The 57,671-nt window shown below is 66.9% G+C and carries 40 protein-coding genes; 13 read left to right on the plus strand and 27 right to left on the minus strand.

Features of this window, described 5'->3' with window-relative positions; all coding sequences use genetic code 11:
• Positions 1-337: 337 nt before the first annotated feature.
• A complete protein-coding gene (locus VFE28_12700) occupies positions 338-2,779 on the minus strand; it encodes a creatininase family protein (GenBank protein HZM16852.1) in 2,442 nt (813 codons plus the stop codon).
• Between the two features lie 412 nt (positions 2,780-3,191).
• Here VFE28_12700 and VFE28_12705 point away from each other — a divergent pair, with 412 nt between their 5' ends.
• The gene (locus tag VFE28_12705) at positions 3,192-4,175 is read left to right on the plus strand and encodes an FkbM family methyltransferase (protein HZM16853.1); all 984 of its coding nucleotides are present in this window, start codon (positions 3,192-3,194) and stop codon (positions 4,173-4,175) included.
• A gap of 66 nt (positions 4,176-4,241) precedes the next feature.
• On the opposite strand, the gene VFE28_12710 is transcribed toward VFE28_12705, so the two are convergent.
• The 3 genes from VFE28_12710 to VFE28_12720 form a co-directional block, all read right to left on the minus strand.
• Positions 4,242-5,351 (minus strand): DUF1611 domain-containing protein, encoded by a 1,110-nt coding sequence (locus VFE28_12710; GenBank protein HZM16854.1) that lies wholly within the window; start codon positions 5,349-5,351, stop codon positions 4,242-4,244.
• Complete coding sequence (locus tag VFE28_12715; GenBank protein ID HZM16855.1) at positions 5,348-6,526, minus strand: pyridoxal-phosphate dependent enzyme; 1,179 nt, start codon at positions 6,524-6,526, stop codon at positions 5,348-5,350. The genes VFE28_12710 and VFE28_12715 overlap by 4 nt, the downstream gene beginning before the upstream one ends.
• A 378-nt stretch (positions 6,527-6,904) precedes the next feature.
• Complete coding sequence (locus VFE28_12720) at positions 6,905-7,381, minus strand: YkvA family protein (GenBank protein HZM16856.1); 477 nt, start codon at positions 7,379-7,381, stop codon at positions 6,905-6,907.
• A 149-nt stretch (positions 7,382-7,530) separates the two neighbouring features.
• Here VFE28_12720 and VFE28_12725 point away from each other — a divergent pair, with 149 nt between their 5' ends.
• Together VFE28_12725 and VFE28_12730 are read left to right on the plus strand one after the other, a co-directional pair.
• Positions 7,531-8,655 (plus strand): glycosyltransferase family 4 protein, encoded by a 1,125-nt coding sequence (locus VFE28_12725; protein HZM16857.1) that lies wholly within the window; start codon positions 7,531-7,533, stop codon positions 8,653-8,655.
• 147 nt (positions 8,656-8,802) lie between these two features.
• Positions 8,803-9,855, plus strand: coding sequence for a class I fructose-bisphosphate aldolase (locus VFE28_12730; GenBank protein ID HZM16858.1), 1,053 nt, complete (start codon positions 8,803-8,805; stop codon positions 9,853-9,855).
• 90 nt (positions 9,856-9,945) lie between these two features.
• Here the strand turns inward: VFE28_12730 and VFE28_12735 are convergent, their stop codons facing one another.
• From VFE28_12735 to VFE28_12770, 8 genes are all read right to left on the minus strand, one after another.
• Positions 9,946-11,874 (minus strand): FlgD immunoglobulin-like domain containing protein, encoded by a 1,929-nt coding sequence (locus VFE28_12735; protein HZM16859.1) that lies wholly within the window; start codon positions 11,872-11,874, stop codon positions 9,946-9,948.
• A gap of 298 nt (positions 11,875-12,172) precedes the next feature.
• Entirely contained in the window at positions 12,173-15,706 is a 3,534-nt protein-coding gene (locus tag VFE28_12740) for a M4 family metallopeptidase (protein ID HZM16860.1), read from the minus strand.
• 11 nt (positions 15,707-15,717) lie between these two features.
• Entirely contained in the window at positions 15,718-16,224 is a 507-nt protein-coding gene (locus tag VFE28_12745) for a hypothetical protein (GenBank protein HZM16861.1), read from the minus strand.
• 189 nt (positions 16,225-16,413) lie between these two features.
• Positions 16,414-16,764 (minus strand): STAS domain-containing protein, encoded by a 351-nt coding sequence (locus VFE28_12750; GenBank protein HZM16862.1) that lies wholly within the window; start codon positions 16,762-16,764, stop codon positions 16,414-16,416.
• Complete coding sequence (locus tag VFE28_12755; protein HZM16863.1) at positions 16,761-17,453, minus strand: ATP-binding protein; 693 nt, start codon at positions 17,451-17,453, stop codon at positions 16,761-16,763. Before VFE28_12755 ends, VFE28_12750 begins: the two co-directional genes overlap by 4 nt.
• Positions 17,450-19,003, minus strand: a complete 1,554-nt coding sequence (locus VFE28_12760; protein HZM16864.1) for a SpoIIE family protein phosphatase — start codon at positions 19,001-19,003, stop codon at positions 17,450-17,452. The genes VFE28_12755 and VFE28_12760 overlap by 4 nt, the downstream gene beginning before the upstream one ends.
• Complete coding sequence (locus VFE28_12765) at positions 18,993-20,927, minus strand: PorV/PorQ family protein (GenBank protein ID HZM16865.1); 1,935 nt, start codon at positions 20,925-20,927, stop codon at positions 18,993-18,995. Before VFE28_12765 ends, VFE28_12760 begins: the two co-directional genes overlap by 11 nt.
• Positions 20,928-20,941: 14 nt before the next feature.
• Positions 20,942-28,408 carry a hypothetical protein gene (locus tag VFE28_12770; protein HZM16866.1) on the minus strand — a complete coding sequence of 2,489 codons (7,467 nt, stop codon included), beginning with the start codon at positions 28,406-28,408 and terminating at the stop codon, positions 20,942-20,944.
• 220 nt (positions 28,409-28,628) lie between these two features.
• Between VFE28_12770 and VFE28_12775 the strand changes: the two genes are divergently transcribed.
• Positions 28,629-30,008, plus strand: coding sequence for an ATP-binding protein (locus tag VFE28_12775; GenBank protein ID HZM16867.1), 1,380 nt, complete (start codon positions 28,629-28,631; stop codon positions 30,006-30,008).
• Positions 30,009-30,078: 70 nt separating this feature from the next.
• On the opposite strand, the gene VFE28_12780 is transcribed toward VFE28_12775, so the two are convergent.
• Entirely contained in the window at positions 30,079-32,856 is a 2,778-nt protein-coding gene (locus VFE28_12780) for a glucosidase (protein ID HZM16868.1), read from the minus strand.
• 211 nt (positions 32,857-33,067) lie between these two features.
• Between VFE28_12780 and VFE28_12785 the strand changes: the two genes are divergently transcribed.
• Positions 33,068-33,715, plus strand: a complete 648-nt coding sequence (locus VFE28_12785; protein ID HZM16869.1) for a TIGR02466 family protein — start codon at positions 33,068-33,070, stop codon at positions 33,713-33,715.
• 82 nt (positions 33,716-33,797) lie between these two features.
• Here VFE28_12785 and VFE28_12790 read toward each other — a convergent pair whose 3' ends face one another.
• Both VFE28_12790 and VFE28_12795 read right to left on the minus strand, forming a co-directional pair.
• A complete protein-coding gene (locus VFE28_12790) occupies positions 33,798-34,793 on the minus strand; it encodes a DUF2950 domain-containing protein (GenBank protein ID HZM16870.1) in 996 nt (331 codons plus the stop codon).
• A 5-nt stretch (positions 34,794-34,798) separates the two neighbouring features.
• Complete coding sequence (locus VFE28_12795; GenBank protein ID HZM16871.1) at positions 34,799-36,211, minus strand: DUF3300 domain-containing protein; 1,413 nt, start codon at positions 36,209-36,211, stop codon at positions 34,799-34,801.
• Between the two features lie 215 nt (positions 36,212-36,426).
• Here VFE28_12795 and VFE28_12800 point away from each other — a divergent pair, with 215 nt between their 5' ends.
• Positions 36,427-37,293, plus strand: coding sequence for a hypothetical protein (locus VFE28_12800; GenBank protein HZM16872.1), 867 nt, complete (start codon positions 36,427-36,429; stop codon positions 37,291-37,293).
• A gap of 39 nt (positions 37,294-37,332) precedes the next feature.
• On the opposite strand, the gene VFE28_12805 is transcribed toward VFE28_12800, so the two are convergent.
• Together VFE28_12805 and VFE28_12810 are read right to left on the minus strand one after the other, a co-directional pair.
• Positions 37,333-38,268 (minus strand): hypothetical protein, encoded by a 936-nt coding sequence (locus VFE28_12805; protein ID HZM16873.1) that lies wholly within the window; start codon positions 38,266-38,268, stop codon positions 37,333-37,335.
• Positions 38,269-38,415: 147 nt separating this feature from the next.
• Complete coding sequence (locus tag VFE28_12810) at positions 38,416-39,786, minus strand: mercuric reductase (GenBank protein ID HZM16874.1); 1,371 nt, start codon at positions 39,784-39,786, stop codon at positions 38,416-38,418.
• A gap of 503 nt (positions 39,787-40,289) precedes the next feature.
• Here VFE28_12810 and VFE28_12815 point away from each other — a divergent pair.
• Entirely contained in the window at positions 40,290-40,751 is a 462-nt protein-coding gene (locus tag VFE28_12815) for a DUF1801 domain-containing protein (GenBank protein ID HZM16875.1), read from the plus strand.
• Positions 40,752-40,827: 76 nt separating this feature from the next.
• Here VFE28_12815 and VFE28_12820 read toward each other — a convergent pair whose 3' ends face one another.
• The 3 genes from VFE28_12820 to VFE28_12830 all read right to left on the minus strand — a co-directional run bounded on the left by VFE28_12820 (position 40,828) and on the right by VFE28_12830 (position 42,484).
• Positions 40,828-41,229 carry a VOC family protein gene (locus VFE28_12820; GenBank protein HZM16876.1) on the minus strand — a complete coding sequence of 134 codons (402 nt, stop codon included), beginning with the start codon at positions 41,227-41,229 and terminating at the stop codon, positions 40,828-40,830.
• Between the two features lie 653 nt (positions 41,230-41,882).
• Entirely contained in the window at positions 41,883-42,251 is a 369-nt protein-coding gene (locus VFE28_12825; protein HZM16877.1) for a glyoxalase superfamily protein, read from the minus strand.
• A 29-nt stretch (positions 42,252-42,280) separates the two neighbouring features.
• On the minus strand, positions 42,281-42,484 hold the full coding sequence (locus VFE28_12830; protein ID HZM16878.1) for a hypothetical protein: 204 nt from the start codon (positions 42,482-42,484) through the stop codon (positions 42,281-42,283).
• A gap of 282 nt (positions 42,485-42,766) precedes the next feature.
• Between VFE28_12830 and VFE28_12835 the strand changes: the two genes are divergently transcribed.
• The 4 genes from VFE28_12835 (at position 42,767) to VFE28_12850 (ending at position 48,380) form a co-directional block, all read left to right on the plus strand.
• A complete protein-coding gene (locus VFE28_12835) occupies positions 42,767-44,482 on the plus strand; it encodes an aspartate ammonia-lyase (GenBank protein HZM16879.1) in 1,716 nt (571 codons plus the stop codon).
• A gap of 56 nt (positions 44,483-44,538) precedes the next feature.
• The gene (locus VFE28_12840) at positions 44,539-45,612 is read left to right on the plus strand and encodes a type II asparaginase (protein ID HZM16880.1); all 1,074 of its coding nucleotides are present in this window, start codon (positions 44,539-44,541) and stop codon (positions 45,610-45,612) included.
• Positions 45,613-45,708: 96 nt separating this feature from the next.
• On the plus strand, positions 45,709-47,043 hold the full coding sequence (locus tag VFE28_12845; protein HZM16881.1) for an anaerobic C4-dicarboxylate transporter: 1,335 nt from the start codon (positions 45,709-45,711) through the stop codon (positions 47,041-47,043).
• Between the two features lie 53 nt (positions 47,044-47,096).
• The gene (locus VFE28_12850; protein HZM16882.1) at positions 47,097-48,380 is read left to right on the plus strand and encodes a porin; all 1,284 of its coding nucleotides are present in this window, start codon (positions 47,097-47,099) and stop codon (positions 48,378-48,380) included.
• A 70-nt stretch (positions 48,381-48,450) separates the two neighbouring features.
• On the opposite strand, the gene VFE28_12855 is transcribed toward VFE28_12850, so the two are convergent.
• The 7 genes from VFE28_12855 to rsgA all read right to left on the minus strand — a co-directional run bounded on the left by VFE28_12855 (position 48,451) and on the right by rsgA (position 56,409).
• A complete protein-coding gene (locus tag VFE28_12855; protein HZM16883.1) occupies positions 48,451-49,245 on the minus strand; it encodes a TIGR00730 family Rossman fold protein in 795 nt (264 codons plus the stop codon).
• A gap of 33 nt (positions 49,246-49,278) precedes the next feature.
• The gene (locus tag VFE28_12860; protein ID HZM16884.1) at positions 49,279-50,493 is read right to left on the minus strand and encodes a DcaP family trimeric outer membrane transporter; all 1,215 of its coding nucleotides are present in this window, start codon (positions 50,491-50,493) and stop codon (positions 49,279-49,281) included.
• Between the two features lie 165 nt (positions 50,494-50,658).
• Positions 50,659-52,452 carry a M2 family metallopeptidase gene (locus tag VFE28_12865; protein HZM16885.1) on the minus strand — a complete coding sequence of 598 codons (1,794 nt, stop codon included), beginning with the start codon at positions 52,450-52,452 and terminating at the stop codon, positions 50,659-50,661.
• A 269-nt stretch (positions 52,453-52,721) separates the two neighbouring features.
• Positions 52,722-52,937: a cold-shock protein gene (locus VFE28_12870; GenBank protein ID HZM16886.1), complete on the minus strand. Its 216-nt coding sequence runs from the start codon at positions 52,935-52,937 to the stop codon at positions 52,722-52,724.
• A gap of 147 nt (positions 52,938-53,084) precedes the next feature.
• On the minus strand, positions 53,085-54,263 hold the full coding sequence (locus VFE28_12875) for a glycosyltransferase family 9 protein (GenBank protein HZM16887.1): 1,179 nt from the start codon (positions 54,261-54,263) through the stop codon (positions 53,085-53,087).
• The gene (locus VFE28_12880; GenBank protein HZM16888.1) at positions 54,260-55,447 is read right to left on the minus strand and encodes a tetratricopeptide repeat protein; all 1,188 of its coding nucleotides are present in this window, start codon (positions 55,445-55,447) and stop codon (positions 54,260-54,262) included. Before VFE28_12880 ends, VFE28_12875 begins: the two co-directional genes overlap by 4 nt.
• Positions 55,444-56,409, minus strand: coding sequence for a ribosome small subunit-dependent GTPase A (rsgA, locus tag VFE28_12885; GenBank protein HZM16889.1), 966 nt, complete (start codon positions 56,407-56,409; stop codon positions 55,444-55,446). The genes VFE28_12880 and rsgA overlap by 4 nt, the downstream gene beginning before the upstream one ends.
• Positions 56,410-56,542: 133 nt before the next feature.
• On the opposite strand from rsgA, the gene VFE28_12890 reads away from it, so the two are divergent.
• Positions 56,543-57,013, plus strand: a complete 471-nt coding sequence (locus VFE28_12890; GenBank protein HZM16890.1) for a PTS sugar transporter subunit IIA — start codon at positions 56,543-56,545, stop codon at positions 57,011-57,013.
• The gene (locus tag VFE28_12895) at positions 57,010-57,354 is read left to right on the plus strand and encodes a C4-type zinc ribbon domain-containing protein (GenBank protein ID HZM16891.1); all 345 of its coding nucleotides are present in this window, start codon (positions 57,010-57,012) and stop codon (positions 57,352-57,354) included. Before VFE28_12890 ends, VFE28_12895 begins: the two co-directional genes overlap by 4 nt.
• Positions 57,355-57,671: the final 317 nt, after the last annotated feature.

Genomic DNA, 57,671 nt, shown 5'->3' on the forward strand with positions numbered 1-57,671 from the left:
CTCACCGGTGATGGGCAGATCGGGCGCCGCGCAGCCGTAGCCCACGTAGGGGCCGTCGGTCTCGAGGCGGACGAAGACGTTGGTCGTGGACTCGATGCTCTCGTAAGCGATGGCGTAGGGCTCGGAGAGCCGCATCGTCACCGGCCAGGCTTCGACACGCGTGATCTTCATGCCACGAACCCTTCGAGGGAGGCGCACGCACCCTCACGGGCGAGTTACGCGGGCGGCCGAGTGATCGCCAGGAGTGAGGGGCTGCTTCCGCCCGGCGTTGTTTGAGCCCCGTGAGGGTGCGTGCGCCTCCCTCGAGCCGGGTGATCTTCGTGAGTTGCGCCGCCCCTCAGTAGCGGGTTTGGTAGATCTCGTCCAGGCTCATGCCCTTCAGGTGCTCCACGAGCTCCACCAGATTGCGCACCATGACCTCCCACATCTTCTCGCCTTTCTCGCGGCTCGCTTTCGTGGGATCGCCGAGCACGCCACTCGAGGAAAGGCGGGCCGTGCGGGCGTACCAAGTGATGCTGCGCTTGGAGGTGAAGTCCAGGTAGTCGCTGGAGAACTTCGGCACGAGCTTGCGCGCCTTGTCGAGCCGCACGAGTTCGGGACGCGTGGCGAGCGTGGTGCTCGTCTCGATCTCGCCGGCGTGCACGTCATTCGGCGTCTCCGCCATGGAATTCACATCGGCGTCGCTCGTCTCCCCCGTGTCCACGCAGGTGAAGATGTGAGCGTCGCGGTTGATTAACTGTGCGGCGAAGTGCAGGGCCGGGGAGTTACCGCCGTGGCCGTTGAGCACGATGAGCTTGGTGATGCCCTGCCGCGCCAGATTCATGCCGATCTCGTAGACCAGGCGCGACAGCGTTTCAGGGCCGATGCTCACAGTGCCAGCGAAATCCTCGTGATGATAGGACACGCCGTAAGGGATGAGGGGCAGAACGAGGGGTCTCGGCTCCTTGCAGCGCGCCGCCACCTCACGTCCCAAGTGCTCGGCATCGTAGGAATCCGTGTCGAGAGGCAGATGGGGGCCGTGCTGCTCGATGGCGCCCACCGGCAGCAACGCCACGTCCACCTTGCGCAGCCGCTCCTTCGCTTCCGGCCAGGTGAGCTCACCCCAGAGGAAACGCTCCGGCGTCGGCGAGCGCTCCGGAGCAGACCCATCGGGCTTCGCCTGGTCGGGTGGTGCCTGGGGACCGACAGAATGCCGCGCCTGTGATTCGGCGGAATCGTGCGCCCGAGAGGCGACGAGAAGTGACGCTTGGGGACCCACCGAAGGCTGTGCTTGGGGACCAGCGGGATGTGCCGCCCGGTTCACCTCGACGAAGGCGTCGCAACGCACCCAGGCCCGCCCTTCGCGACGCACCGCGCCCTTCGCGTGGCTCAGATAGATGCGGAGCAAGCGCTCCTGCAGGTCCTCCGGGATGTCGTCGAGAGGCGAGCGCTCCGGATCGAGCCGCAGCTGCATGACCTCGGGATGGCTGCGCGGCCGCAGTACGCCCTCGCCGGCCGGCAGCCGCCCCTTCTGCTGCAGCACGTAGAGGACGTGCGAGGCACAGTCGGCTTCCTGATGCACGCCGGCAGTGGCCAGGGCCCGGAGACAGTTCTCCACCTGCGCCGGCGTGTAGCCGCAGAGCGCAGGATCGACGGTCGACGCCACCAGCATCCCCACGATCCGCCTGCACTTCTCGCACTTGCCGCAGGGACGCACGCGCCCATCCTCCAGGTGCGCCGCATGGCACGACACCTGGTGCACGAAGAGATCGGGGTACCGCCGCGCCAGGATCTTCTGCACCAGGAACTCCGACAGCGGCCGCAGCAAGGAGAACTGCCGCACTCCCCAGCCCCGACGCTGGAAATAGCGGCTCAGCTCGCGGTCGAAGAACCGACTTTGGTCGTAGAGGCCGTCGTAGTGGGAGATGCCCTGGAAAACGGCGCGTCTCGTGGTGTCGTACTCGTCGCCGATGACGAGCCGGCCGATGCCGCGCTTGCGGAGGAGCGGCAGGGCGCCGAAGAGGAACACCGCCACCGTCCACAGGCGGATCGGGTAGTCGTCGGCGCGTACGCTGAGGAAATCCGGGCGGATGAAGGGCAGGTGCCGTTTGAACCAAGCGAAGACCCGGTCCGAGTTCGTCCACACTCGCGCGGTGCCGGGATGCTCCACAGCGAGATGCTTGTAAGCGTTGCGCGCCGTCAGCCAGTGGTTTCCCGACTCGTTGATGAAGATCGGATGCAACTCCTGGCCGATCTCGCGCAGGAGACCGAAGGAGAGCAGGCTGTCCTTGCCGCCACTGGAGAGCACGGCGACACTCTCCTGGCGGGCGCTCCAGCCGGCAGTGGCCCGCGCATCGTCGTTACTGGGAGGCCGCCGGCGCGGTGCGGTGCCCACCGACTCATTCGTGAAGCGCAAGCGCGCGTGCGTCCAGCGCGACGGTCGCACCACGGGCAACGACGCCGCCGGGCCAAGGAGGAACGGGTTCGGCTGCAGGAACTTTTTGACCGCGATCTCGCGCGAGGTGTTTTCCATCATCTTCTCGATGAAGTCGCGGTCGGCGGCGTCGTAGTCCCCGTGGAAGACGATCTCTTCGCAGAAGAGGCCGTAGTTGATCGCGATTTGCGCCGCCATCATCCGAGCGAGGGCTAGGCCTTCGGGATCGGAGGGATCGAAAACCTCTTCTTCGTAACGGTAGATGTGCTCCGTGCTGGCTGCCTTGCCCTTGCGGATGAGGGTGTAAGGAGTGACGAGGCGGTGCGGTTCGAGGCGCACCGGGCCGACCTCGAGACGGTCGATCACGTGCAGACAATTCCAGGCATCCGCTCCGCCAGAGGCTGCTGCGGGGACCGGGCGGGCGTGGCGGCGGCCCCCGGACTTCCGGCTCGCGGCCGGAGAAGCGACAGGTGGACGCCGGAGTGTCTTTTTCTTGGGCGGCATCGTGGGTTCGAACCTCGCTGGACGCTTCCCGGCCGCTCCGCGGGCGGTGGCGAAGCCACACCCGAGGACGAGCACGCCGGGTGCCGGAGTCGCGGGGATTATCTCAGTGAGGGGGCTCGGCCGTCACGCAGCGTGCAGGCGTTCCAGTCACCCCCAGGGGTGTCAGGAAGGCCCCGATATCGTCGACGCGTGCGGGACAAAATGGAGGAGTTCCGGGGCGGCGATGCTACACTCCCCAGCGACGCCGCAGACTCCGACCCCCCCGGTGTTTCCTATGAGCGTTCAAGTCCGCATGCCGTCCCTGATCGACCGTACTTATCTTCGGGTCGCCGGCAGCTCGTGGCGCATTCGCCAGCACACTTCTCGTATCGTTCGACTGCACGGCCCGTCGGCGAGCCTCAAGGTTCCGATCATCAACGGCGTGGGTTACGGCAACATCGAGGTGGAACGGGAGGTTCTGTACCCCCTGCTTGCCTGGCTCACCCATTGCCGGAAAGGGACGTTTATCGATGTCGGCGCCAACATTGGCCAAACTCTCCTGGTCACGCTGGTCGCGGGCCAGCTGCACCGCTACATCGGCTTCGAACCGAGCTCTTGTTGTTGTGCCTATCTGCACCGCTTGCTCGAACTGAACGGTCTGCGACACTGTCAGATACTGCCCGTCGGCTTGTCCGATCGGGTTCGCATCGCCGAGCTGCATTACAACGTCGACTATGACGTCTGTGCCAGCACGACGCCGGGATTCCGCCCCAAGGCTTTCTTTCAAAGCCGCGAGCATGTCGTCCTCATGCCCGGCGACGAGGTCTTGCGCCGTTGCGAACTGGACGAAATCGGCATGATCAAGATCGATGTCGAGGGTGGGGAGCTCGAGGTCGTCCGGGGCCTGCGCGAGACGATCGCGAGACACAAGCCGATCCTGTTGCTGGAAGTCCTGCCTTATCTCCATCTCGAGACCGACGCGAGGGTCTTCCCTGAAATCACCACGGCCGAGAGGCAGGACATCGTCGCCGAACGGAAGCGGCGGACGGAGGCCTTGGAGGCGTTCGTTCGCGACCTGGGGTACGGGTTGTATCGGATCGAAGAAAACGGTGACCTTACCCCGACTCCTTGGATGCGAGCCGAAGGTCCGGAGCAACGCACGGAAATGAACTTCCTCGCCCTGCACGACTGCGAGAAGGCGGAATTCGAAGCCGGAGCGTCGGGGCGGCTGAGGCGGCCAGCGGGCTCTCCAGTGCTGCAGCATTCCCAGCCGGCTTGATGCATCCTCGTGCCTACCGACCCCTCGGGCAAGCGAGCGGTCCGCACCCATTCGATTCGGGATGCTTCAGCGGGAGGACTCGGCGGTGAGCCCGGGAGCTTGCCGCTGCAGCCAGGGGCCGAGGGCAGTCAGGACGGGGCTGACGCCGTCGCCAAGGGGGTCGCAAGCGGGCAGGCCCGTTTCGTTGCGGATGGCGGCGCATGCAGCGGGGATCTCCGCCGGTGCGAGACCCTCGTGGTTCACGGTGATCGCGACCACGGGCTTGCCGCCGATGAGCTCGACCGCCTGGATCTGCTGTGGCAGCGAGTGCAATGGATAACCCGGGAAGCCGTCGTACTCCCGGCGCGCCGGTGCATGCTGGAGGATGATGACATCGGGCCTGCCGGCGGCGAGGATCTCGTAACCGCCGGGGTAGGCGGGATTCATTAGACTCCCCTGTCCCTCGATGACGATCACTTGAGCGCCCGATTCCTTCCACGCGCTCCACACCGCGTGCTCGATCTCGCCGGCGACGAAGTCGTTCACTAAAGAGTCGAGGACGATGCTGTGACGGGCGCCCTGCATCCACGCGGTTTGCCCGGTGCCGACGAGCTCGGTCCTCCATCCGGACGCCTGCAGTGCGTCGACCAGGATCCAGGCGGTAGTGCGCTTGCCGATGGCGCTGTCGGTGCCGAGGACGGCGATCTTGAGGCTCGTCACCGCCTCGATCTTGCCGCTGAAGAAGTGGAGCGTACTGCGGTCGGGAGGCCGACGCACGTCGCGCAGGCGTGCCCCCGACGTTGCCGCGAGCGCCCGCATCCCCGGATCGTCGCCGAGGAAGTCGTGCAGGCCCGAGTCGACGTGCAGCCCAGCGCGCAGCGCCGTCATGATCTCGCCCCGCGCCGCCGGCGGCAGGCGCCCGCCGTCCGGGGCGAGGCCGACGACGAGGTGCGTCGCCGGACGGCCCGAGGCCGACGTCGCCGCGATGGCTTCCTCCACGCTCGCATGGATCGGGATCCCCGCCGGCCGGCCGTCAAGGATCGCCCCGGCATCGGCGCCGGCGTGGCGGGCGTCGACGACGCAGCGCACCCGGTAACGCCGCGTGCGGCGCACGAGTCCGTGCGCCGTCTTGCCGTTGGTGGTTCCGAAGGCGCCCTGGCAGTAGACGATCGCGTCCCCTTCGGGCAGGGCGCTCACGCCTTTCTCCCAGTGAGGATGACGATGTAGCGGTCGCCGGGGAGCGGGTCCCGCCGGTGGCGCTCGAGGAGCGCCACGAGGCCGGCGGTCGAGGCAGGCAGCACGTTCAAACCCTCGCGCTCGCGGATCAGCTTGGCGAAGTCGAGCAACGACTTGTCGGAGGCGTTGGCTGCCCAACCGTCGGTCTGGCGCACGGCGGTGAGGGCGTGGTCGCCGTCGATGGAGTGCCAGTTGATGAGGGGCTCGTTGATCGGGGTCTCGCGCACGAAGCGCGGGTGCAGGTTCTCGCAGCGCGGGTTGCGGTTCAGCCACGCCTGGACGATGGGGTTCTTGCGGAAGGACGAACCCGCCACGATGCGCGGGACACGCGAGGTCTTGCCACGCCGGTAGAGGCTGACGAAACCCTTGTGGATTCCAGCCAGAGTGGTGCCGTTCGACACCGGCACGGCCACCACGGCCGGGGCGTCGCGCAGATCATCGTAGATCTCGTAGGCGATCTCGCCGTAGGCCCGCAGATGGATGGACGTGTTCGGGCCCCCGGGGTTGGCATCATAGATCTCCTCGACCTCGGCGCGGGCGCGGGAGAGCGCCACGGCTTCCTCGTAGTCTTCCCCGGCCCGGACGATGGTTGCCCCGCGCTCCTCGATCTCCTGCACGCGCTTGGTGTGGTAGTTGAGCGGGATGTAGACGATGCAGCGCAGGCTGCCGAGCTCGGCGGCCACCGACAAGGCGGCGCCGTAGTTGCCGCAGGTGGCCACCGTCACCGCTTCGTAGCCACGCCGCATGGCGTCGAGCACCTGGGCGAAGGCGATGCGGTCCTTCTGGCTCCCCGACGGGTTGCTGCCCTCGAATTTGGCGTAGATCTGCCGCAGGCCGAACTCGCGCTCCAGGTTCCGCAAGCGGGTGAGCGCGGTGTCGCCGATCTCCGAGTCGATGATGTCCTCGTAGGCTTCCAGGCGCTCTACCAGGGGCAAATCGCGATTCGAGGCCTTGCGGCGGTGCGCGTCCAGCTCCGGGACAATGACCTGGCCGCCGTCCAAGACGTAGTACTGCGAGCCGAGGTCGATGCCGTTAGCGGTCTCGGTGGTGACGGTGGAGGAGCCGTTGGGCGCCGACGTGGCGGCCGCCGCGGTGTCGGCGGGAGCTCGGGGGTGAGGATCGGGATCGTCCGGCATCGTCTTCCTCGCGTCGGAGGCGTTGCCCGGAAACGAGTTGCTCGTCCGGGAGGCCTCTCCGTCCCGCGCGCTGGTGGTGCGGGACGGGCGAACAGTAATGCAGTCGCGAGTCGACTTCAAGATGGCGGTGCTCCTCCCGTGTCGTCCAGAGCAAGCTCGGGGCCATTCGCGGGTCAGGGGGGAAGCAGGGGCTCGTGAACCGGACAGGAACGCCCCGCAGTGTCGATGGACGACGAGGGGCGCTTCATGGTCCTTCCATGTCGCCGTGAGCGAGTCCTGGAGGGTGTGCATCCTTGCCAATGAAGACGGCCCGAGTGCCTGGATCCGGGGGAAGGGCCGCGCCTGCCAGAGTTCAGGGGGCGCTGGCCGCGCGGGTGCTCATACCGGCGCCTGCGGGCCGGCTTCGACCCACTGGCGCAAGCGCTCGCGCAGGCCGCCGGGGAGGATGCGGGTGGCCACGTCGGTCACCGTGTGCAGCAACTGCACGATGTCCTCGGGCCCTTCCCAGTGCTGGCGCAGCTTGTCCTCGCCGCTCCGATGCATCAAGCGCAGCAGGCAAATGGCGATGAGGTAGATGTCGTCGATCTGGCCGAGGAGCGGGATGAAGTCGGGGAAGATATCGAAGGGGCTCATCGCATAGGCGGCCGCGGCACCGAGGAGGACTTTGTCCAGGATCGGCACCTCAGGGTCGGCGAGCAGTCGCCAGACGAGCTGGACGAGTCGCGGCACGAAGGTCGCGAGCTGGCGCCAGCGCTCTTTGTCGCTGGCGGGCGCGTCCGGCTCTTCGGGCTCCAGCTGCGCCGATTCGCCGCGCTGCCCTTCGGCCTCGTCATCCGGGGGCGTCTCTGAGCTCATGATGGTTCCGTCCGGGTTCGCCTCTCGCACGGCAGGAGGATAATCCGCACCCGCCGCGCCGTCCACCCTTGGTCGGGCGGCGTTTTTCCGGCACCATGGCTGGGGGAATTCCCGGCATCATGGCCGGGGGGAAGAGGTGTGACGCCGCGGTGCCCGAGAAACCCCGCATCCTCCAGGTTGGGCCGATTCCACCGCCCATCGACGGCGGCATCGCCGCCTACCTCGAGGGCCTGCTGCAGTCGGCCGTCGCCGAGCGCTACGAGATGCGCCCATTCACCGTGCGCGTCCCTGCCGCCTACCGCCACGTGCGCGGCCTGCGCCCCCTGCTCAGCCTGCAGTTCATGGGCCGCTTCGCCCGCAGCCTGCGGCGCGAGCGGCCCGCTCTCGTCCACATCCACTCGTCGGCGCATCTCGGTTTCTGGGAGAAGGCCTTGTTCGCGCGGATGGTGCGGCGTCACGCGCTCCCGTGCCTCTTCCATCTCCACGGTGGAGATTTCGACCGCTTTCTCCTCGGGCTCTCGCCGCGCCGCGCCAGTGCAGCGCGCCGGGTGCTGCAGGGGACGAGCGGCGTGGTCGTTCCTTGCGCGGGCTGGCGCGCGCTGGTGGAAGGCTTCGCCGCGCCCGGTCGGGTCCACGTGGTGCCCAACGCCATCCACGTTGGCGCTTTCCCGGAGCGCACGGTGCCTCGAGACCAGGGCAGCGTGCGTCTTCTCTTCCTCGGTTTCGTCAGCGCCCGCAAAGGCCTCGACGAGCTCCTGCAGGCGGTGCAGGAGTTGCTTCGCACGGGCTGCACAGGTTTCGAGCTGGACATCGTGGGTGGCGAGGAGGACAGGGGCCAGCTGCTGCACTACCGGCAACTGTACCGCGCCGCCGGCCTCGGCGAGCGGGTGCGCTTCCATGGCACCAGGCTGGGGCGAGAGAAGCTCGGTTTCCTGCAGCGCGCCGACCTCTTCGTCCTCCCGTCGCGGAACGAGAGCTTCGGCATCGCCAACCTGGAGGCCATGGCGAGTGGCCTACCTGTGGTCTCGACGCGCACCGGCGCCATCCCGGAATACCTGGAATCGGGGGTGCACGGGCTCCTCGTGGACCCGGGCGACGCCAAGGGTCTGGCCGAGGCATTGCGCCGCTTGATCCTGGACGCCGATCTACGGGCGCGGCTCGGCGCGGCGGCGCGGCAGCGGGCGCGCGATTACGACTGGGGTGTCGTCGCCTCCAGCGTCGCCGCAGTGTACGACCACCTGCTGCAAGAGCAGCCGGCTGCGCTGGCGCGCTGATGCTCCTCCCGGTCTTGGCCGGTGACGTCCTCGGAGCGGAGTGCTAGTCTTGCGGCCGGTTTCCGCGGCCATCGTTTCAAGGGCGCCGGTTCATGGCGCGGCTCGGTGCACCGCGTGTTTGTCGTTCCTGGAGCGCAGGAGGTTTCCATGTCCGTCGACATCCCGGCCACGCTCGGACAACAGGCGCAACATCTCCTCGAGCACCAGTGCCGCACGATCGCGAAGGACCAACTGCATTTGCCTGGGCCCGATTTCGTCGACCGCGTGTGGTTGCAGTCGGACCGTAACCCCATGACCCTGCGCAATATGCAGGCACTCTTCGGCTCCGGCCGGCTGGCCGGGACGGGCTACCTGTCGATCCTGCCGGTGGACCAGGGGATCGAACACTCTGCGGCGGCTTCCTTTGCCCCGAATCCGCTCTACTTCGATCCGGAGAACATCGTGAAGCTCGCCATCGAGGGCGGCTGCAATGCGGTGGCGACGACGCTCGGCAACTTGGGTACTGTGTCCCGGCGATACGCCCACAAGATCCCTTTCATCCTGAAGATCAACCACAACGAGCTTCTCTCCTACCCCAACACCTTCGACCAGACGCTCTTCGCCAGCGTCGAGCAGGCCTTCGACCTAGGCGCGGTTGCGGTCGGGGCCACCATCTACTTCGGTTCGGAGGAGTCGCGGCGGCAGATTCAGGAGATCCGCGAGGCCTTCCAAAATGCCCACGAGCTGGGGCTGGTGACGATCCTCTGGTGCTACCTGCGCAACGCCGCCTTCAAGACCAAGGAAGCGGATTACCATGCGGCGGCGGATCTCACGGGGCAGGCGAATCACCTGGGCGCGACGCTGGGGGCCGACATCATCAAACAGAAGATGCCGGAGAACAACGGCGGCTTCAACGCCCTGCAGTTCGGCAAGACGCACAAGAAGGTGTACGGCGAGCTGGTGACCGACCACCCCATCGACCTCTGCCGCTGGCAGGTGGTCAACAACTACATGGGGCGGATCGGGCTGATCAATTCGGGGGGCGCGGCCGGGGCGAACGACCTCTACGATGCCGTGAGCGCCGCAGTCATCAACAAGCGCGCCGGCGGCATGGGGCTCATCTCGGGGCGGAAGACTTTCCAGAAGCCGATGCGTGATGGCGTGGCTCTCTTCCACGCCATCCAGGACGTGTACCTATCGCCGCACGTCACCATCGCCTGACGTCGGTGGGGCGAGGACTTCGCGCTGCGGGACCGAGTGGCGGCACGCCCTTCATTTTGGGAATCGATTGTTCCCAGACTACGAGGCCTATTATCGCACCAGGATGAGCTTGCGCGCCGTGGCCACGGCGCCGCTTTGCAGCCGCACGACGTAGACCCCGCGAGCCACACGCGTGCCCGCCTCGCCGTTCCGGTCCCAGCTCATGAGGTACTCGCCGGGCGGACGCAAGTCTTGTGGGAGTGTGCGCACGCGACGCCCGGAGACGTCGAGGATCTCGAGACGCGTCTGTCCTGCGACAGCGAGGGCGTAGCGGAAGACCACCCCGTCGGCATTCTCGACCGGCGGGTAGAGTCTCGTGCGCCAGGCCGAAGCGCCCTCGACGGCGCTCAGCGGGGCTGATGCTTGCACACCATCGCTGCCTAGGAGGAGGAGCCGGTACCAATACGTCTGCCCCGGCGACACCTGGGTATCCTCGAAGGACATCGAGAGACTCGGCTGCTGACTGGCGAGGTCGACCCATGGTCCGGCGGCAGCGAGCGCACGCTGCACTTGAATGCGCTCGAGGAGCGGCAGTGCTTCCATCGCGAGTCGCCAGGTGAGCAGCACGCTTCCCGAACTCGACGCGGCGTTGAACTCTTGCAGCGTGATCGAGGTCGGGCCATCCAGCTTCTGAGCGTAGATGTCGTAGTCACGACCGCGGTCGTCGTCCCACGTAATGATGGCGCCTCCGTCCCCATCGGCGATCAACCGCGGCGTACCCTGAGGGTGGGGGGCGGTGCACACGGCGTTGGGGGCATCGAGGTTGCCGGTGACACCCACGCGCTTGGCGTAGACGTCTGAGTCGCCACTCGGCTTCACGGACTGCCAGGTGATGGCCGCCCCGCCCTCGACCGCGACCAAGCTCGGGGACGCGTCGGCGTCGGCAGCGGTGGCGATGCCCACCCCGTCGGTGGCCCAAAGGGTATTGCCGGTATCGTCGAGGCGCTGGGCGTAGACGTCGGCACTCCCTGTCCGCTGGTCTTGCCACGACACCAGGGCGCCCGCGGCTCCATCCGTGGTCAGTTGGGCATTGAACTGCGGGCCCGAGGCGGTGCAGACCGGGACGCCGTCGGCACTCCAGAGCAGCGCGCCGGAGCCGCTGATCCGTTGGGCATAGACATCGAGGGTGCCGGTGCGGTTGTCGTGCCAGGCGATGAGCGCCCCCCCGCTACCATCCGAGATCAGCTTCGTACCGGTTTGATTGCCCGCGGCGGTGCAGACAGCCACGCCGTTGGCGGTCCAAGAGGCTCCACCGGAGGCGTTGATCCTCTGCACGTAGACGTCCTGGGCGGTGGTGGCGGCGGTGCGGAAGTCCGTCCAGATGACGACGGCTCCCCCGGAGCCATCAGCGATCAGCTCGACACCGCCCTGGCTGTCCGTCGCCTCGCACACCGCCACGCCATCGGCGGTCCACAACGGCGTGCCCGCTGCGTTGATCCTCTGCGCGTAGATGTCGCCCACGCCGCTGCGGCCGTCCGACCAAGCGATGATCGCGCCCCCGGCTCCGTCGGACACCAGTTTGGGCCCCGATTGGTCGTTGTCGGCTCGGCAGATGGCTACGCCCGCAGCGTTCCAAAGGGGCGTACCCGCGGCGTCGAGGCGCTGCACGTAGAGGTCCTTGTTGGCGACGCCGCTACGCACATCCTCCCAGACGATGATGGCTCCTCCCGTCCCATCATGGACAGCTCGCGTGGTGATCTGGCCGAACTGGGATGGACAGACGAGGACTCCATCGGCGGTCCAACGAGGCGTCCCCGAGGCGTCGATGCGCTGCGCGTAGATGAGGCTCATGGGGGTGCGCTTGTCTTCCCAAACGATGATCGCCCCGCCGCTCCCGTCCGAGGTCAGCTGCGGGGACAATTGCACCCCTGCGGAGGTGCATACGGCGATGCCGTCCGAGGCCCAATCGCCATGGGCGGTGTTCACGACGGCGGTCAACGCAACGGTGCTCAGCGCCAACCACGATGCTGGACGGTTCACGACGGCCTTTCGACCACTGAAGGTGGTCCGATCTCGGGCCGAGGGGCGCGCGCGGTTTCGCCAGGCCGCAGACTCTGGGACTCGAAGCACAATTGAGTTGTGGGAGGCGAACCGGGCGAAAGATCGACCTCATGGGCGCCCATCGAACGGGTTCGCGCCTGACCGCTCCAGGCAGGAATCATGCCGCGGCGAAGGCCGAGGGCGGGCCTTCATCGGGTCACGGAAGGGCGCGCCATGCCGCCACGAATCTCCGGCTGGGAGGAAACCAGCAATTCGGCCTGCAGCCTGGGGCCTGTCCTCAGCGCAAGAGCGTCATCTTCTGCAGGTGCGTTCCTTCCTCGCTGAGGAGCCGGGCGAAGTAGATCCCGGAGGGCACCACACCGCCATGGTCGTCGTGACCATCCCAGGTGTGGGTGTGCGGTCCGGGCTCGGCAACGCCGCTCCAGAGCGTCCGGATCGACCGCCCGGCGGCGTCGAAGATCGAGAGGCTGACACGCTGCCGCCTGCCGAGCTCGAACACGATGCGCGTGTTCGGATTGAACGGATTCGGCACGTTCGGGTACAGGCGTACGGGGCGCGGCACGTTCTCGGTCGCTCTGGGGTCGAACCACACGGTGCCCAAGAGCTGCTTCTCGCCGTCGCGGTCCAGGCCGAGGATAGCGTAGCGCACCCTGGCGGCGGCCCCGATGTCGGCGAGGGAATCCACGAAGCGCCACAGGCTCGCTTCCCCTTGCCGGCGAGCCGGGTCGGTGAGCTCGCTGCTGCGCGCGACGAAGCCGTTGCCCAGATCCCGCAGCACGACGAAGGCACGGAACTCGGCGTCGAGGCTGGCTTCCCACTCCACGACGGCGTCTTCGCCATGACTCTTGGCGGTGAGATTGGAAAGGACGACGGGCGTCCGCGACCCGATGGCATACCAGAAGGGATCGAAGCCGCCGGTGGCGATCGACCGGTCGTTCCCGGTCCCGGTGATACCGTCCGCTGCCAGCGACACCGTCCAGATGCTCGGCCCCGAGGTATCGATGTAGTGATACGCCATCGTCTTGGCGTCGGGCGCGAAGGTGGGACGTCCCGTGGAGAGGAAGTTGTTGGTGACCAGGCCGACGGCGCCGTGCTCGAGATCCGCCGCCAGGACGCGCACATTGTTCGTCTCGTCGAGGTAGTCGAAAGCGATGACGAAGTCGGACACGGGGGAGAAAGTCGGGTTGCCGATACTGATGCCAGGAGGTTGGGGCGGGAAGACGCGGGTGATGTCACCATCTTCGGCCCGCATGACGTTGATATCCCAGTAGGAAAGAGTATCGCCCGCGGCGAGGACGGCGATGTTGAAGGCGTCGTACATCACGTAGTGTCCGTCGTTGGAATAATCGAGGACGTCGGCAAACAAGGCGGCATTGTCGCCTTCGCCGCCATAGTTCTGGCTCTTGATGACGAAGACACGGTCGTTCGCCGGCGTGTCCAGGTCGAAGAGGTAGATCCGCCCGTCGAAGGCGGTGGTGGTGGCGGCCAAGGAGCTCCCATCGGGGGCGAGGGAGACGTTCCACCACACCGGCTGGGTGGAGATCACGTGCTCGCCGGTGCCGTTGGAGTTCGCGGCGCGCAGTTGATGGGCGGCGTCGACGAAGACCATGGTCTGCCCGTCTTCGGTCAGCGTCGGTTTGTTGACGACGCCGACGCTGGACACGGTCTCCACCACACTCAAGTCGGGCTTGAAGCGGACGAGCTGGCCGCTGCCCGAATCGGTGGCGGTCAACCACTCCTCTCCTTCGACGGGCGGCAAGGTCGGTGGCGGTTCCGAAGGCTCGCCGGTGGTGATGCCGACGGCGTCGAAGGCTTGCGCGCAAGCCTGCGCCACCGCACCGCCAGCGCCATAGAGATCCTCGGCGGCGCGGATGACCGCCAGGCGGCAATCGATGAACTGCGCCGAGCGGGTCAGGTACAAGGTGAGGGCCCGATAGTAGATGCGCTCGGCCTTGCCCATGCGCTCCACGGCCGTGGCGCCGAGCGCGTTGCTGGTCGCCACGAGGTGGAAAGCGCGGTTCGGGATGCCGCTGTTGATGTGCACACCGCCCTTGTCCTCGCTGATCGGCAGGTCGCGGTATTGCGACATGTTGCCCGGCTGTTGCCCCCCGAACGCCACGTTGGGAGCACCAGGATCCTCCAGGTTGCGCAGCGCGTCGCCTGCCGTACCGGGCGTCGTGATCGATTCCCCGATGAGGAAGTTCGCCGTTCCCGGGTTGGCGAAGAATTCGGCCGCGGTGCCGAAGACGTCGGCGAAGGATTCGTTGAGGGCGCCGGACTGGAATTCATAGACGAGGTTCGCCGTGCGTTCCACGACGCCGTGGGACATCTCGTGTCCGGTGGCGTCGAGTGCCGCCGCCAGATCGGAGAAGGCATTGCCGTCCCCATTGCCGAACACCATGAGCTGGCCGTTCCAGAAAGCATTGTTGAAATTGCTCTTGAAGTTGACGACGAGTTCCATCGTGCCGCCCGCTCCATCGATGCTGTTACGGCCGTGGCGGCTGTTGTAGTAGTCGTAGACGACGGAGGCGTTGGCGGCCGCACTGACCTGGTTGGCCTTGCCGGTCCAGTCGTTGGGGTTGTTCGAGACGGAGAAAAAGAGGTTGCCCTCGCCGCCGTTCCGGGCATCCAGGACTCGGATTCCCCCTTTGACGACTTGCGGGGGATTGGACGCGGGGTTCCACATCGGCTTCGCGGCGTTGATGTTGAAGTAGTCGGCGCCGACTTGATAGAGGTCGAGAGCGCGATTGTTGCCGAAGAGGTCGTTGCCGGAACCGGAAACAGGGCCGTCGCTGGCCACGAGGCTGGTGGAGTGCAGCACGGTGCCGCTCTGGGCATCGACGAAAACGTCCTCGACGACATCGAGACCTGCTTGGACGCGCACCTTCCAGGCCAGCACCGGCTGTCCGTCCTGCAGGAAGACGACGAGGTCGGTGGCGGAGGCAGAGGCGGCGATTTGCGGCTGGGTCGCGGTGCCTCGAGCCGTTGCCTCGACCGCGGCGCAAGCGGTGGGGCGGGCGGCGGCAGCGGCAAACCGCGGCGCGACGTCGAGGCCACGGGGAGTCGGCGCCAGCCGGCCGTTGAAGGCGATGACGTTCCCGTCCTGCACATGCACCCAGGCGTCGCAGGCCCACACTTCGAGACCCCGGTACACCTGCTGGTAACGTAGATGGGTCTGACCGAGCGCGTCGGTCTGCGTGGCCAGGAGCTGGAGCTCGTCGGCGGGGGCAGCGAGGGCCAGCGTCGAGGCCCAGCGTTGCCAGAATCCCTCGGCAGCTGCCACGGCGACATCCAGGGCGGCCGCCTGTCGAGAGGCGGAGGCAGCCCCTCCGAGGTCGTCGCCGGTCATGAAGAGGGCTCGACCCTCATGGCGCACGATGCGCACATCGGTCTGCCTGAACAGCGACGTTGGGCTCGAGGAAAGGGTGCTCTTCGACGACGAAGCGGAGGTGCTGTGAGCCGCGCTTCGGAGCTGGGAGAGTCGGGCGCGGAGCGCATCCCCTTCGGCGAGAACCGCAGCAGGATCCACGGGATGGCGCGCCGCTTCGATGCGGGCCAGGCGCGTTGCGAAGGGTGTTTTCGCGGCGGAGTTCAGCACGGCGTTCGCTGGGGGCTTCGAAGCGACTGCACTTGCAGCGAGCGGTACGGTTTCCCAGGTTGCCGGTCGCGACCACAACGCTTCGAGACTCGTCGCTCCGGTCGTGCCGGGCCACACCCGTAACGATGAGGCGCTCGCCGGCGTGGTCGGTGCAGCGCCATGCAGCAAAGTGGCCAGCAGGAGGACTCTGCCCGGGTGGAAACAGTGCAGCATGAGAATCTCCCTCATTCGTTTTTCGGCAATGAACGCACGATCTGCATGGCGGCTTCGAACGCCGTGGCCACTGGCGCCGCCGGGGCGTCGCCATCGATCCAGGTGTAACGCTTGCTGAGCTGCCCTTCACGCCAATCGAGGAACGCCGTCATATTGCCACGATTGCCCGTGGCCGCCTCCAAGGACGTGGTCATGCTGAGGGCCGTGTGGAGGTTCTCCACCTCCTTGCGTGGAGCTCTGCCGAGAAGCGTGGACTCAGGCTCCGCTTGCGCAGTGAGGCGTTTCCAACTTTCGACGCGCCCATCCGCGTGGATGCGGTACCCCGACCCACCTCCCGTGATGCCGCCTTCCGAGCCGATGGTCACGACCCAGCTGGACTCGGGGGAACTCCCCGTGCCGCCCTCGCGCTGCGAGCCGCAGGCAGGAATGCAGACCGACACAGCGAAGAGCGCAGCGACGGGCAGCAAAGCAATGCGCCCGATGGGGCGCCGCCGCAATGACACGCGCAGCCTCAGCATGCCGGTATGTCCCCGGGCCTCACGGACATCAGTGTGAAGCGATCATGATACCCAATGGGAACTGCCGCGGCAATGCGGTGCGCGGGATGCAGGAGGAATACGGAAGCCCAGCCGCCGGCCGCGAGGACCACACGGCCATGGCGCCCGTGGGCCGCCGCGGCCCGCGGGCGACGGGGGAACCCGGAGACCTCACAGGACCTCGACGTAGTCCAGGAGATCGAGAGACTCGAAGACCTCGAGGATCCCCGCCGAGAGACGGCTGACCACGATCCTGCCACCCGCGTCGCGGTACTCGCCGACGGTGGCCACGATCGTTCCGATCCCGGTGCTGCTGATGAACTGCAGTTCGGTGCAGTCGAGCTCGAGGTGGAGCACGCCGCGCTCGAGAAGCAGGCGCAGCTTCTTCGCCAGCAGCGGCGCCGCCTCGGCATCGAGGTGGCCTTGCAGCAGCAGGCGCGTGCGGCCGGGGGCGAGCATGCTGCCCTCGCTGATAGCGAAGCTCTTGGTGGCTTGTTCGGTTTCTTCGTCGCGGTTGCTCATTGGAAGATCCTCTTGCTGAAGGTGATCCGGTTGCCCGTGGGATTGAACTCGTGCTGCATCGTGTCCAACAGCAGCCGCATGATGGTGATGCCATAGCCGCGGGTGCTGCGCTTCTCCAAACGCTCCGCGATCCCCGTCGCCGGCAGACGCGACGGATCGAAAGGCCGGCAGGTGTCCTGCACCCAGCCGCGGATCTCGTCGGGGAAGAAGTGGAGGTGTACGTCGATGTGAGCCGGGCCGCGGGAGCGCAGGCCATGCTCGACGATGTTGGCGCAGATCTCGTAGATGGCGATCCGGAGCTGCACCAGATGCTTGCGCTGCTCCCCATAGGTAGCGAGCAACAAGCCAGCGTAGCGCGATAGCAGGGGCAAGCAATCCGGGGAGTTCCGGAACCTGCCATCGTAGACGGGCATGCCGTCCTGGAGGGCCCAGGCATGCTGCACCAGGTTCCCCGGAGAGGCGACGGTCGTCAGCCTCGCCTGGGTGGCCGCTGGCAGCACGGTCTCCCGCAGGGTGAAGCGCTTGTGGACGCCATTTTCCTCCACCCGGAGCGAGACCTGTCGCAGCTGCAACATCCGCGACGCCTCGACGATGCGCCAGAAATCCGACTCCCAGCTCGACGACAGGGCACCAGCGTGGAGCAGTTCCGCTCCGCCCGCGGCCAGATCGATGCGATCGAGCACGATCATGCCGGCGCCTCCCTGGGAGCGGACACCACGCCGGCGGCGTGCGCCGCGGCGGCCGGCGCCGTCGCCAGTCGTTGCAGGGCGAGGAGGGTGAGATCGTCGCTCGGTGGTTCCGCGCCCCGGTGCGCCTCGACGCGCCGGCGGAGCCTTTCTACCGCGGCGTGCGCGCTGCTGCATCCCTCCAAGAGTTGCAAAACGGCAGGCGAACCCAGCTGCTCCCCGCGGGCGTTCATCGTTTCCAGGAGGCCATCGGTGTAAAGGAGCAGACCGTCTCCCGGGGCGAAGGACAGCTCGTGACGCTGTAGGCTTTCCTGGAAGCGCGCTTCGTCGAAGATCCCCATGGGTTTGCCCCGGGCCGGCAAATAACGGGCGCCGCCGGAACCGAAGACCGCCGGCGGGCACTGCCCGGCGCTGGCGTAGGTGAAGGAGTGCAGCCGCGTATCGAGCACGCCATAGAGACAGGTGACGAACATGCCACGTCCCATGCTGTGACGCAGCATCCGGCTCGCGGCGAGCAGGACGTCCACCGGGTCGCGACCCGCGGTGGCGAGACCGCGGAGCGTCGTCCGCAGCATGGCCATGACCACGAGCCCCGGAATGCCCTTGCCGCTCACGTCGGCGGTGGCGAGAGCGAGGCGCTGCTCGTCGAGGGCGAAAACGTCGTAGTAGTCGCCGCTCACCTCGAGGGCAGGGGTGTAATGCGCCTCTAGTTCGTAACCAGGGGCCGCCTGCACCACCCTCGGGAGCAACATCGATTGCAGCTGCCCGGCGATTTCGAGCTCGCGATCGAGCCTCTCCTTCTGCACCAGGTCGGTCTGGGCCTTCTCCAGGTTCTCGGCCATGGAGTTGATCAGGTTCGCGAACAGGCCGAGCTCGTTGCGCGAGCGCACCCGGACCCGGGTACCGAGATCGCCGGCGCCGAGGCGTTGCACGCCGCGGCGCAACGGCCCGAGGGGGCGCAGGTTGAGGTGCACGACACCGGTCACCGCCAGGAGGGTGAGCAGCGTTGCCAATCCACCCACGGAGACGAGGTAAGCCTGAGCCTGCCACACCGTGCTCTCGATCTCGTCGCGGCTGGCACGCAAGACGAGCCTGCCCACGTTCCTGTCCACGTGCCGGATGGGGCTCTCGACGACCAGGTGCGGCCCTTCGAGCCACACCGATTCGCCGGCGAGACCGGGGATGACGAGGGCGCGGCGCTCCGGCGGTGGCGGTAGGCGCGTGCCGACACGCAAGAGGTCGCGATGTCCCTGCACCCGCCCGTTCGCATCGAGGATGACGAGGTCGATGAGATCGGGAGTCTCGGCAAGAGCGCTGCGGATGAGCGCGTGCAGGCCGAGCTCCGGATCGTGGCGGAGCAAGGGGGCCGCCGCTCCGAGCGACAGGCTGCGGCTCTTGGCGAGGAGACGCAGGGTGAGCTCCCGGGTCAGGGTTTCCCGCGCCCGGCGCACCACGGTGGTCACGGTGAACGCGAAGGCCAGACCGGTGACGAGGGCCACGGTGACGCCGAGCTGCACGCCGAGACGCTGGTGGAAGCGCGTCCTAGGGCTCACGGCGGCCCTCCCCGATTTGTTCGACTTCGAGCTTCTCCTCCAGGATGCGGGCGCGGTAGCGCAACGCCTTCTCGTTGGCGGGATCGATCTCCAGGACCTGGCGGCAGCGCTCGAGCGCCGCGTCGTACTGCCCGCGGCCGTAGAGTTCGACGCCTTCGAAGAGATAGGCCTTGATCAGATTCTCGCCCACACCTTCGAAATGCGGCGACTCGAGCCAGACAGCGCGCCAATTGCGGATGGCGCGCTCGAAATCGCGCTTCCCGAATGCGGCCAATCCTTCTTGGTACAAGCGCTCGAGGTCGCGCTGCTCCGCCGCCGAGAGCCGCCGCGGTGGTGCCGGGGAGCGGTCCTCGGGAGCGTGCTCCTTCGGCGTGAGGGTGGCCACCGCGGTGGGTTGCTTGGCGGCTGCGGCACGCGCCTTCGCGGCGCGGACGCTGTTGCGGAGCTCGAGGCCGAGCTCGTGGCGCGGCTCGAGACGCAGCAGCTCGGAGAGCGTTGCCTCGGCCTTGGACCAATCGCCGGCGCTGAAGCGGGCGAGAGCTTCGGCGAAGAGCTGGCGCAGGTTGCGGTCGCGGTCGGCGGCGCGCTGCAGGCGCTCGCGCGCCTGCTGCAAGCCGGCGCGAGCCAGCGTGTCGTCCGGCCAGCGCTCCACGATGGCCTGGAAATCGGCCGCCGCTTGCCCCAGGTTGCCCGCCTGCAAAGCGGCGACGGCGCTCGCGTGCAGCAGCTGCCGTTGCGTCGCGTCCTCGCGGGCACGCGCCCGGGGTTCTTCCGGGTCGACGGCGAGGACGCGCCGGTAAAGAAGGAGTGCCGCCTCGAAACGCTCGGCGGCGAAGGCGCTGTCCGCTGCAGCCAGGGCTTTCTCTTCCGTGTCGCGTTCGCGCGCCGCGAGGAGTTGTTCGAGTTCCGCCGTCACACGGCGTTGCTCCTCCTGCCGCCGCGCTTGGCGGCGGTCGGTGAGACTGGCGCCGAACTGCACGCCCAGGCTGAGGAGGTCGTTGCGGGGCAACGCATCGGCTGGACGCAGCGCGTAGTCGAAGCGGATGTTCCGATACGCCAGACCGAGACCCACGGTGGGGTGACCGTCGTCGTAACCGCCCCGCAACATCAGCATCCCTTGATAGGAAAGCTCCAGCCCGGCGCCGGGCCGCGGCTGCGCCGCGCTCGGCAAGTCGACATCCACGGCCGCCACCCAGGCCAGGCGCGCTGGCGCCCAGGTGCCGCCGTAGCCGAGGCCGAGCTTGAGACTGCGCGGATCGCGAACCTCATCCTCGGCGAGGGCCAGCCGCGGCTCGACCGCGTTCTGCAAGTTGGCACCCAGGCTCAACCAATGTTGGCCCGGACCGGTGCTCTCGTACTGCAGCGCGATTCCCAAATCCAGGCCGACGCTGGCGTCGCTCGTCGCGTCGACCGCTTGCTGCGCGACGCGGAGCGAACCGCCGAGGGCCACGAGGCCACCGACGTTGCGACCGAAGCCGACCATGAGGCTCGACTCGGAGTTCTCGAAGGTCCCGAGCGAACGGTTGCGCTCGTCCACCCGTTCGATTCCGGAGACATCGAGACGTTGGTAGCCGAACGCGAGCGTGCCGAAGTCGAGCATCGGGTAGCTGCCGAAGGCAGCGTGGTAGAGGCTCCCATCCAGAAAGAGCTGGGTGCGGAAGAGACTGAGATCGGCGCGCGCAGTCGAGGCGAGGCGCGCCGGATTCCAGAAGAGCGCTTCGGCACTCCGCGACGTCGCCGCTCCCGTGCGTCCCATGGCCTGTTCCCGCGCGCCTGAGCCGAGCTGGAACGGGCTCTGGGTGCCGCCATCGTCTTGCGCGATGGCGGCGCCGTGCAAAGCGAACCAGACGCAGGCACCGAGAAGGAACGTTCGGGCCGCTGCCGCGAGACGAGAGTCGTGGCAGCGGTCCGTCGTACCGGTCATTCTCCACGGCAGCTTCATCGCTTCACCGCCAGCTTGCGGAGGAAGGTGCCGCCGCCGGTGCCGTTCACCACGAGCCGCAGCAAATACGTGCCGTTCCGCACCATGTCGCCGGCGCCATTGCGGCCGTCCCAGCGCAGGTCGTCGTGCAGGCCCGCACCGAGTGGCGTGGCTTGGAGCAAGCTCACGACGCGTTCGCCGGTGAGTGTGTAGATCTCGGCGCTCACCTGTGCGTCCGCTTCGAGGACGAAAGTGATGTGACAATCGCCGTGCAGTGCCGGGGTGAACGGATTCGGGTAGCTGCTCAAGCTTTCGCGCAGGTTCGTCGCCGCCAGATGCACCGAGGGGGAGAGCCACGGCAAAGTGGCGCCGTCGAGGGGTCGGGTTGGGACCAAGACGCCGCCGGAGCTCGCTTCCACGCCGTCCGCTTGCAGCGCCAGGCGGAAGTCGGCGACCCGTGGGCTCCCGAGGACATCGAGTTCGAGGTCGAGATCCTGTGCCTCGCCGGGAGCCAGCGGCGGCAGGCTCGACAGATCGACCGCGAGGCTGTCCGCCACGAACACCGCCGTGAGGCTCTGCGCACCGAAGCGCAGGCGCGCCGCAGCGGCGAGAGAGCTCACGGCCAGCGGTGCTCCTTGCGCATCCCGCACGAGCAGCGCCAGCGCCAGCGGCTGGATCGCCGCCTCGTTGGCGCCGCCGGGGTGCTGCAGTCGGAGCGCGATGACGTGCTCCGTGGCGCCGCGGCGGATGTTGGCCGGCGGCTCCGCCTTCGGACCGGCGGCGACGCCGAGAGGTGGCGCCACGATGCGCACGAGCTCGGTGGCGAAGGGCAGCGCCCCCGTCGTCGCGAGCAGGCGCGAGGGATCGTTGGCATCGCGCAGCTGCAGGGCCTGCGACTCGAAGGAGAACCGCAGCCACGTTGTCGCCACGGTCGCCGCGAGGTCCGCCTCGATGTCGAGATCGAGCTCGGCGCCGGGCGCCACGCGGAGCGGCGTCGCCAGCGTCAAGGTCAGCCACGGGCTGCCCGACGGTGCTCCGGTCGCCGCGACCGGGTAACCGCCGGCGAGCAGTCGGGCGCTCGAGAGGACGTCGGTCACGTCGGTGCCGCGATCGTCGAGGGTGCGGAAGGTGAGGCTGCCGATCTCCACCTCCGCCGTCCCAGACGGAACCTGCAGCCGCGAAAGCGACAGCCGTGCCACCGGGAGGTTGCGCGCGCCAGGGAAAGAGGAGGGCGGCGTGCGCGAAGTGGCCTGCAGGGCGACATCGCCCGCCGGTGCCTGCACCTGCACCGGGCCCAGGATCCAGGGAAGCGCGGTCGGTGCCGGAGCGATGGCGACGGGATCGCCGCTCGTGGCGTCGCGCACGGTGAACGCACTCGAATCGAGAACGGCGATGGCGAAGGCGGGCACGCTCGCCTCGTCGCGCACATCCAGGAAGAGATCGAGCGCCTGCGGCGCGCCCGAGGCAACGAGCTGGGGGATGGCGAGGGGCAGCTGCAGGGTGGGATCCGTCCCCGGGTCGGTGGTCTCGAGGAGCGTCGTCGTGCCGTTGCGCACCGCGAGACGCCGGACGAGGCCGGCGGGCGCGAGAGGGTTGCCGCTCGAATCGCGCCAGGCGATGGACAAAGCGGTGATGCGCGCTTCGCTCTCGTCGAGAGCACCCTCGAGGGCGAAGCGGAAACGCCCGGCGTGAACGTCCCGCTGCCCGCGATCGAGCGCCAGCGGCAGGGTGCGCTCGAGCTCGACAGCGATGCGCGCCGCCTGCGTGTGAATGGTGGCCGACTGGCTCGTCCACGGCAGCGTTGCCTGCACCGTGACCGGCTGGCCGCTGTTGGCGTCCTCGGCGGCGATGGCCGTGGCACCGGCGACGCGGAGGCGCACGTTGCTCGCCGTTGCCTGCGTCGCCATGCGGGCCGAGAGCACGAGTTCCACGGCTTCGCTCCCGTGCAGGAGGGCAGGGGGCGAGAGCGGTAGCTGCACCGAGCTCGTGGCGGGCAGCGAGTCGATCTGCGCGTGCACCAGCCCGCCCGCGCGCACCTCGAGATGGTCGAACACGGCGGCAGCGGGTTGGGCGTTGCCGCTCCCGTCCTCCACCAGGATTTGCAACGCCCCGATGCGGATGTCCGCGGTGCCCGACGCCGGATCCGGATGCGACAGCTCCCACTCCATGACGGTCACGGCCTGGCCGCGATTCACCGTCGGAGGCAGGCGCGAGACCAGGTTCGCCTCGAGGCCGCTCGGCGGCTCGACGACGACGACCGGCGTGCTCGTCGCGGGATCGCTCTGCACCGTCGAATCCGCCACCTGGACGGTGAAGCGCAACGCTCCGGTCGCCGTGGCGGAGAATCGATAGGTGAAGCTCCCCTCAGCGCTTGGCGCCAGGGCGAGCTCCGGCGGCTCGGGTCCGCTGACGAGCACCGCGCCGCCGGGAGGATCGATGCCCAGCAGTCGGGGTACGACGCGGGTGAACGCGGTCGTGCCCTGGTTCCGGCCGAGCACGATGAGATCGAGGGTCTGCCCGCGACTGGCGAGGAGCGGAGCGACGGAGACGCTGGCGAGCAGGTCGTCAGCCGAGAAGCGGTGGACGGCGAGTGCGTCGATCGCGTTGTCGAGAGGGCCATCGTCAGCGGACGCCATGTCGACGCCGAGTACCGGGAGCCGGAGCGCGACGCGGCGGCCTTCGGTGGGTGCGGGGGAGGTGTCGAGGGTGATGTAGAAGCGCCGGCCGCCGGTCGGAATGGGGACCGGCGGCGGCTCGAACAGCAGCTGCGCGCCCTGTGCCACGGCGCTTCGCAGGCGTAGATCGGTGGCAGGGTCGAAGCCGGCTGCGGCGCCGCTCTCCTGCCACAACCAGTAGCTCGCCACGTCTTCACCGAGCACGGCCGCCGAGTCGGTGGCCACGGGCTCGAGACGGAGTGCCTGCAGCGTGTCAGGCTGCCAGCCGTTCGACGGCAGGAGCAGCGAGAAGATCAGGACGTTGGTCTCGTTCGCGCCCAGCGTCCGCGAGGCCACGGCGCCGTTCTCCACCTGCGCGCTCACGAAACCGTCGACGACGTCCATGCCGGGGGAATCGAGGGGGAAGGCGCCGTCGGATGCCGTGCCCAGCTCGGCGTAGCCGATGTCGGCAGCGCTTTCCAGAGTGAGGTCGAGGGTCGAGCCATCGCGCGCCGCGCTCGGGAGCAACGAGTAGGCGACGAGAAGCCGTTGCTGCTTCTGTGGCGCCAGTGCGTAGGCGAGTCCGCCGAAGCGGATGCGGCCGCCGTCGGACGTGCCCGACGACAGCTCCCGGTCGGTGGGATCGAGGATGCCGTTGGCGTTGTCGTCGGCGACCAGATCCCAGGCCCGCAGCTCCACGGCTGCGGCGGTGCCCCGGTGCACGAGCTCGAGGGTGCTGAGCGTGCGGGAGGCGGCGTAGCCGTTGAACAACTCGAGCACCATCACCGGTTGCCGCTCCGCATCGGGGTGCACGACGTGATCGTCGGCGATGCCGGCGATCCAGGTGATCCGATCGGGGACGGAGAAGACGAAGGGGTTGCCGCCCAGGAGCGCGCCATCGATAGGGCCGTCGTTGCCGCTCGTGACCGTGACCCCAAGAAGGGGGATACGGGCGCGGAAGGTGGCGCCGCTCTGGGGTGACTTGGAGACATCGAGGACGACGAGGAACCGGCGCGGCGAGGCGGCGAGCAGGGGCCAGCCGATTCCCGAAGCCTCCCAAACGCCACCGCTTTTCGCCTGCAGTCGGGCCACCAGCGGATCGGCGGTGCTGAAGCGACCATCGCCGTCGTCGGCGACGAGCTGCATCGCCTCGATGTCCGAGGCGGTGGCGGTGCCGCTGTTCTCCAAGCGGAAGGCTTGCAGGACGTCGTCTTCCAGGCCGTTCGCCGGCAAGGCGAGATCGAAAACCACGGTGCCCGTGCTGCCCGCGAACAGCGCTCCACCGCTGCTCGAGCGCACGGCATAGCCCCGCGCCGACTGGCCATCCACCACGGGGGGTGCCTGGGTGTCCAGTGCGGCAGGAAGCTGCACGGCGAGGCCATTCGCGGTCGCGATGTCCGTCGCCGCGGCGAGTTGAACGCGGAGCGACTCGCCGTCGCGGACGCGCAGCGAGTCGGGCGTCAGGGTGACGAGCAGCTGCACCGGTACGCCGCTCTCGAGGCCGACGCCGAGGGAGTTCCCGAAGAGGATTTGCCTCGTGCCGTCCGGCACGGTGGAGGCGATCCGAGAATCGCCGGCGCCGAGGGTACCGCTCGCATCGCTGTCGAGCCAAAGTTCGGCCGCGGCGATCTCGGCGTCGGGATCGACAGCAGGGCCGCCGGGCCCGGTCGAGGTGTGGAGCAAGTGCAGCGACATCAGGGTGTCGGTGGTGGCGCTGCGCGCCCGCAACGACAAACCGAGCACGGGTAGTCGCGTTGCCCCGCGGGGCACCGGCGCGGCTGGGCCCGGGATGCTCACCTGGGTCACTTCGAGGACGCGTTCCGCCCGGATCAACACGCTGTTGGGGTTGCTCCAGCTCTGGTCCTCGGGTCCCCGGCGGCCGGAGGCGAAGGCGAGGCCGGTGAGAGGGAGCGCACCACGGAGTTGCCGCCCGTCCCGCGCGGCCTCGGCGACATCGGCCACGACGCGCACATCGATCCCACCGGCAGGGATCGGCAGCTGGAAGCCGCTCGCCGACCAGCGTTCACCGCCGGTGTGGAAGAACTCGGCGACGTCGAGATCGACCCAGATCTCCGGAAGCGGCCGCGTGCTCCCGTTCGTTTGGCCGCTCTCGTGCCGACTCGGAGGGGCCGCATCCTCGGTGGGCCCACCTGTCGCCGCCGGGACTTGTCGCACCGCGAGCGTTTGCAGATGCAGCCGGGCGAGATCGACGCCAGAGACCGCGTCGCCGACCTGCTGCATGTCGATGCGCTCCAGCACGTCGGCTGCACCGCCATCGTCGGGGACGCGGAAGCGCAAGAGCGGCACGCCGGCAGCACCGGGGAACACGGTATCGGCGGGAAGCGGGGTGAAGGCGATCTGCGCCTGCACGAGATCAGCGACCGCCACCGACCCAGGGCTCGAGAGCGGGAATCCCTGCGGCGTCGCCACCGTGAGGGGCCCACTCCAGGTCAGGTCACCCAGCGCCGGCACGGCAGCGGATAGCGCGAGCCCATGGCGGGCGCCGGTCAGCGAGACGTCACCGCTCACGAAGAGCGTGGCGGTTTCCGCCGTCGTCAGAGAGACGAGGAAACCCCCGGCGCCCCAGCTCCCTGCCGTGGGCGAGCCGCTGTCGAGGAGCGTGTCCGCTTGCGGTTCGAGCACCAGATCGCCATCGTCGCGCCAGAGACGCAGGTGCACCAGTCCGGTGGAGACGGCGAGGTGCAACCCCGAGAGCACCGCTGTCTGGGCGCGGTAGTTCTCGAGGCGCAAGGTGAGCAAAGGCACGTCGACGCTCCCGGGGTGCACCGTGCTCGTGCCGATGGGAAGGGGTTCGACCTGCACGGTGGGGATGTCCACCCGCGCCGTATCGTTTGCCGGTACGGGATCGGCCTGATCGGCGCGCAGGAGCAGAGCGACGTTGGAAACGACGCCGACCCGGGCACCCACGTCCAGCGTGGCGACCAGACGCAGCGTGGCGCTGCCGCCGACGCCGAGGCTGCCCACGCTCCACACTCCCGTGAGCGGGTCATAGGCACCTTGGCTCACCGTGTGCGAGGCGTAGTCGACGGCCGTAGGCAGCAGGTCGAGAACCTGGATCCCCGTCCCCGGGTTCGGTCCGTTGTTGACGAGGGTCACGGTGTACGTCAGGCCCCCGCCCTCCACGGGATTCGGATCGTCGACGCTCTTGGCGACCGCCAAGTCCGTGCTAGGGGCGGCGACGGGTGTGATGGAAGCGGTGTCCGAGTCGTTGGCGCGATTGAGATCCACCTGGTTCGCCGCGCTCAGGCTGGCGGTGTTCGAGATCGGCGTCCCGGCGGTGCCGAAACCGACGCGCGCCACGAGCTGGAGGGTGCCGCTCTCGAGCGGGTTGAGAGTGCCCAGAGCCCACACCCCCGTGCCGCTCGTGTAGTCACCGTGGCTCGCCGTGTGTGACTCGTAGGTCGTGCCCGCGGGCAATGCGTCGGTGATCGCGATGCCCGTCGTCGTGAGCAGGCCGAGGTTGGTGACGTTCACCGTGTAGGTGACGGTCTGGCCCTCGGTGGGAGCGAATCTGTCGACGATCTTGTTCACCGCGAGATCGCCGGTTTGGACGGTGATGGCCGCGGAGCCCGCATTGTTGTTGAGATCCGCGTCACCGCTGCCGTCGAAGACGGCGCTCGAGGCGGTGTTGACGATGCTTCCCGAGGCGCCGGCGTTCACCTTCGCCTGAATCCCGAGCGTCGCCGCGCTGCCACCGGCCAAGGTCCCCACCAGCCAGCGCCCGTTGAGCGGTGTGTAGCTGCCCTGACTGGCGGTGTTCGCCACGTGGGTGAGACCGGAAGGCAGGAAGTCGTCGACCCGGATGGAGTTCATCGCGCCCGGACCGTGATTGGTCACGGTGACGAGGTAGTCGACCGTATCCCCTTGAGCGGCGGCAGGGGCGCCGACGCTCTTGGTCACCGCGAGGTCGGCGGCGGTGTTGAAGGCCACGTAGTAGTAGTTCACGCCGCTGGCGTTGGCATTGGGGTCGGCGCCGACTTTGAATCCCGTGAGCTGGAACTGGCGGATGGCGTTGTTGATCAGGCCGCCGGTGGCATCGCAGTAGAGCGACATGTCGAGCGCCAGGGAGTCGCTGCGCTGCACCGCAGGGGAGCCGGGGCCCTGGCGGGTGACGAGGGCGTACTCCGGCTGGAAGCCCGTGACGATATCGTGGTTGCCGCTGGCGTCCCCGGTGTAGACGCCATCCGCCACGATGTCGAAAGCCGCTTTCCAGGCGGCGTAGTAGTAGACCGTGCCACCGGCGTTGACGAGAGGATCGAAGCCGACGGTGAAGCCGGTGCTGTCGAAGTTCTGGATGCAGTTGCCGCGCTCGCTGCTGTCGACGAAAGGCAGGCTCAGGTCGGCGGGTTGGGCGGCAAATCGTTGCATCGCGAGCTGACCACCGTCGCCGAAGAGCAACACGTACGAAGGCTGGAAACCGACGCTCACGTGCTGGTTGTCCAGGCCGCTACCGGCGTAGGAGCCCAGGACCAGGAGGTCCGGAGAGGCAGCAAAAGCGACCCAGTAGTAGGTGGTCGCCGCGGTGTTCACCGCGGCGTGGTTCCCGACGCTGAAGCCGTTCGCATCGAGCGAGAGGATGCCGTTCGCCAGCACGGTCCCATCAGCGCCGAGCGACTTGGCGGCGTTGCCCGGCATGCCCGACATGCGGACGAGAGTGGCTGCGGGCAGGTCACCCTTGACGAGAACGAGGTCGGGTTGGAAACCGAGGCCGGTGATGGAGCGGAGCGGGGCGCCGTTGCCTGTGTAGCGACCCGTCGCGATGCGGTACCCGGTTCCATGCGCCGCGGCCGGAAGAAGCAGCAGGCACAACGCGGCAAGCCGCCAGGGGAGGCGGCGAGGAGCTCTCGCCTCCGACGTTTGGCGAAACATGACCACCCCGAGACGACTTCCGCGGCAGCGGCGGGAATGCGGGCGCCGGTGCCAGAGGACGAGCAATCCGCGTTCCCTGCAGGGCCGTGCCGTGGTGCGTTCGGGTGCCAGCGACTGGAAGGATCCTTGCATTCCGGCGTGCGGGGGAAAGGGAGCTTGGATGCCGAAGGCGCAGCAGGGTAAGAGCCAGCCCAGCACCGACGCGGCGCAGAAGCGCTACCAGACGCAGAAGCGGCTGGCCGATGCGCTGTTCGGTCTTTTCCGGACGCTGGGCAGCACGCTCAGCGTCGAGCGCGTCGCCCAGGTAGGGTTGCTGACACTCACCGGACAACTCCTGATCAAGCGCGCCGCTTTCTTCGCCCGGGATGGCCATGGCGACTACCGCCTGCTCACCGTCGTCGGCGTCCACTGGCCCGAGTTGAAGCAGCTCGTGCTACCGGGACGGATCCTGGAGCCGAGGCTGCACGACGTCGCCCATCGTCTCCTCGACCTCGAGGCGCTGCCGGGCCATGAGTCACTCGAGCGTCTCGCTGCCCGCGGCTTCCGCAATCTCGTTCTGCTCCTGGACGACCAGGAGCCGCTGGGGCTCATCGTGCTGGGGGAGAAGATCGTGCCCGCCCCGCTCACCGCCGAGGATCGGCAGATCCTGGAAGCGTTCTCGGTGGTCATGTCGCTCAGCGTGAAGAACTCCATCGCCTATCAGCTGGTGGAGAGGAGTCGCAACGAGCTGCAGCGTCTCGACGAGATGAAGCGGGAGTTCATGAGCCACGTTTCGCACGAGTTCCGTACACCGCTCACGGTGTTGAAAAACACCGCGGAGCTCACCCCCATGGAGCCGGAGCTGGCGGAGATGCAGCGCAGCGCCCTGGCGCGCCTCGAGTATCTCGTGGGCTCGATCCTCTTGTTCAACGACAGCGCCGCCGGCGAGGTGGCCCTCGACCGCGAACCCATCGATCTGCAGGCGTGGGTGGCCGAGGAAGTACGCCCGCTCCTGGAAGCTCGTGGTGACTTCGAGCTGCACGTGGCGCTGCCGGCCGCCACCATCCGCTTCGACCGCCAGAAGATCCGCATCGCCCTGGAGTCGGTCGTCGACAACGCCATGAAGTTCGGCTCGAAAGAGCAGAAGCCCCAGGTGCATCTCTATCTGAGCAGTCGGAGGAATCTCGAGGCGGAATACCAACGGTCCGGCGCGGAATCGGAGCGGCTCGACATGGAGCGATTGCACCCGCAGGCGGCCGTGGACCCCGCCAGTGCCGACGCGCTCCTGGTGATCGAGGTGAAAGATCGCGGCATCGGCATCCCCCCCGAGGAGTTGGAGTCGGTGTTCCAACCTTTCACACAAGCGCTCAACTCGCCGACGCGGGGTGTGCGCGGTCCCGGGCTCGGGCTCGCCATGGCGAAGCGGATCGTCGAGGCCCATGGCGGCGAAATCCTGTGCCGGAGCGCCGTCGAACGGGGCACGATCCTCTGTCTCGTCATTCCCACCGCGCCGGTCTTTGCACGCTCCCGCGCTCACCGGAAGGGACGGGGCGCCGCCTGAGTCGCGGCTTTCGCTGGAGGCGCGGTGGCAGCCTGAGCCGCGGTTGTCGCCAGAGTTGCAGAAGTCAGCCCTACTTCGGCGTCGCCGGGACGGCGAGCTTCGTCGCCACCGTCAGATCTGCCGCGCTGCTGTTCCCCTCCTGCAGGCGGTGCTCCGCGAGATCCTCGATGCAGCGCGTGACCAATGCGGTCCAACCGGTCTGGTGGCTGGCGCCGACGCCGCGGCCGCTGTCGCCGTGGAAGTACTCGTAGAAGAGCACCAGATCTTTCCACGCCGGGTCGTTCGCGTAGCGCGCTTCGTCACCGTGACAAGGCCGCCGGCCCCGGCCATCGGGGAGGAGGATGCCGGAGAGGCGCATGGAGAGCTCGTGCGCCACCTCGGCCAGGTTCATCCACTGTCCCGATCCCGTCGGGCATTCCACTTTCAGGTCGTCGCCGTAGAAGTGGTGATAGCGCTCCAGCGCTTCCACCAGGAGGTAGTTGAGGGGGAACCAGATCGGTCCGCGCCAGTTGGAGTTGCCGCCGAAGAGCGCCGTGTTGCCCTCGCCGGGCACGTAGTCCACCCGGTATTCCTGGTCGTGCACGTGGAAGACGAACGGATTCTCTTCGTGCACCTTCGATACGGAACGCACGCCGTAAGGGGAGAGGAACTCGCTCTCGTCGAGTACAACTCGGAGCACGCGGAGCAAACGCTCCTTGGTGGGGATGGCGAGTAAGCGATGCCCGTGGTCGGAGCCGTTCTCCTGCATGTAGCTGATGTGCTGCGCCAGATCGGCGCGGTTCTCCAGGAACCAGTCCAGGCGCTTGCGGAAACCGGGCAGCTGATCGAGCACCTCTTGCTCCAGCACCTCCACGGCGAAGAGCGGGATGATCCCCACCCAGGAGCGGGTGCGCAACGGCAGGTGCACGCCGTCCATGTTCAAGGAGTCGTAGTAGAAACCATCGGCCTCGTCCCACAGACCGCGCCCGCCCATCCGGTGCATGGCGTCGGTGATGGCGACGAAGTGCTCGAAAAACTTGGAGGCCACGTCTTCGTAGGCGGGCTCCACGCTGGCCAGCTCCAGCGCCATGGACAGCATGGTGGCGCAGTAGAACGCCATCCAGGCAGTGCTGTCGGCCTGCTCGAGATGGCCGCCCGTGGGCAGAGGCAGCGAGCGGTCGAAGACGCCGATGTTGTCGAGACCGAGGAAGCCGCCGGAGAAGAGGTTCCGCCCCTCCACGTCCTTGCGATTCACCCACCAGGTGAAGTTGAGCAGCAACTTGTGGAAGACGCGTTCGAGGAACAACCGATCGCGCCGCTCCGGGGGTCCGGCGATCTTGTAGGCGCGCCAGCAAGCCCAGGCATGCACCGGCGGGTTCACGTTGGAAAGCGCCCACTCGTAGGCGGGGATTTGCCCGTTCGGGTGCATATACCACTCGCGCAGGAAGAGGACGAGCTGCTGCTTGGTGAACTCCGGGTCGAGCTTGGCGAAGGGCAGCATGTGGAAGGCGAGATCCCAAGCCGCGTACCAGGGGTACTCCCACTTGTCGGGCACGGAGATCACGTCGCGGTTGTACAGGTGCTCCCAGCCGCAGTTGCGCCCGCGCCGGCGCTCCGCCGGTGGCGCAGGCTGGGAAGGATCCCCCTCGAGCCAGTCGCGGACGACGTAGTGGTAGTACTGCTTCGTCCAGAGGAGACCGGCGTAAGCCTGGCGAAGGACGCTGCGCTCCGCCGGCGTGGTGGCCGCTGGAATCACGGTGGCGTAGAACGCGTCCGTCTCCTCGCGGCGCTGCAGGAACACCGCATCGAATCCGGGGCCGAACGGTGCGGCCGGCGCGCTCTCGGCGGCAGTCAGCCGCAACTCGATCCGAGCCGAGCCGCCGGCGGCGAGCTCGAGGACATACCAGCCGGCGGCCTTCGTTCCCGTCTCCGCCGGGTTCACCGCCTGCGTTTGTCCATGGACGACGCGCGCATGGAAGGCATCCTTGCCAAAGGCCTGCGGATCCCCTCTACCCCAGAGCCGGTGCGCGTTGCTCTCGTTTTCCGTGAACAGGAGCTGCGGCCAGCGGCCGTCGGGACCGCGCCCCAAGCTCAGACGGAAACGACCCGCCGACGGGTGCTCGGCCAGCACCGCCGCCTCGCCGCTCCGCATGAGGCGCGGCTTGGCGCCATAGCCCTCGGAAGTGCGCCCCCAGCTCCAAGTGTTGCGGAACCAAAGCTGCGGCAGCAGGTGCAGTACGGCGTTCTCGGTGGCGCGGTTTTCCACCGTGATGCGGATGAGGATGTCGTCCGGCCCGGCCTTGGCGTACTCGGCGAAGACGTCGAAGTAGCGCTCGCCCTCGAAGACGCCGCTGTCCACGAGCTCGAACTCGCCGACCTCGCGGCCGCGGCGGCGGTTCTCCTCCACCAGCCGGGCGTAGGGGTACTCCGCCTGCGGGTACTTGTAGAGTGCCTTCATGTAGGAGTGCGTAGGGCTCGAATCCAGGTAGTAGTAGAGCTCCTTCACGTCCTCGCCGTGGTTGCCCTCGTTGCCCGTGAGACCGAAGAGGCGTTCCTTGAGAATCGGATCGCGGCCGTTCCACAGCGCCAGTGAGAAGCACACCCGGCACTGCCGATCGGTGATGCCCAGGAGACCATCCTCGCCCCAGCGGTAGGTGCGGCTGCGGGCGTGGTCGTGGGGGAAGGACTCCCAGGCGGTGCCGCCGGGTGAGTAATCTTCCCGCACCGTGCCCCACTGGCGCTCGGACAGGTACGGTCCCCAGCGCTTCCAGTTGTGGGTGCGCCGCGCGTCCTCGTCGAGCCGGGCACGTTCGGCGTGCGAGCGGATCCCGGGCTTTGTCTCGTCATTCCCCGTGAGGTTCCTCGCCACGATGGTCCCCTTCCTGTCGTTGGGGTGGCGGGAGCATTGCACCCGCCCGGGCGGATCTTAAGACAACACCGGCTCCTCGGGCGGCGCCGGCCGTGCCTCGGGGGCGATAGAGGTCGTCCGCGCGTGGAACCGTTGTGCAGCCGGAAAGTTGGATCTATCGTGAAGAAGCGCCCGGCGGCATCCGCGGGCCCATCCGCCGTAGGGAGAAGGCATGACGACCGACCGGAACCCCTGGATCGAAGCCTCCGACGTCATCCCGATGTTCCCCACCCTGGTCTGGAAGCTCCAGCTCCGGGCCGAGGTACGCCAGGCGATGGACAACCGGATCCTGGCGCTGTTGGAGGAGCTCAGGCGGCTCGAGCCGGATCCGCTCGGGCGCGGTCAGGGTTGGCAGTCGGAGCGGAGGCTGCACGAACGGGAGGAGTTGCGGGAGTTCGTGGAGTGCGTCGGCGCGGCAGCGAAGACGATCCTACGGTTCCTAAAAATCGGTTACGAGGACTTCGAGATCACCGGCTGTTGGGCCAACGTTCTAGCGCCGGGCGCGGCACACCGCGCCCACAGTCATCCCAACAACTTCTTGAGCGCTGTGTATTACCTGCGGACGCATCCGGGCGGCGACACCATCCACTTCCACGATCCACGACCCCAGACCGGGATTCTCCGGGCGCCGGTCACGGAGCTCACCGCGGAGAACACCGACCAGGTCGTGGTCCCGGTGCGGAACGGGACGCTCCTTCTGTTCCCCGCCTATGTGCAGCATTCGGTGGAGGTGAATGCCGCAGCGGAAGAGCGCATCAGCCTCAGCTGCAACATCATGTTCTCTTCCTTCACGGAGAACCTCAGCAAGCCGCTCTGGTAGGACTCCCGCCTCACAGGCGGGAGGCGTTGTGGCCGCACGACATCGGGGACGCGCCGAGCGCGGCGCGTGACTCTCGTGCGGGTCACGGTGCTTCGACGGGCTTCCAGGACGTATCGGGATTGTAGCGGTCCATGGCGCGGAACTGGTCGAGCGTCTTCGGCCCGAGGTCTTTCTCGTAGACGACACCGTCATGCCCGACGATGAAGGTCTTCACGCCGGTGACGGCGTATTCGGCCGGTGCGGCGGCGAGGGCGAAGCCGCCGATCATTACACCCTTGACGACAAAGTCCATCTCGCCGAGTGGCGCGTCCGGGCCCTGGCGTGTGAGGACCTTGAAGAAGTAGCCGTGGTAGGGCTGGGCTTTGTCGCTGTAACCCTCGGCGATGACCTTGGCGATCGCCTCGCCCACGGGGCCCTGCCACGTTCCATCCGCGGCTCGCCACGCCAATCCATCCTGCTTGCCGGGGGTGCTGATGATGCGTTGCGCGTACTGGTTCACCATCGAGCCTTCATGCTTCTCAGAGGCATACTCGTGCTGCGCTTCCACGTAGCCGCGGCACACCTCGATTGCATCGAGCTCGTTGCCGCCGATGCGGCGGTACAGGATCTCCTGCCGCCCGGCCTTGGAGTCGAACTGCCAGGTGCTGCCCTTCTGGACGATGGGGATCGGCAGCGGCCATTCGTCGACACCGACCGAGAGGATCGCGACCTTCTTGTTCTTGGGATCGCGGACGACGCGGGTCTGCTTGCGCGCTTCGGCCGCGAACGCGGCGCTCTGGTTCTTGTCCTGCACCGGGTCCTCGGTGACCACGAGGTCCGCGCCGTCCGGCCCGAGAATGGACTTCAATGCGGTCACGTCGAATTGCTCGGCGGCGGCGATCAAGGCTTCGCTCGCTTCCTCGGGCGTCTTGAAGGTCCGCTGCTTGACCTGCGAGCCCGAGGGCGTCGCGTTGGACTGCGCCGCAGCCCCGCCCGGTGACAGTGACGCCAGCACCCAGGCGAACCCGAGGCACCAGCCGAGGCGCGCGGCATGGTCACGGAGCCCGACGAGCCTGCGACCTTCGCTTCGGAATGTCATCGCGCTCACCTCCGACGTCCGCCGCCGCCGCCGCGCGGGGCGCCGCGCGATCCCATGCTAGAGGCACCGCGGGAGCCGCTCGCCCGGGCGCTGCTGCCACTGTAGCTGCTCCCGCCGCCGAAGCCACCGGCCTTCGAGCTGCTGCTCCGCTGTTGGATGTTTCGCCCACCGATGGGATCGCCGCCGGCACGACTTGCACTCGCCCCACCGGCAGCGCGGTTCGAAGCGCTTGGCGCGCTCGCACGGTTACCCGCGCCCGGGCTCGCGGCTCGGTTGCCAGCGCTGGGCTGCTGCCGCGTGCCCGCCTGCTGGCGGTTGCCCGGCGACTCGCCGCGCGCCGAGCCGCCGTACTTGTTGGCGGTCGCCTTGTCGGCATAGGGGGCGGCACCGCGATGCTGGGGATTGTGCTGCCAGTTGCCGCCGCCGGCGCCTGCCCCGCCGCGGCCACCGCGGTCTCCAGCACGGTCACCGGCGCGGGGTTCGGCACGGTTGCCGCGGTCTCCACGATCGCCACGGTCGCCCCTGTTGATATTGTTGAAGTTGTTATCGACGTTGATGTTGACGTTGTTGCCGCCCCAGCCGCAGCCGCAACAGGAACCGCCCCAAAAGGCGGCACCCCACATGACGCCGATGCTGAAGGACATGAATGCAGCACCCGGAGGATAGGGAGGGTAATAGATCGGCGGATACGGATACACCGGCGCGCCATAGACGACCGTCGGGCTGTACGACGGCACGTAGATGACCTCTGGATTCGCTGGCTCGACCACGATGACCGTCTTCTCCTCGATGACCTTCGTCTCGACCGTCTGCTGCTCGTTGGATTCCAGGGCACCCTTCTCCTTGGCTTTCTGGCGCATGCGCTGCACCGCGTCCATGACCTCGCTTTGCTGGGCGAGGAAGGCGTTGCCGAGATCCGTCGTCCACTGGATGTCGTCCGCGAGCCGCTTCACCACGTCGGGAAACGCGGCCATCGATTGGATGCTCGGGTCCCAAGGTTCCTTCGCCACCGCATCGGCGAGTTCCTTGTCTTTCAGATTGGGGTTCTTGGCGAGCCACTGCTGCAATTGGATGATCTCGAGCGGGTAGGTGGAGGCGACGAGAGTCTGCGCCAGCAGCGGGTCGGGGTAGAGAGCGATGGGTGCCACCAGCGATTCGAGCTGCTCGGGCGGCAGTTTCACCGCGGTCGCCTCGGCAGCACTCTGCGCCGCCGTGGTGTCCGGTGGCGGGGCAGTCGGTGGCTGCGCCGTGGCAGCCGGCGGCTGCGCCGTGTTGTCCGGTGACGTTGCATCCGGCTTTTGCGACGCGAGCAGAGCGCAGGAGACATTCCCGGGCACGAGCAGGGCCGCGCAGCCGATCGCGAGGAGGTCGCGGCAGAGCAACCGCCAGGATCCAGCGTCCGAGTGCTTTGACTTCATGGCGTTGCACTTCCTTCGCGCCCACATCACGCGGAGCGGGGGCGCCACGATATAACACCGTGCGCGCACAACAGGGCGGCTTCGAACCGCCCGTAGGATACGGCAGGGCCAAACGGCGGCGCAAGGCCGCCCCATGCCGGGTCGGGGAGGCAAGCGATCTTGTATCCTGCGCTGGCGAGCCATCCCTGGCGTGCCCCCGAACCCAACGAGGAAGCATGTTCACCAGCGCCCGGTCGATTACCGTGATCGCCACGATGCTGCTGCTGGCCCTGGCCACCCAGGGTGCAGCCCAGATCACGCTGCCCACGCGGCCCCACGAGACCCTGAGCCTCGAACTCGAGAGCCTGCGCGACGACATCACGCTGTACAAAGGGGATCCCCAACATCTGCTGCTCATGAGCGTCAATCCAGACAGGTTCAGGCCGCGCGTCGAGTACTCGGGTGCAGCCCGTGCGCTGCTGCGCATTCGCGATCTGTACCTGTTCGAGAATCCGAAATACAGCTCCCTGACGCCCGAGGAGCGCGAAAAAGCGGAGGGTCCCATTCCCGAAGAGTGGGAAATCCGTCTGTGCCCTTCCGGCCCTACGAGTTTCACGCTGCAATGCGACCGGGGGAAGGGCACGTTCGACTTCAGCGAATTCCAGGTGCAGAGCGTGCACATCGAGGCGAACCGGACGAAGGTGGAGGTCGAATTCGCCAGCCAGAACCCGATCGTGCTCGAGAGCTTCTTCGCCAGCGTGCCCGCGGGGTCGCTCCGATTCCAGCACCTGCTGAATGCTCGAGCCAAGCAGGTAACGCTCGACGTGCCGGGTGCGGTGTGTCAGTTAGAGGTCGTCGGTGCGGAATCCGAGGGGGAGTCGGTGATCAACCTCCAAGGTGTGCCCAGCGAGATGAAGGTCGTCGTTTCCCGCAAGGTGGGCGTGCGCGTCACCGGTCCGCCGGCGACGGCCGCCCACTTCGCCGCCCCACACATGGCGCAAGCGGGCGAGGACTGGACGAGCCAAGGCTACGAGGCCGCCAAGTGCCGGGTCCGGTTCACCTTCGCCGAGGACGTTCCGAAACTCGAGGTGGCTTGGAAGTAGAACGCAATCCGTGCTCGTTAGAGAGTGTCGCCGCCGCGCTCAGAACCGGGTCGTGAGACCGATGTTGAACATGTCGTACGCGAGCGGCGGCTCGGTGTCGAAGGGCCAGTGTACTTCTTCCTGGCGGAGCTCGTAGAAGCCGTACTGCAGGGCACCCTGGAGGAGGAAGCGCACGACCGGCGCCGCGTAGGGCGAGTTGTCCGCGACCCCGTCGACGAAAAAGCCGATGGCCGCGAGGGCACCGCGATCGATGCCGGTGGAGAGCAGCCAGTACCAGATCTTGAAACTGGGGAACACCGCCATGCGCTCGTAACCGGCATGCAGAGACAGCATGCTGCCGAAGCCGACCTCGAGGGCGGACTCCCACGACTCGCCGAATCGCGTGTGGCTCGTGAACTGCTCGAGCGACAACGCGTCCGCCGGACTCAGAACGCCCACCGCGCTACCTTCCAGCTCGAGGGTGTGCCACCCGAAAGTGCCGGAGTTCTGGAGGACGAAGCGGCCGCGGTCCGAGGCGAAGCGATAGCCGTAACCATCGCCGAAGCCAGCCCCGAACCGCCACATGTCGGTGCCGACCTCGGAGGCTTCGGGCAAGTCGCTGGCGAGGCGGCTCGCGAAGTTGCCGACGTGGGCGAAGTGCGTGCTCTGGTGCAGGAGCCCCTCTTCGCCCGCATAGCGCCGCTCGATCCGGTGGCCGAGCAGAATGCCGAGGGACCCCACCTCGGCCAGATCGCCCCCGAAGCCGTCGCGGTCCGGGTCGCCGATGCCGTACTGGAGGCTGATCACGGGACGCGCGTGGCGCAGCAGGTACCTCCAATCGTGGTCATTCTCTTCATCGTCGGTCGAGTGCCCTCTGTCCGCTCGCGGCATAGCGCCCGCGAGGGGTGCGGCGGCCACCGGCGGTGGCCAGAGGAGGAGCAGAATCCCCGCGGCAAGCGACGCGGCGGCAGAGACGGCGGTCCATGGCGAGCGCACGGCGTCTCCCTCGGTGGCAGTGGGACTCGGAAACCTCGGCGTGGGGCCTCCGGACAATACGCGCGAACCGGGCGCCAGGTTACTGGAAGCTAGGTTCTCGTCGCTATGGGCACGGCGCGCGCGTCCACTCCGCCACCAGCCTCCGTATCACGACAGGGCGTAGCGAGGCAGAGACATGACCAGGGACTGCACGCCCTCGGCGAGCGTCGGGTGCACGGCCTGGGCGTCGACGAGAGGCCGGGCGGTAGAGCCGGCCTGCATGAGGGCGACGAAGATGTGGATCAGCTCGCCTGCCTCGAGCCCGACCATGGCGGCACCCAGGATCTTCTCCGTCTTCGGGTCGATGAGGAGCTTCATGAGTCCCGCCGTTTCGTCCACCTCGACGGCGCGGGCGATGGATGCGTAAGGCAAGGTCGCCACCTCGTAGGGGATGCCCGCCGCCTTCGCTTCTGCTTCCGAGAGTCCGACCCGTGCCACCTGTGGATCGGTGAACACCGTGTAGGGCACGAGCCGGCCCTCGCGCCCGCGTTGCGACCGCCCCAGGAGGAGGTCGTAGAGGATGCGGTGGTCGTCCCAGGAAGTGTGGGTGAACTGGGGGCCGCCGATGACATCGCCCACGGCGTACACGCCCGGGCTGCTGGTGCGGTAGTGCGCATCGACGAGGATCTCCTTCCGGGCACCCAGGCGGATGCCGGCGGCCTCGCAACCCAGCTCGTCGGTGTTGGGCTGGCGGCCGACGGCGACGAGGAGATGCGAGCCGATCAAGGGTGAGCCTTTCTCCAGCGTGAGCTCCACGCCGCGTGCATGGCGGGCCACCGCTTTCCCCTCGTTGTCGAGGAAGAGCTGGATGCCCTCGGCACGGAACACCTGCTCGAGGGCCTCGGCCACATCGGGATCCTCGCGCCCGAGCAGGTGCTCGCCGCGCTGCACGATGCTCACCTCGGCGCCGAAGCGCCGGAACATCTGACCGAACTCGCAAGCGATGTAACCGCCACCCAGGATGACGAGGTGCTCCGGTAGCTGGCGCAGCTCCATGATGCTGGCGTTATCGACGGCGGCGACCTGATCGAGGCCGGGAAGGCGTGGCTGCACGTGCCGGGCGCCGGTATTGATGATGACGATCTCGGCGGTGTGCGTCGTAACGCCCACCTGGATCTCCCGGGGGCCGACGAAGCGGGCATGACCGTGCTGCCACTGCAAGCGCTCTCCCTGGCCTTCGAGGCGCCCCTGCACACCCGCGCGCCACTGGCGCACGATCTCCGTTTTACGATCCACGACGGCGCCCAGATCCACCTGCACCTCGCCGGTGCGAACCCCGAGCCTGCCGGCGTGGCGCGCCACATGGGCGGCGCGAGCGCTCGCCACCATCGTCTTGGTCGGCGTGCAGCCGTAGTTGATGCAGGTGCCGCCCAGGTTCTTGCGCTCGACGACAAGCACCTTCTTCCCCGCTTCGGCGAAGCGCGTGGCCAGAGGGACGCCCGCCTGGCCGCTCCCGATGACGATGACGTCGTAGCGCATGGGTTCCCCTTTGTGCTGGTTTGCCGGCACGGCCACAGCGTCCGTGGGTCGCGCCTCGAGGTTCGCCTCCGCAAGCCGGAGTGGCGCCGCGGGCACACTACTGGCGCGCGCAGACGAAGACGGTAGCCGTGCGCGCAGCTCCCGCTCGACGGCAGGCGGTCGTCCACCACGAGCATCGTCTGCCAGTGCAAGAGATCGTTGGCGCGCGCGTCCTCAGGATAACCTCGCCCCCCTCCGGGCGCCAGGTACTGGAGGAACTCGCTCCCGGGCCCGGCAGCAGCCTTCAAGGTGGTGATGCGCGGCCGGGCGCCGAGGGTGCGCACGGCGATTGCTGGCGCTCACTGGCTCGGCGACTGGGGGCGCGACGCGATGATCGCCCGCGCCGCCGCGAACATGCGCATCACTCCGAAGCACGGGGTGGTAAAGTAGGGCGGCGCGAGACTCTCGTACGAGAGATGGCGCATTGACGGAGAGCGAGGCGCTAGATTACCCGGGAGCACGTCGTGGCAGCGAAAACCAAGGCGCGAACCAAGACCAAAGCCAGGACCAAGACCAAGACCAAGACCAAGACCAAGACCAAAACCCAGACTAAACCGAAGGCGCAGGGCAAGGCCAAGACCCAGGCCAGGACCATCGACGAGTATCTGGCAGGTTTGAGCGCGGACAAGCGAGCGGCACTCGAGGACATCCGAAGAATCATCAAATCCGTGGCACCGAAGTCCACAGAGTCCATCAGCTACCAGATCGCCGCCTTCAAACTCAACGGCATGCTCGTCGGCTTCGGCGCGACGACGAACCACTGCGCCTTCTACGTGATGAGCCCGGCCACCATGGAGGCGTACAAGGACGAGCTCGCAGATTACGATACCAGCAAGGGCACCATCCGCTTTCAAGCGGACAAGCCGCTACCGACCACCCTGGTGCGGAAGTTGGTGAAGGCGCGGATCGCCGAGAATAGAAGTTGATGGCCTGCGAAACGCATCCGACGGTCGGTGCACCGGCGAAGTCCGGTGGCTGCAGCCAGACGGCTGCGTCGCAGTGTTAGACATCCTTGTCGTGTTCAGGAGTGGCGAAGTCATAGAAGACACGGAAGAGATTACCATCCAGATCTGCCGCCGTGAACTCGTGCAAGCCCCAGGATTTCGACTCCGGTGTGGACATCAATTGGGCGTTGCTGGCACTCCAAACGCGATAGAGCTCATCCACTGCCTCCTTGCTTTTCAGATTGAGCCAAGTCAACGTGGGTCCCACGTTGCCGTATTGCTTCCGATACTGCTGGTTCGCCAGGAACATCCGACAGTTGCCCTTCGAGATGCCTGCGAGCCCGAGCTCCTCACCACCCCAGTCCAGAGTGAAGCCCAGGTTGTTCTGGTAGTAGGCCACCGCCGTAGCGATATCCCTCACCGGGATCTCGGGAACCGGGCCTGGGAACCCCGATTTCATTTGCGCCTCCTCCCGACCGAGTTGACCTGCCCGAGATGACCGTTATCTCCGCCACAGAACTGACGCGCGCGCCCTAGACGCCACCGCACTCGACTGCGCAGACCGTCAGACACCGAACTGGACCAAGTGATGGTTGAGATGCTTCCAGCAGAGCCTCCCCCACTCCTCTGGCGAAAGCGGGCCAAACGCCGGGTGGACTGCATTCGCAGTTCCGTTGGCAACGCGGTCAACCAGTTCTACGCAGGCGGAGAGGTCTGCTTCCCATGAACTCGGGCGCGAAGTGAGCATCTCGGGAGCCGTTTGCACCTTGCCGCGGGGAGGTTTCAGGCCCGTGTTGACGACAAGGGACTTCACGAGAGGAGGAATGAATGCTTGTGCTTGGTCGGAAGATCGCCCAGCGCAATGCGCATCATGTCGGCGACGTGACAGAGCATCCTCGGAGCGTCGAGGCTCCCCCATGCCGGGCTTGTTTCCGGCCGGACTCGGCGCAGGCGCTCGAGTATCAAGCCACGGTGACTGCTACTCATCAAGGTCCCGATATCCACGGTTGTCTCCCTGGAAGTTTAACGCCGGCGCTCAGCCGCGCTGGCCGCTCCCTGCGGCCTCCCGTTGTCCGTTCGGCGACGCGGCCCGCGTCGGCTGCAGCCGCTTTGTCAGGCATGCGCCGGTGCCATGAACCTCAACTGGTTGCCATCGGGGTCTTTGATTGTCATGTTGCGAAACCCCAGGTCGTCGTTCGGAACCTGGGCCACAATGACAGCCCGCTCCCTGAACTCCGCGTGCCATGCGTCCACGTCCGGAATAATAAAGTGGACCAACCCACCGACTTGGCAATCGCCGCTGTGTTGAGACAAGTATATCTGCATGCCATCGCGGACGACAGACATGAACACCGGGAGGTTTGGCGCGAAGCGGTGCTCCCACTCGACGGTGAAGCCGAGACTCTCGACGTAGTAGGCCTTGCTCCGTTCGTAATCTGTTATCCGCAACGTGGGTATCACTCGCTGTGCTGGAAAAGTCATCCACTCCCTCCACCGTCGGCCGCAGGTCCTCACGACGCAAGATCGTCATGGTCCGACTGCATGCCATCGCGGCGCCACACGTCGAAGCTCGGGAAGAAGATCGCGATCGGCCAAGGGGCTCTCTCCGGAGGGTCCTGCGTCCACGTCAAGTGGACGTCGACGACACGGCCCGTGCCGTCGTCGATCGCGAACAGGACGTCGTCGCAGTCGTTGCGGCGTGCGAGTGCTCGCACGGGGAGTTCGTGTAGCTCATGGTCGGGACCGGCCTCACGACGCAGTACGCGCTCAAGCCCCGTCGCCTCCTCACCCGCAACTGGGCGCCACGGTTCAAGCCACTCCATGACTGGGTCTCTGCCTAACGCGTTTGCGACCGTCGTCCCTCGCACGGCCTCGGGTGTCGGCGGTACGGCGGGATCATGAGCATTGGAAGCGTACCACAGGAGTCCACGTGCGGAGCCGGGCGGATCCATGGACCGCGAGCAGCGGATAACTGACAACTTGGCAGGCCGTTACAGATGAGGGCCGCGCGCAAGGGCTATCGCCGCGCGGCGCCAAAGGGCAATATGCAGGAGTTCGCTCTCGTCGCTACCTTCTGCGCCGATCGGATCCGCGGCAGGAGCTCACTCTTCCAAGGTCATCTCGTGACCGCTCGGGAGCACATAATGAATACGTATTTGCATGGAAGTCGCAGGGGCCCTGCGCTGGTCGTGGCCCTGGCTTTGGTTGGAGTCCTCGCCGTCCCCAAGGCACCGTCTGCGCAAACCGCACCCTCCACCAAACCCAAGGCCGCACAATCCGCCGCGTCGCCCAAGACCACGGCCCCCCCACGCATCGAAAAAGATCTTCTCGGCCCGAAGGAGATTCCGGCGGAGGCCTATTACGGCGTGCAGACCGCCCGGGCGCTGGAGAACTTCCAGATCTCCGGTGTCCTGATCAACCACTACCCGGGGTTCGTCGAAGCGTGGGCCATGGTGAAGCTGGCTGCCGCCCGGGCCAACACCGACGTGGGCGCCATGAAAAAAGAGAGGTTGGCCGCCATCGAGAAGGCCTGCCAGGCGGTGCTGGACGGGAAGTATCACGATCAGTTCCTCGTCGATTGGTACCAGGGTGGCGCCGGTACTTCCACCAACATGAACGCCAACGAGGTCCTGGCCAACATCGCCCTCGAACTGAGCGGGCACAAGAAGGGTGAGTACCAGTACGTCGAGCCGCACGACGATCTGAACATGTCCCAGTCCACCAACGACTCCTACCCCACGGCGATCAAGGTCGCCTTCCTCCTGCGCAACGACAAGCTGATCCAGGAGCTGCAAAAACTGGTCGCTTCGTTCCGGATGAAAGGGGACGCGTTCTTGGAGATCGTGAAGATGGGACGCACGGAGATGCAAGACGCCGTGCCCATGACGGTCGGCCAGGAGTTCCATGCCTTCGCTGCCTCGCTGGAAGACGAAATCAAGTTGCTGCGTGACTCCGAGAAGTACTTGTATGCGGTCAACATGGGGGCGACGGCGATCGGCACCGCCATCAACGTCCCCAAGGGTTATCCGGAAAAGTGCGCAGCACACCTGGCCAAGCTCACCGGCAAGCCCATCGTGCCCGCCTCCGACATGATCGCGGCCACCTGGGATCAACAGGGGTTCGTGGTGTATTCGGCAGCGTTGAAGAGCCTCGCCATCAAGCTGTCGAAGATCTCCAGCGACCTGATCTTGCTCACCTCCGGGCCGCGGGCGGGTCTGTTCGAGATCAAGCTGCCGGCCATGCAGCCCGGCTCTTCCATCATGCCCGGCAAGGTGAATCCGGTCATGCCGGAGCTGATGAACATCGTCGCCTTTCGGGTGATGGGGAATGACTACAGCGTCACCCTCGCCGCCCACAGCGGGCAGCTCCAGCTCAACGCCTACGAGCCCCTGGAAGGCCTGGTGGTGATCGAATCGCAGGCACTGCTCTACAACGCCTCCATGGCTTTCCGCACCAAATGCATCGATGGCATCACGGTCAACGAGCAGGTGCTGGCTCACTACCTGGAAACCACGGTTGGCATCGTCACGGCGCTGAATCCTGTCCTCGGCTACGAGAAGGCCACCGAGCTGGCCGACGAGGCTTACAAGAGCGGCAAAGGCGTTCTCGAGATCATTCGAGAGAAGAAGATCCTGACCGAGCAGCAAATCAAGGAACTGCTCGATCCCGTCAAGCTGAGCGGTTTGGACAAGAGCAAGTACCCGAAGAAGTAATCGGAATTCGCCGGACGCGCAACAAACCGAGCGCCTCGCTTCGGAAAGGAGCCACCATGAGACGATCGTACGCCACTCGCGTTTTGTTCCTGATCCTCGCCTTCACCGTCTTCGCCCAGGAGGCGCTGGCCCAGGGCAAGAAACTCCCCAACGTCGTGATTCTGGCGACCGGCGGCACCATTGCCGGCGCCGCCGCCACCGGGACCCAAGCGGGCTACACGTCCGGTGCAGTCACCATCGATGCCATGATCACTGCCGTTCCGGGAATCAAGGATCTCGCCAACATCAAGGGAGAGCAGATTTCCAACGTCGGATCGCAAGACATGAGCTTCGCGATCATGCTCACGCTTGCCAAGAGGATCAACGAATTGCTGCCGACGAAGGATGTCGATGGCATCGTCATCACCCATGGCACGGACACGATGGAGGAGACGGCGTTCTTCCTCAACCTCGTGGTGAAGAGCGACAAGCCCGTGGTGTTGGTCGGCTCGATGCGCCCGTCCACGGCGGTCAGCGCCGACGGCCCGCTCAACCTCTACAACGCCGTCGGCGTCGCCTGCGATCCGAAGGCCAAGGGCCGCGGGGTGCTGGTGGTGATGAACGACTGGATCCACGGGGCACACTCCTTGACCAAGACGAGCACCACCGCCGTGCAAACGTTCATGTCGCCGCTGCGGGGACTCGTCGGCGTCGCCACCTACGGCAAGAACGATTTCTTCACGACGCCGGAGTGGAAGCACACGACCGGCAGCGAATTCGACGTCGCGAACGTGACCGCGATCCCGCGCGTGGATATCATTTTCGCATGTGCTGATATGTCCCCGGGCCTGATCGACGCGTGCGTCACCCAGGGCGCCAAGGGCATCGTCATCGCCGGCGTGGGCAATGGCAACATGAACCAGGCTTCGCTGGAGGCGGTGGCGCGCGCCGCGAAGAGTGGCGTGGTGGTCGTCCGCAGCAGCCGCGTGGCCACGGGGAGCGTCGGGCGCAACGTGGAGGTGAAGGACGATGAGCTGGGTCTCATCGCCTCGGACGAGCTGAATCCCCAGAAGGCGCGGATTCTCCTTTCCCTGGCGCTGCTGAAGAAACGTACGCCGCAGGAGATTCAGAATCTGTTCTACGCCTACTGAGCGGAGGAGGCTCGAGGGTGACGAAGGCGCCCAGGCGCAGGACGTGGACCCGGCTCCCGCCTGTGCCTGGGGGTCACGGAACGGGATGACGGTGCCATGATCTGGATCGAGTTGGCCATCCTCCTGGCTTGCATCCTCGTCGGTGCGCGCCTCGGCGGCATCGCCCTCGGCACCGTCGCAGGCATCGGGCTGGTGGTGTTCGTCTTCCTCTTCGGCCTCCCGCCCGGCGGGCCTCCGGAAGTCGTCATCGGGATGATCATCGCGGTCATTACCGCGCTCGCCACGATGCAAGCCGCCGGCGGGCTCGACTATCTGGTGACGCTCGCCGATCGGATCATGCGCCGGAAGCCGCAGTACATCACCTTCGTGGCGCCGGTCGTGACCTACGTTCTGATCTTCGCGTCGGGCACCACGCACGTCATTTACGCCCTGTTGCCCGTCATCGCCGAGGTCGCCCGCCGGGCGGACATCCGCCCGGAACGGCCCCTCTCCATCAGCGTCATCGCGGGATTCCAGGGTGTCATTGCCTCACCGATCTCGGCAGCGACGGTGGCGATGATTGGTTGTCTCGCAGAAAGAGACGTTTCGCTACCGCGGCTGCTGGCCGTCACGGTACCGTCCACGTTTCTCGCCGTGCTCGTCGGCGCCCTGTCGGTGGCGGGGCGCGGCGGGAAACTGAGCGAGGACGTGGAGTACCAAAGGCGTCTGGCCAGCGGCGAGGTGAAGCCGGCGGAGGCGTTGCCAGCGCTCCAGGGGCGGGCCTTGTTCCACGCTCGTGGCTCCACCCTGATGTTCCTGGCCGGGATCGTCGTCGTCGTGCTGATCGGCATGTTTCCGAACCTGCGCCCGGAGTATCTGGTCGGCGTGGGCGGTGCGACGGAGACCGATCAGGTGAGCATGGGCATGGCGATCATGATCGTCATGATCGCCATCGCTGGGCTGACGATGCTCCTGTTCAGGGCTTCTCCCGAGGCGGCTCTGAAGGGAACCATCATGCGCAGTGGGATCACGGCCGTGATTTGCATCGTGGGCGTATCCTGGCTGGGTTCCTCTTTCTTCGAGGGCAATCGCAGTTTCATCGTCGGTGGCGTGTCGGACGTCGTCCGGCACCACCCGTGGGCCTTCGCCGCTGGCCTTTTCCTGCTCTCGACGATGCTCTTCAGCGGCGCGGCGACGGTCGCGATCCTCGTGCCCGTCGGCGTCGCCCTGGGGATGCCGGCCGGGCAGCTGGTCGCCTTCTACCCGGCCGCCAACGCCGTCTTCTTCCTGCCGACGTACGGGACCTTGCTCGCCGCGGTCTCTTTCGATCAGACGGGGACGACGAGAATCGGCAAGTTCTTGCTCAACCACAGTTTCATGCTGCCTGGCCTGGTGACCACGGTGACCGCGATCGTCCTCGCCCTCCTGCTGAGCAGGGCTTTTCACCTTTAGGAGCTCGCCGGCTTCATGCCGAGCAGTCCGACAGCGCTTCGAGGAAGGCATCCATGCAGGCACCCACTCCCCTCGCCGTGCTGCTGACACTGGCTGCGATCCTGGTGCTGCCGGGGACCTCCCGCGCCCAGAGCTCCCCAGCGGCGCCTACCGATTCCACCCTCGAACACACCCTGGAGGCCGGCGAAGCCACGGTGGCCGCACCACGCCGCAAGCTCGTGCACTGGAACGAGTACGAGGGGCCGTTCTTCACCATCCGGGCCGGAGCCGGTTTCCTCTACGAGGGGGCGACCTATGTGCAGGATGACGAGAGCAAACAACAGTTCGACTTGGACCCCGACACCAAGGTGCGGGATTTCCGCTTCCTGCTCAAAGGCCGCTTCAAGTTCAAGCGGCCGGTGACCTGGACCGCCGGCATCATGTACGACGGCCCGACGGATTCGTGGCTCATGCGCGAGACGGGGATCATGGTCGCCGTACCGGAGCTGTGGGGACATCTGTTCATCGGCCGCACCAAGGAAGGGTTCTCGCTCAACAAAGTGATGACGGGATACGCCGGATGGACCATGGAGCGAGCCACGTTCAGCGACGCGACCGTCCCCATCCTCGGCGACGGGGTGAAGTGGCTCGGGTACGTTCCCTCCTGGCACTTGCTCTGGAATGCCGGGTACTACCTGGATTCGTACAATGCTCGTCAGGCGTTCTCGACCTACGACCACCAGGTGGTCCTGCGGATCGCGTGGTTGCCGCTCCTCTCGGAAAGCGACCGCACCCTGCTCCACCTCGGGGTGAATGGCCGCTTCGGCCACGTGGATGAAGACGAGCTGCAGCTCCGCTCGCGTCCGGAAGCGTTCCCCGCCCCCTACTTCGTGGATACCGGCAAGTTCTCCGCCTCCGCGACACGCATGGCTGGATGGGAGGCGTACTACCGCCGCGGCCCCTGGATGTTCGGCAGCGAGTACTGGTTCCAGGCTGTTTCCGCCCCGGCCAGCGGCGATCCCGTCTTTCACGGTGGCGACGTGGTCGCGACCTGGCTCATCACCGGCGAGACGCGTGCCTACAACACCGTGGGTGGTTACTTCAAGGCGGTCTCTCCGGCGAGGACGGTGTTCGAAGGCGGGCCCGGAGCGTGGGAGGCGGTGGCACGCTTCTCGTACATCGACCTCGACAGCGGCGTGCTGCGGGGCGGCAAGTTCTGGCGGTTCACGCCGATGGTCAACTGGCATCTCTCCGATCAGCTCAGGCTCGAGCTCGCCTACGGCTATGGAACTCTCGACCGCTTCGGCCTCCGGGGTGGCACGCACTTCTTCCAGAGCCGCATCCAAATGCACCTCTAGCCACCGAGGAGGCGACTCGGCGATCCCGCGCTGGTTTCCATTGCAGACTCCTTCCTCGCCCGGTCGGGTTTCACGAACGCGGGGTCAACCGGGCTCTCACCGCCTCCGGTACGGTCTTCAGGAGCACCTGGACGCACTCCTTCGGCGAGTCCGTGATCCAGCCGAAGCCGGTGTCCTCGGCGGAGATCGCACCTTCCTGCAACATGTCGAGCACCAGCTCCCGCAGATGGTTCCAGAAGGCCGAGCCCAAGAGAATCAGCGGAAAGGGTCCGATCTTCCGGCACTGGATGAGCGTCGCCGCCTCGAACATCTCGTCCAGCGTCCCGAAGCCCCCAGGCAGGCAGACGAAGGCGCACGAGTACTTGACGAGCATCACCTTGCGCGTGAAGAAATAGTGGAAGTTCACCACCTCGTCCACATAAGGATTCGGCGCCTGCTCGTGAGGGAGGATGATGTTCAGGCCGATGCTCTTCCCCCCGGCCTCCTTGGCGCCGCGGTTCGCCGCCTCCATCATCCCGGGCCCGCCGCCGGTGAGCACGGTGAACCCCGCCTTGGCCAGTTCGCGGCCTACCTCCGTGCCGAGTCGATAGTAGGGTGTCCCTTCCTTGAAGCGCGCGGAGCCGAACACCGTGACCGCCGGACCCAGGCGGTAGAGCCTCTTGAATCCGGTGGCGAACTCCTCGGTGATGCGCGCCAGGCGCTTCCGCTCGTTCGCCGGGGTGCGCGTGACGCCGAGGAAATCACTCTCGTGATCGGGCTTCGCGCCCTCAGGCAGCGGCGCCATCTCGTACGAGGGTGGTCCTCCCTGGCTCCAGTACTTCTTCCACATCTCCTCCCACTGGCTGGCACCGCGTCGTTGCGCCATGAGCACTGCTCCTTGCTGTGCTGCCGAGATCCATCACGGAGAGCCCAGGTTCAGGGCGAAGTTGTACCGCGCGGAAAACTGGATACGATAGTCGTCGGACGTGAAGTTGCCCTTGTTCTCCCGACGGCCCCACTGGAACTCGGCACCCATCATGACGTTGTGGACAGGGTAGTAGAGCAGGTTGCCGAGAGCGTACTGGCCGCGGCGGTAGGCGTCGTCGAGCTGGCCGCTGCTGTTGTCGGTGTCGACGAGCGAGTAGCCCGCGGAGGTGCTCCACCTGTCGTTCCAGTAGTGATCGATGAAGGCAACGATCCCTAGGATCTGCAGCGCCTTGCCGTCGATGTTCGCCCCGCTCCCCTCGACGCCGACATCCACCGTCGCGTCGTTCATGTAGTTCTGGACCCCCTCGCCGAAGACGACCTGCAGCCGCGCGACGTCGTTGGGATGGAGCCGCGTCAGCTTGATGTTTGAGCTCACGTTGATGCCCCAGCCGATCTCATCGCCGCTCGCATCTCTCGCGGTGACGCTGTCGTTCCAGGAGAAATAGCGGAGGATGCCGGCCACCTCGATGTAACCACGCTTCGTGGCGCGGCGGTACTCGGCCGAAAGATCGGGCATCGGGAAGCGAGCCTTGATGCCTAACGCTTCGATCTGCTGGCGATAGCTGCCCTGATCGGCGCTCGCGCCGGGGCGCTCGAGCGCGACGGTCATGCGTGTGTCGCCCTGGATCGGCATCCAGCGCGCCTGGACGTTGCGGAAGAACACCATGCCGTTGGGCCCCCAGTACTCGATCGAGTTGGGGAACACGTCGATGTCCATGAACGGACTCCAGGTTTGCCCGGCGCCGAAGTGACCCAGCTCGCCGTAGGCATGCCGCAGGCGAAACGTGGTCTGGCCGGCGTCGACGCCGACGCCGAAGAGCTCGAACTCGAAGGTGGTCTTGAGCTCACCGAGGCGGGTCGGCGTGAAAGTCTTGACCCCGAGCCGGCTCTGTCGGACCCCGGAGAACCAATGCCCGTCCTCGCCGAACTGATTGTCGAAGGCGGGCAGCTTGGTCGGTCGCATGACATCGAACCAGGCCGGATCGGACGACTTGAATTGGTAACCCATGTCGAGCATCGCGAAGCCGTACAGCTCGGCCCGCGTGCCCTTGTTCTGGGCGTAGACCGCCGACGCGGCGATCAGCAGCACGAGCAAAAACGCCAGCCGGGCCACGAGCGAAGGGCGGTCCGGAATCAGTTCGCGCATCTCTGCTTCCTCCTTCTAGGTGCTCCTTGCTTGCTCCTCGAGTACGTACGAAGCCGTCGCAACCCGGGGTCTACCTCCGCGAGGAACTCCGCAGCGGAAGCATACACAATCGGCTGGAAGTGTGCGGCGGTCGGCAGATTATTCGTGAGCGACCGTCACTCCGTCTCACAATTCCGGCAAGGTGTGTTTGCGGCCGGCGTTGACCTGCTCCAGGTACGAGAGGAGCGGGGCAAAGTAGTCCACCAGCGCTGCGGCGCTCAGGTCCTGGCCTGTGGTCTCGCGCAGCACTTCGCGCCAGTCGCGGCTCATGCCAGGGCGCATGATGCTGTCGAGGAAGCGGCCCACTTCCTGGCTGCCGAAGTAATTGGTGGCGTGAGGATCCTGCTTCAGGATCTGCCGGGCGATGTGATCGTGCAGCTGGAAGAGGAGCACGTTGGAGATGGCGTAATCGTAGTACTGCGCCGCGTCGTCGTTGATGTGCGTCTTCGAGGCGGCGTCGCAGAACTCCTCGCCACGTGGGGCGGGCGGCTGGATCCCCTGATAACGCCGCACCAGCTCCCACCAGCGCGCGTTGTACTGCTCCTTGGGCAGGTTCTCGGCATAGAGGGCATGTTCGAACCCGGTCATGACGCCGGCGGACCAGGGGATGAAGACGACGTAGTTGAGGGCCTCCCTGAGCAGCTGCTGCGTTTCGTCCACCTGCGCGTCGGCGGGCAAGAGCTCCAGGTGGGCCAGGAACGGCTTCTGCATCGCCGCCAGGCCGAGCAGGCTGCCCATGGCCTCGTGGTAGGCGCGATTGGCGCCCTCGCGGAGCAGGAGAGGCACCGCAGGGTTCGTGTAGGCGATGTAATAGTAGATGTGGCCGAACTCGTGGTGCGTGGTCTCGTACCATTCGGCGTTGGGCGCGATGCTCATCAAGCTGCGCACGTCCTGCTCGAGGTTCATGTGCCAGGCGGAGGCGTGGTTGTTCTTCTTGAACTCCGCCGCCGCAGGCAGCGGATAGAGGTCCGACTTCTCCCAGAAGCTTTGCGGCAGCGGCGGATAGCCCAGGCTGACATAGAAGCGCTCCGCCTGCTGCGGGAACCACTCGCGCGGCTTGTCCTTCAAGATGCCGTCCAGGTCGAGGCCTTCGACCGTGACCATGCCGGTCCAGTCCTGCCCCCAGCGGTTCGGCAACCAGTGCGCCGGCAGCAGGTCGGGGACCTCGTGGGCGCCGAAGCGCTTGGCCAGCTCGTAGCGCGCGTAGGTGTGAAGCTGCTGGTAGAGCGGCCGCACCTCGCGGTTGAGCTGCAGCATCAGATCCCGCATCTCCTGGGTGGACATGCCGTACTCCGAAACCTGGTAGGCGAAGTAGTCGGAGTACCCGAGCGGCCGCACCGTCTCGTTGCGCAAGTGCTGCAGCTTCTCCAGACCATCCTTGAGGCCGGAGCCCACTTCCTTGCTCTCTTCCCAGGCCTGGCGGAGGGCCGCTTCGTCGGTGCTGGTGTGGAGGATCTCGTCGATGTCGTTCGTCGACACCTTCTTGTCGCCGAGGCGGAACTCGTAACCGAAGAGCTTCTCCGTCTGTTCCGTTTCGGCCCGAATACGTTGCTTCACCAGATCGGCCACTGTCTGTGGGTTGTCGGCGGCGAGGTAGAGGACACGTTCCAGCTGGCGTACCAGGAGCGGTGTCAAGCGCTCGCGCTCGCCGAGGAGGCGGCGCGCCTGGCCGATGTTCTCGGCGCTGCCGGTGAAGGCGGCCAGCGCTTCGTTCGCCTGGCGCGTGGCGTAGGCGTTGGTGGTGTCCCCTTCGACGATGTGGGTGTTGGACCGCCACTCTGCCTGGGCCGAGGTGTAGTAGAGCTTCTGGTACTCGCTGCCATAGGCGTCGAGGAAGGCCTGGGCTTCCATCTTGGGATCGCCGCCCCGGCCACAGCCGGCGAGGAGGAGGAGGGGCAGGCATGACACGGTCCTCTTCATCGCGTTCTCCCATCGTCGAAGGCGACGTGGTCGGGCCGGAGCTGCAGGGGATCTGCCACCGGGTCGTGCCGGCCTGGAGCTCAGTCAAGGCGCGGCAAAGTATCGGCCGGCGGCGTCGGACTGGGCAAGGGGAGGGGCGAGGGGCAGCCGGAAACCTCGACGCCGACGGTCACGGCGCCGGGGCGGAGGCTGCGGCCAGCCGGGCGCAGCCGCGGACGCGCCGGTGGGCGGCACGGCGGCCGCGGCGGTCGGTTTTTCAGAGGACTCGTTCAGGCCTCAGTAAAGGCCTTCACGACATCGTTCGCCTGGAGACCCTTGGGTCCTTCCTGGAGATCGAACTCCACGTTTTGGCCATCGATCAGCGTGCGGTAGCCTTCCCCATGGATCGCAGAGTAGTGCACGAAGACTTCGCTGCCATCGTCCAGGGTGATGAAACCGTAACCTTTGACATCGCTGAACCACTTCACCTTGCCCACCTTGCGCATGGCGGAACCTCCCACATGCAAAGGACGCTGCTGGAGGATCGCAAGGCGATCCACGGCTTGTTGAACCAAACGAACGACGGCGGAGTGCAAGGTGCGTTTCGTGTTTCTCGGGATGGGGCGCAGACTAACGGAGTCTTCCCGCAGCTGTCAAGGAAGGCGGCCGACGGGTGGAGCAGTAACCGTTGCAGTAGCGGAATTGTCCCGTGCTCGCAACATTGCGATCGCCGCGGCGAGCACGTCCTCGAGACCGGCGTCCGCGACCTTTCCCGTGGCGGAGCGGACACAGCGGACCGCACGTCCTGCAGGTGACCATCTTTTCGGGTCAGTGGGGCCGAAGATGGCGACGGTGGGGGTGCCACAGGCCGCCGCCACGTGCGCCATGCCGGTGTCATTACCAAGAAAGAGGTCGGCGCCGCTCAGGAGGCCGAGCGTCGCGGTGAGGGAAGCGCGCCAGCGCACCGCTGCGGGGCAGAGGCCCAAGAACTCCGCCACCGCCGCCGCGTCCCGCGGCCCCTCGCTCGCCAGGATCCGGGCCCTTTCCTGGCTCGCGAGCAGCTGCGCTACCTGAGCGAACCGCTCTACGGGCCAGACGTTCGCTTTTTTCCCCGCTCCGGGATGCACGACGACGAGAGGCCCGAAGTGATCCGGAAATTTTCTGTCGACGAACTCCTTCGCCTCTCGCTGAGCCTCGGGGAGTGGTACGAGCTCGGGGATACCCCCCGCCCCCTGGATCCCGAGAGCTCGAAGCGGCGCGGCATTGTGCTCCACCTCGTGGGCCTCGGGCGGGCCGAGAGGGAGCTCCAAATGATAGAGCGCCTGGGAAAGCTCGCTGCCGAAGTGCCGGCTCGACACGCCGGCGCGGAAGCGGGCTCCGCTCCACCAAGCGAGGAGCGCGCTCGTGGTGGAGAAGGACACGGTGCCGAGGACGATGGCCAGGTCCGGGCGCGGTCGGCGCAAAGCCACCAAGAAACGGGCCCACTTCCAGGGCCGGACCTCCTCTTTCTCGAAGACGAGAAGGCGGTCGATCTCCGGGAATCCACGGAGAAGTTCTTCGGACAGGGGGTTCGTCAAGTACACCAGCCGCGCTCGGGGATACGCCTGGCGGAGCAAGCGCAGCGCCGGCAAGGTCAGCACCGTATCGCCCATCTGATTGTGGGGACGAAGGACGAGGAGGTGCCGGACAGCGTCGGCCTGTGGGAGCGGAGTGGGGCGCGGGCGCACGGTGCGGACGAGCACGCGGGTCCACCAGCGTTTGCTGGCGCGCTCGAGCCGTCGCCCGAGCGTCCGGGGCCGGGCGGGAGTGCTCGAGGCCGGAGGGGCGCTCATGGGCGGCGGCTCCGGGACCCTCCCTCGCTCGTGGGGGTCATGGGTTCAGGCTTGCCCTGCTGACGAGCGTGGATGCGCGCCAGCATGCTTTCCAGGAAGTGGATCTCGTTGGGGTTGGTCGCCATCTTGCGGCAGACCATGGCCTCGTCGATGGCTTCCTGATGGCGGTTCCCGTTGTAGAGGGCCATCATGCGGGCCCGATGCGTCTCGTAATCGTCGGGCGCGAGGGTCAAGGCGTGGTCGGCGGTTTGCACGGCTTCGTCGAAACGCCCGGCCCCGACGAGCAGGCTCGCCTTCGTCGACCACAGAACGACGGATTGCGGGTAGCGCGTCAGAGGTCCTTCCAGATACTCGAGGCCTTCCTGGGAGCGACCGGATCTCCAATACGCTTTCGCCACCAGGACATGGGCCGAGATCATCGTGTCCTGCGCCGCCGCGGCGGCCTTGGCCAGGATGAGAGCATCCGGCATGAACTTGCGCCGGAAGTAGATCTGCGCTGCATCCCGCAGGTTTTCCGGTGCCCGCCCGCACAAGCGCAGGAAGTTCTGCAAGCAGCTGTCCGCTGCTGTGGGTCGCTTCAAGTACCCGAGCTGGAGGTCGAGGAGGCTCAAGTGCAGCACGGGCCGCGTCGGGTGCGCCTCGAGGGCAGCGCGGAGGGCATCCCCCGCCGGACCGGTGTGGCCGAGGTAGATCTCGATCAGCGCCACCTGGAAGAGCTCTTCCGCACGCACCTCGTTGGCATCGGGGCCGCAGAAGGTGGCGGCCTTCATGAAAGCGTCGCGGGCCTCTTCCCAGCGCTCCAACCGGCGGTACAGCAGGCCCAAGTTGTGGTGCACCCCGACGTTCATGCCCGAGCCCTTGGCCCCGGTAGGAATCATCTCCCGTGCCTGCAGCAGCAGCTTCTCGGCGCGGTCGTATTCGAAGAGGTCGTAGGCCGCGCGCGCTTCCGCCAAGACGCGTTCGGCGCGCTTCTTGGGGGTGTCGCGGAGGACGAACCACCAGATCCCGCCGCCGACGCCGAGCAGGAGCAAGAGGGGCACGAGCCAAAGGAGCATGGAGCGGCGGCGGCCCGGGCTCAAGGTCGCCGCTTCCGCCCCTGCGAGGGCTGGCTCGGCGGCTCCCGCCATCGGCGGGGGGACCTCGGACCCCGGGACCGGCTTCGACTGCGGCTTGTCGTCGGTCACGCGTTCCTTTCCTTCCGGCGAGGCGCGCCACCGCGCGACTCGGCCAACGCATCTTGTCGCAACTCCGCCAAGATCGCCAGGTAGCTGCGATGGCGGCCGGCGTCGACGCGCCCTGCTGCCACCGCCTCCTTCACGGCGCAATGCGGCTCGTGATCGTGGGTGCAGCTGGCGAAGCGGCAGTGCTCCTGGAGCTCCCGAATCTCCGGGAAGAGAGGCCCCAGTTCCTCGGGTTGCAAGCCCCACAAGCTGAACTCGCGCACCCCTGGCGTGTCGGCGAGGAGGGCGCCGAAGTCGGTGCGGTGCAGATCCACCCGTGTCGTCGTGTGCCGGCCCTGTCCGGACTTCTCGCTCACCATCCCGGTGCGCAACGACAACCCGGGCTGCAACGCCGAGATCAAGTGGCTCTTGCCGGCGCCCGAGGGACCCATGAAAGCGCTCACGTGTCCGCGCAGAGCCTCGCGGAGCGCTTCGATGCCAGCGCCGCTCGTGGTCGAAGTCAACAACATCGGGTAGCCCGCCTTTTCGTACACCGCGCGCTCGACATCGCCTTCGCCCGGGTCGGCCAGGTCGATCTTGTGCAGACAGAGGAGCGCCGCGATCCGGTTGCGTTCGGCCGTGCACAGCAGGCGGTCGAGAAGGCCGCGGTCGAAGGTGGGGTGACGCACCGAGACCACCACCACGAGCCGATCCAGGTTGGCCACGACGACGTGCTTCGCACCGGCGCGCACCCGCGCGATCTCGGTGCGGCGGGGGCGCACCGCCTCGATGATACCGCTCTTGCCCCCGGACCGTTCCAGAAGCAGCCACTCCACCACGTCGCCGGGAACGGGGAAAACGGGCCACGAGGTTTCCGGACGCCGCAGTCGCCGCCGGGCACGACAGGAGGTGACGCCGCCGTCCGCTCCCAGGACGTCGTAGAGGCCGGAATGGGCGGTGAGGACTCTGCCTTCGTTGGGACTCATGGCGCTCCCCTTAGGGACACGATACTCGATGCGGCCCCGTCGCCTGGGGCGGTTGTCCCGCCCTGTGCGGCATGCTAAGCTGCGGCGAGAAGTGAGAACACTGCTTCCCGCGACAGTCCACGCTGGAGAGTTCATGAAGGTCGAAGACCTCCTGAGCTTCTTCGATCCCAAACTCTGCATCTTCGAGCTCCGGGCGCAGACGAAGGACGAGGTTCTCGAGGAGATCGTCGATCTCATCGCGCCGGAACGGGACAGCACCAACCGTCAGATCATCCTCGATATGCTGCGCAACCGCGAGGCCTTGGGCAGCACCGCCGTGGGCAAAGGCATCGCCTTCCCCCACGGGCGCTCGCTCGCCGTCTCGCGCCTCATGGCGATCTTCGCGCGCTCGCGCCACGGAGTGCCCTTCGAGTCCACCGACGGCGAGCCCACCCACCTCTTCTTCGCCTTGCTGGCACCGCCCCAAGATCGCTCGAACCAGTACCTGCCCGCGCTGGGGAAGATCATCGAGATCGTCCGGGACGACAACGTGCGCGACCGGCTCATGCAGGTGACGAACTTCGACGAGTTCGCCGCCGTCCTCCGGGAGGGCAAGACGCCGTGATGAGTCAGCAGGAGCAGCTGCTGGTCGCCCTTCAGGATCTCGACTTGATGCTGAAGGAGACCGAGGATTCCAAGGAAGAGCTGGCGCGCCTCGGTTTCGACGTGAGCGGACTGGAGGAGCTGCGCAAGGCGCGCGCCCAGCTCCTGGGGCGGATCGACCTCGCCCACGTGGTGCACTACGAGAAGATCCTGAGGCGGTATGGCCGCGCCATCACCCCGGTCACCGGCGACCGTTGTCTGGGGTGCTTCGCCAAGCTCCCCACCTCGGTCCGTTCCTCGCTGCACGAAGGCAAGGTGCGCACCTGCCAGAGCTGCGGCCGCATCCTCTACTTCCCCGAGTGACCCCCGCTTCTTGACAACGTGGCGCCGCCGCTTATCTTGACAAGCAGAGGTTCGAGCGCCATCCCCGAAAGTTGCCTGCCATCCTGCACCGCGTCCGTCATGGGACGCGCCGACGAAGAGTCTGCCTGCACCCAGCCGACGAATGACCTGCGAGCCCCGCCTGGTTGCGCCGCGCGCGCGCGGTGGTATGCGGTGGCTCGCCCCCGGGGCGGGTGCCGACCCGTCACCTGTCGCCCGCCCCGGACCCAGTGTGCGGAAGGGGGGAGCCGGGATCCGGTCGCTCTCCGCCACCGGACCCGGAAAAGACGCGCGGCGGG

The sequence above is a fragment of the Candidatus Krumholzibacteriia bacterium genome (assembly GCA_035649275.1).
Taxonomy (GTDB): Bacteria; Krumholzibacteriota; Krumholzibacteriia.

Excerpts from the sequence above, each read along its gene's own strand:
- VFE28_12850 (HZM16882.1), top strand. The coding sequence starts at position 47,097 with ATGCAGGCACCCACTCCCCTCGCCGTGCTGCTGACACTGGCTGCGATC.
- VFE28_12855 (HZM16883.1), bottom strand. The coding sequence starts at position 49,245 with ATGGCGCAACGACGCGGTGCCAGCCAGTGGGAGGAGATGTGGAAGAAG.
- VFE28_12745 (HZM16861.1), bottom strand. The coding sequence starts at position 16,224 with ATGCTGAGGCTGCGCGTGTCATTGCGGCGGCGCCCCATCGGGCGCATT.
- VFE28_12705 (HZM16853.1), top strand. The coding sequence starts at position 3,192 with ATGAGCGTTCAAGTCCGCATGCCGTCCCTGATCGACCGTACTTATCTT.
- VFE28_12730 (HZM16858.1), top strand. The coding sequence starts at position 8,803 with ATGTCCGTCGACATCCCGGCCACGCTCGGACAACAGGCGCAACATCTC.
- VFE28_12890 (HZM16890.1), top strand. The coding sequence starts at position 56,543 with ATGAAGGTCGAAGACCTCCTGAGCTTCTTCGATCCCAAACTCTGCATC.
- VFE28_12720 (HZM16856.1), bottom strand. The coding sequence starts at position 7,381 with ATGAGCTCAGAGACGCCCCCGGATGACGAGGCCGAAGGGCAGCGCGGC.
- VFE28_12820 (HZM16876.1), bottom strand. The coding sequence starts at position 41,229 with ATGAAATCGGGGTTCCCAGGCCCGGTTCCCGAGATCCCGGTGAGGGAT.
- VFE28_12870 (HZM16886.1), bottom strand. The coding sequence starts at position 52,937 with ATGCGCAAGGTGGGCAAGGTGAAGTGGTTCAGCGATGTCAAAGGTTAC.
- VFE28_12715 (HZM16855.1), bottom strand. The coding sequence starts at position 6,526 with ATGCCGGACGATCCCGATCCTCACCCCCGAGCTCCCGCCGACACCGCG.
- VFE28_12875 (HZM16887.1), bottom strand. The coding sequence starts at position 54,263 with ATGAGCGCCCCTCCGGCCTCGAGCACTCCCGCCCGGCCCCGGACGCTC.
- VFE28_12840 (HZM16880.1), top strand. The coding sequence starts at position 44,539 with ATGAGACGATCGTACGCCACTCGCGTTTTGTTCCTGATCCTCGCCTTC.
- VFE28_12825 (HZM16877.1), bottom strand. The coding sequence starts at position 42,251 with ATGACTTTTCCAGCACAGCGAGTGATACCCACGTTGCGGATAACAGAT.
- VFE28_12835 (HZM16879.1), top strand. The coding sequence starts at position 42,767 with ATGAGGGCCGCGCGCAAGGGCTATCGCCGCGCGGCGCCAAAGGGCAAT.
- VFE28_12790 (HZM16870.1), bottom strand. The coding sequence starts at position 34,793 with ATGACATTCCGAAGCGAAGGTCGCAGGCTCGTCGGGCTCCGTGACCAT.
- VFE28_12755 (HZM16863.1), bottom strand. The coding sequence starts at position 17,453 with ATGATCGTGCTCGATCGCATCGATCTGGCCGCGGGCGGAGCGGAACTG.
- VFE28_12865 (HZM16885.1), bottom strand. The coding sequence starts at position 52,452 with ATGAAGAGGACCGTGTCATGCCTGCCCCTCCTCCTCCTCGCCGGCTGT.
- VFE28_12740 (HZM16860.1), bottom strand. The coding sequence starts at position 15,706 with ATGCTGCACTGTTTCCACCCGGGCAGAGTCCTCCTGCTGGCCACTTTG.
- VFE28_12795 (HZM16871.1), bottom strand. The coding sequence starts at position 36,211 with ATGAAGTCAAAGCACTCGGACGCTGGATCCTGGCGGTTGCTCTGCCGC.
- VFE28_12765 (HZM16865.1), bottom strand. The coding sequence starts at position 20,927 with ATGACCGGTACGACGGACCGCTGCCACGACTCTCGTCTCGCGGCAGCG.
- VFE28_12750 (HZM16862.1), bottom strand. The coding sequence starts at position 16,764 with ATGAGCAACCGCGACGAAGAAACCGAACAAGCCACCAAGAGCTTCGCT.
- VFE28_12800 (HZM16872.1), top strand. The coding sequence starts at position 36,427 with ATGTTCACCAGCGCCCGGTCGATTACCGTGATCGCCACGATGCTGCTG.
- VFE28_12775 (HZM16867.1), top strand. The coding sequence starts at position 28,629 with ATGCCGAAGGCGCAGCAGGGTAAGAGCCAGCCCAGCACCGACGCGGCG.
- VFE28_12845 (HZM16881.1), top strand. The coding sequence starts at position 45,709 with ATGATCTGGATCGAGTTGGCCATCCTCCTGGCTTGCATCCTCGTCGGT.
- VFE28_12810 (HZM16874.1), bottom strand. The coding sequence starts at position 39,786 with ATGCGCTACGACGTCATCGTCATCGGGAGCGGCCAGGCGGGCGTCCCT.
- VFE28_12785 (HZM16869.1), top strand. The coding sequence starts at position 33,068 with ATGACGACCGACCGGAACCCCTGGATCGAAGCCTCCGACGTCATCCCG.
- rsgA (HZM16889.1), bottom strand. The coding sequence starts at position 56,409 with ATGAGTCCCAACGAAGGCAGAGTCCTCACCGCCCATTCCGGCCTCTAC.
- VFE28_12860 (HZM16884.1), bottom strand. The coding sequence starts at position 50,493 with ATGCGCGAACTGATTCCGGACCGCCCTTCGCTCGTGGCCCGGCTGGCG.